The sequence below is a fragment of the Candidatus Pelagibacter sp. genome (assembly GCF_052049775.1).
In the GTDB taxonomy this organism is placed as follows: Bacteria; Pseudomonadota; Alphaproteobacteria; order Pelagibacterales; family Pelagibacteraceae; genus Pelagibacter.
This window is the reverse complement of record NZ_JBNGZH010000008.1, coordinates 57,672-115,342: the sequence shown is the minus strand read 5'-3', so window position 1 is coordinate 115,342 and position 57,671 is coordinate 57,672. Positions and strand designations below refer to the sequence as shown.

Genomic DNA, 57,671 nt, shown 5'->3' with positions numbered 1-57,671 from the left:
ATTATGATGAGAAGATAATTACTTATGAAGAAATTTTAAAAATTTTTTTTGAAATTCATGACCCAACTACACTCAATTCTCAAGGACCAGATTTTGGTACACAATATAGAAGTGAAATCTTTTATTTGAATGATAATCAAAAAAAAATTGCAGAAGATGTTCTGGACCAGGTTAATAAAAAGTTATCAGGGAAAGTAGTAACAAAAATTTCCTTACTAAAAAACTATTGTATTGCTGAGGAATATCATCAAAAATATTTAGAAAAGAGATAATGTCATTAGTAGAAACTGATTGGCTCGAAAATAACAAAGACAAAGTAAAAATAATTGATTGCTCGTGGCACATGCCACAAACGAAAAGAAATGGTTTTGAAGAGTATAAAACTCAACATATCCCGGAATCAATTTTTTTTGACCTAGATGATAATTCGGACAAAAATACAAATCTTCCACATATGTTAGTGAATAAAAATGAATGGGAAAAAATAGTCTCAAAGATGGGAATCAAAAATGAGGATATGATTATTATTTATGATAATTCTGATGTTGTTAGCTCATGTCGCTGTTGGTTTAATTTTATCTATTATGGTCATGATCCTAAACTAGTTCATGTTTTAAATGGGGGTTTAAAAAAATGGATAGAAGAAAAAAGAAAAGTAACAAATAATTTATCTAAAGTTATGAAGTCAGACTACAAAAGTTTTGAAAATCAGGAATTAGTTAAAAACAAAGATTCAATTAATCAAAATATAGAAACCCAAAATTTTAGGGTTGTTGATGCTAGAAGCAAAGAAAGATTTGAAGGAAAGGTTCCTGAGCCTAGAGAGGGATTAAAAAGTGGAAATATTAAAAATTCTGTGTGCATACCATTTGGCTCTTGTCTTAATCAGGATAGAACTTTTAGAAATAAACAAGAACTTGAAAAAATTTTTCAATCTTCCTTAAAAAACTTAAATGATAAAAATATTGTCTTTTCATGTGGATCTGGGGTAACCGCGTGTGTTTTGGCACTAGCTTATTCTTTAATAAATGATAAATATCGTCCCTGTATTTATGATGGCTCTTGGGCTGAATACGGGTTAATTTAAAAAAATGAAAAGATCGACTAAAACTATATCAATTATTTTAATATTTTTTCTAATCATTGCAGCGGTAATTATTGGTAGAACAATGATTGGAAATCATTTTAAAAAAAAATTCAGTAAAAGACCCCCTCCAGGAATAATTGTCACCGAAGTGGTAAAAAAAGAATTTGCTGAAACAATAGAGACATTTGGTACTGCAATCTCAAAAAAATCTGAAACTTTCAAAATAAAAAAAGATGATCTTTTTGAAGATTTAAAATTGAAAGACTTTGTTCAAAAAGGAGATGTATTAATCAAGTTGAAAAGTGGAAATATTATAGCTCCATTCAGTGGAGTACTTGGTTATACTGGTCTTACGGAAGATATTCTTGTATCTAATAATATATTCATCATAACATTAGATGATAATTCAACTATTTACTCAGACATTAAAATTCCAGAGAACTATTCGGCATCTATTAAAAAAGGTCTTCCAGTTGACGTAAAATTATCTAGTTTTAAGGATAAAACTTTTTCAGGTGAGGTTGATTTTGTATCAAGCAGGATTAACGCTGATACAAGAAGTATATTATCCAGAATTAAGGTACAAAATAATGATCTCGAACTAATCTCGGGATCTCTTTTAGAAGTAAGCGTTAAATTTAATCTTAGAAACTCATTAAGTGTACCTGATACAAGTGTGATGATTGAAGGTGACAAATCCTATGTTTACAAAATAAATGGCGAAAATGTTGCAAATAAAACTGAGGTTAAAACCGGTCTAAGAAGTAATAAAAATATCGAGGTAATTTCTGGATTAAGTGAAGGGGAAATAATCGTCGCGGAAGGATTAAAAAAAGTAAGACCTAGAGGAAAAATAAAACCTATTACAAAATAAATGTTTATTACCGAACTAAGCATAAAAAGACCAGCTGTTTCTTGGGTAATGTCTTTAATCTTAATTATTTTTGGTTTATTTGTCTTTTGGAAATTACCAGTTAGAGAATTACCCAATGGAATACAACCGCCTGTAGTCCAAGTCCAAGTAGATTACAAATCTGCATCAGCATCAATTGTAGATCAAGAAGTTACTCAAGTCGTTGAAGATGTTATTGGAGGTGCTGAAGGTATAAAAAATATAGACTCAAAATCTGAGAATGGAAGAAGCACAATTAATGTAGAGTTTGATACTAGTATTGATTTAGACAATGCTGCTAACGATATAAGAGAGAGAGTTGCGAGAGTTGTAGATAATTTACCATCTGAGTCTGATCCTCCTCAAATATTAAAAAGGGCAGCTGGTTTTACTACGACTATGTGGTTGTCGTTATCATCTGCAACTTGGAGTGATCTTGAACTAGGTGACTATGCAGAAAGATATTTAGTGGATCAGTTTTCTAGTATTAAAAATGTTGGAAGGATACTTGTTGGTGGTCTAAGAGAATTAAGTATCAGAGTTTGGATAGATCCAATTAAACTTGCTGCAAATGATTTAACTATTAAGGAAGTCGAACTTGCAATGCGTGGAGAAAATATAAGTCTTCCAGCTGGTACTCTTGAGGCAGATAACATTGACCTAACATTAAATTTAGATAAATCATACAACGATATAAATTCGATTAAACAGTTACCAATAAAAAAAACGAATAATAAAGTAATTTTGTTATCTGATGTTGCTGATATTGAATTTGGACCTGTTTCAGAAAAAACACTTTTTAAAGCTCAAACAAAAGATCAGGTTAATTTAAGGACAGTTGGTATTGGTATTTACGCGAGAAGTGGGGCCTCGACAGTTGAGCTCTCGAACGAAATCAAAAAAAAGATAGTAGAAGTTAAAAAATCTTTACCAAGTGAACTAGATTTAAGAGTTTCGTTTAATAGGGCAAACTACGTGGAGGCTGCTATTGAAGAGGTATATAAAACCCTTTTGATTGCTTTTGTATTAGTAGTGCTAATAATTTATTTATTTCTCGGGAATCTTAAAGCTGTAGTCGTTCCAGCAATCGCTCTTCCAGTAAGCTTAATAGCATCTTTTTTAGGTCTTTATATTTTTGGATTATCAATAAACATATTTGTTCTTTTAAGTTTTATTTTAGCGATTGGAATAATTACTGATGACTCGGTGATTATGACTGATGCAATATATCGAAGAATTGAAAATGGAGAAACTCCACTAGTTGCTGCTTATAAAGGATCCAAACAAATTTCATTTGCAATCATAGCGACAACATTAATTTTAGTAGCTGTATTTTTACCACTAATATTTATCGAGGGAATATCAGGAACATTATTTAGAGAAACAGCAATTGCATTATCATTTTCAATAGTTGTTTCATCATTTGTTGCTCTTACCTTGTCGCCAATGCTCGCAAGTAAATTTTTAAATAAGAAGGCTTCAAAGAGGACTTTTATTCAAAAATTTGAAAAAATATTTTTAGGATTTTCAAAATTTTATAAAGAGACTTTAGATGTAATTGCTCACAAAACAAAATCAGTAGGTTTTTTTATTATATTTATAATTATTTGCTCTGTATTATTGTTTAGTTTCTCTAAAAAAGAATTATTGCCAATGGAAGATCGTGGTGCTTATTTAATTATTGGCGCAACGGATGAAGGAAGCTCTTTTGAGTACACACAAGAACAGGCACAAAAAGTCGAAGCTAGATTAATTCCACTTTTACAAGCTGAAGATAGTCCATACTCAAGATTTATTATGAGAGTACCTGGCTTTGGTAGTTCTGCAAACTCATATAATAGTTTTATCATAATTGCACTTTTAGATGACTGGAAAAATAGAAAAAAAGGACAGCAAGTTGTTTTAAGAGAGGCTATTGGAAAAATTGTTACATTGCCTCAAGCTCTTGCATTTCCAATATCTCCACAATCAATCAGAGTATCTAATTATAATAAGCCAGTACAAATGGTTATTTATGGAAGTACCTATGAGGAACTTGAAGAAATTCAAAAAAGAGTAATTAGAAAATTAAGATCAAATAAAAGTCTCTCAAGAATTGAGTCTGATTACAATCGAAACAAACCTGAGGTGAAATTAGTTATTAATAAAAATAAAGCTAAAGATTTAGGTGTATCAACAAAAGCAATAGGAGAAACACTTGAAACTCTTTATGGGGGAAAAAAAATTACAACTTTCAATAAATTAGGTAAAGAATACCCAATTGTAGTTCAGAAATATTTGTCTGATAGAAGGAATAAAGAAGGAGTTTCAAAAATTTTTGTTCGTTCTGAAACAAATGGAAAACTAATTTCTTTATCAAATTTAGTTAGTTTTAAAGAGGAGGGTTCAGCGAAACAACTTGCAAGATACAATAGACAACGAGCAGTCACGATATCTGCAAATATTAATGAAGGATACACTTTAACCGAGGCGATAAAATTCTTTGAGAGTATCATGGCAGATTTGGCTCCAAAAAATCAAATTACCTGGAAAGGTAAATCCGAGGAAATTAAAGAGACTAGTAATGAATTATTTATAATTTTTGCTCTCGCATTGCTCACAGCTTACTTGGTAATGGCAGCAACGTTTAATTCATTCATTCATCCATTCATTATAGTTTTAACAGTTCCTTTGGCAATTTTTGGTGGTTTAGTATTTATTTTATTTTTAAATAGTTCAGTTAATATTTTTTCTCAGATCGCTTTGATAATACTTATCGGTATATCAACTAAAAATAGTATTTTAATTGTTGATTATGCCAATCGAATAAGGACTACAGGAAAAAGTATCGAATTAGCTGTGAAAGAGGCTTGTGCAGTAAGATTTAGGCCTATCATTATGACATCATTAAGTACAATGATCGCGATGATACCTTTGGTTATAGGAAATATTGGCCCAGGTGCAGGTGAAGGATCAAGATTAGCTGTGGGAGCAACCATATTGGGTGGTATGATAATTTCAACTTTTTTCACATTATACGTTACTCCATCTATGTATTTAGCTTTAGCAAAAAATACCAAAAGGATTGATGTAATAGATTTGGAGTTAAAAAAAGAACTATCTAAAAAATAATATATTTATTTTTATTTAAAGAATTGCTGCAACTCAATAATTGTTTTTTATAAATATTTGATTGTTTCTCAACTTTTTTAGCTAATCCAATAACTTTTTTATTTTTTTTATAATGCTTAAAATTTCCCCAGCCCTCATGATAGGCCAAATATTGTTTAAAAGCGTCTTGTTTAGAAATTTTTAAAATTGTTTCTGATTTACTAGTATACCAACCAATAAAATCAACACTATCTTTAAATCTAGCTCTTGTTGCTAACTTATTTCCTGTTTCTTTTTTATATTGTTCCCAAGTCCCTTTTACTGCCTGAGAATATCCAAATGAACTTGATGGGCGTTTATAAGGGATTACTTTAAATATTTTTTGTCTAGCTGGCTTAGCTAACCAGTCAAAATCTGACTCCATTTTTATAATAGCTAATTGAATATAAATAGGAGTACCCCATTTTTGCTCTGTTTTTTTTGCATACTTGTACCAGAGATAACGCTCATTAAATATTGAACAACTATTTGCAGTATTTGATGGAATTGATGAACATCCTGTTAAGAAAAAAATAAATAATATAACAAATTTATTTTTTAGTGATCCCATATTTATTTATAAGATTCCTAACAAAAATTACAACTATCACCCCTAATAAATTTCCAAACAGATCTGACCACTGAAAACTCCTTTCAGGAATTAATATATGAAACACCTCTAATAAAACTGAAATTACTAAAAGATAATATAAAACTAGTTTTAATTTTTCTGAATTTAAAAAAGTCAAATACCCTAAAATAGTAACCAGTCCAAAAGCGTAAAAGTGGTTAGAGGATATTTGGAGAAAATCTGATGTAATTTGTGGTTGAACTTTACAATTATCAAAAAAAACACATCCCAATAAACTCCCAGGGAATAAATATAAGATTATTAATAATAAATTAATTACATAAAAAAATATTTTAAATTTTGAAAAAAAATTTATCATTTAATTTGATAGTTTTATTTATAAATTTAATTTAAACATAATTATATGAGTTTTTTAATATTAGTGAGGCATGGACAAAGTACTTGGAATCTAGAGAAAAAATTTACTGGTTGGGTTGATGTTGATTTGACCGAAAAAGGTATATTAGAGGCAAAAAAAGCAGGATTTTTATTGAAAAACAAAAACATCAAAATTGATTTTTATTACACTTCTCTTCAAGTAAGAGCAAATAATACTCTTAAAATAATTCAACAAGAATTAGATGATAAAAAAAATTTTACTAAAGCTTGGCAATTGAATGAGAGACATTACGGAGCACTAACTGGTTTGAATAAAATTGAAATGAGTAAAAAAATTGGCGAGGATAAAATTTATGAGTTTAGAAGATCATGGGATCTAAGACCAGATCCACTAAAAAAGGAAAGTCCATATCATCCACTTAATATTGATACTTATAAACAAATTCCGAGAGAATTATTACCTGACACTGAGTCTTTAAAAGACACTTATGAAAGAGTTATAAATTTTTTTGAAGAACACGTGAAAGAAAATCTAAAAAATAATAATGTTTTAATATCTGCACACGGAAACTCTATAAGGGCTCTATGTAAGAATTTATTTAATTTAGATAATAAACAAATTTCTAATTTAGAAATACCTACTGGAAACCCTATGTTAATAGAATTTAGAGAAAATTTTGCAATAGCGAAATGTGAATATCTTGATAAGGAAAGAGCTAAAGATCTTTTAGTTTTTTGAAGACATCTAAATTTGTTAAATGATAAAATTTTTTTTTGCTTTGAAAACCATTTAATTTATTTTCATTTCGTAAATTATCCCATATTTTTGTAATAGAAAAATTTGAGACTCTATATTCTTTAAATAAACTTTTGTTCAGAATTTGACAACCAATATATATCAAATCGTTTTTTTCATTTTTTTTTATCAAATTATTTTCCAATGTGAAATCACCTAAAAAATTTTTATCAAAACTCAATTCTTTATTTGATAGCAGGAGAACATTATTTAGTTTATTAGAAAAATAAAAATTTTGCATTTGAGTGATTTCATGAAGATAATCTTTGTGCCATAAAGTATCAGGGTTAAAAATTATAAAATCGTTATCATCTGAATAATTGATCAAATTTAATATTCCTCCACCTGTATTAAGTATCTCATTTTCCTCTTTGATTATTTGAATATTTATTGGAAACTTTTTATTTTCAATAAATTTTGAGATTTGATCACCTAAATGAAATGTGTTGATAAAAATTTTTTGAACACCCAATTTCAAAGTTAAATTTATGCAGACTTCTAACATTGATTTATCATTTAATTTCAAAAGAGGTTTGGGTGTCTTTAAAGTAAGTGGATTTAACCTCGATCCGAACCCTGCGCATAATATCAAAGCTGTTTTTATTCTCATTTAATCTTTTTAAAATTTTGACTTAATAAATTTTTCAAATCAATGAATGTCTGATTTTGATCAATTCGCATATTAATCAGTTGCCATGTATAAGGAATAAATCTTAAGTAATTTTTTTTTCTATCCCTGAGTGCTAGGCGGGTAAATATTCCAATAATTTTAAGATTTCTTAAAACTGATAATATTTCAAAATCATTCTTAAATTTTTTAATATCTAAGTTTTTTTGTTTTTTTGTATAAAACTTAAAAATTTTCTCCTTAAAAGAGTAAGAAGTTTTTAGTCTCACATCATCAATTAAAGAAGCTAAATCGTAAGCTTTGTTACCAATTAATGCGTCCTGACTATCAATAAGACCTATTTGGTTTTTAACTGACATTAAATTTGAAACATGAAAATCTCTGTGAACGAAAATATTATCTTTTAATTTTAATTTCAAAGTTAATTCTTTAATAATCTTTTTAAACTTTTTACAAAATCTTTTTTTCCTCAATTTTGATAAATTATTTTTTGCATACCAATCACAAAATAAATTTGCTTCATTTATTAAAATCTTTTTATCATATTTTGGAATTATATAATTTTGATTTTTAAAATTTTTTACTTTTCTATGTTTGATAGATTGTATTTGTATTAACAATTCAATTATTCGATTAAAATAGCTTAGTTTATTTTTACCCTTTTTTTTTAATGTTTTGAAAACAGTTTCATTTCCAAAATCTTCTATTTCAATGAAATTTTTATCATATCTCTGGGTATGTAATCGTGGTGCTAAAATTTTGTTCTTATTTAAAATTTTATTTATTGCATCGTATACAAGTAAATTTTTAAATTTTTCTTTTTTGGCATAAACAACGATAGAGGATTTACCATTTACTTTTTTTCTAAAAAAACTTCTAAAAGATGCATCCCCCTTTATTTTTATCAATTTTGGCATTCAGGAATAGAAGCTATAAACCTTTAATTTGCACAGATCTAGTTTTGTGATCTTTTCCATACTCAAAAACTAATTCTATCAAATTTTTTGGTTTTTCTTTAATTATTTGTGGCCATTCTACTAAAGTAATTATGTTTTTATTATCCTCAAATAAATCTAAATTTTTAATTTCCTCAGTAGATTTTAATCTAAATAGATCATAATGATTTATCTTTAAATTATTTATTTGATACTCATTTAACAAATTAAAAGTGGGACTCGTAACTTCTGTTATCTCCAATTTATTAAGTTTTTGAAATTGATTAATAAGATATCTAATAAAAGTAGTTTTTCCTACTCCGATTTCACCATATAAAAAAATAAAGCATCCAGGCTTGATTTTTTTTATAAATTTACTGGCGAGTTCCTCTGTTTCTTTTTCTGAAGATAGATCTATTTTATCACTTTTAATAGCGGTAGGCATTAGGTTTAAAAGGACCTTCGACTCCGACACTTATATAGTCCGCCTGTTCTTTTGATAATTTGGTTAATTTTGCTCCAACTTTCTTAAGATGAAGTGTGGCAACTTTCTCATCTAAATGTTTTGGTAAAACATAAACTTTGTTGTCATAGTTTTTATGATTATTCCAAAGCTCTATCTGGGCAATCACTTGGTTAGTAAACGATGCGCTCATTACAAAACTTGGATGACCTGTGGCACAACCTAAATTAACTAATCTTCCTTCTGCTAATAAAATAATCCTTTTTTTACTTGGTAATTCTATTTCGTGAACTTGAGGTTTTACTTCAGTCCATTTATAATTTTTCAAAGCTTCAACTTGAATTTCGTTATCAAAGTGTCCTATGTTACACAAAATTGCTCTATCTTTCATTTCTCTCATATGATCAGCTGTAACAATATCTTTATTACCAGTTGCTGTAACGACGATGTCAGCTTTGCTAATTGCCTCTTCCATCAAAACCACTTCGTAACCCTCCATTGCTGCTTGTAATGCACAAATTGGATCAGCTTCTGTAACTAATACTCTAGCACCACTTTGTCTTAAAGATGCAGCACTTCCTTTACCAACATCTCCAAATCCAGCAACTATAGCAATTTTTCCAGACATCATAACATCTGTAGCTCTTCTTATGCCATCAACTAAACTCTCTCTACATCCATAGAGATTGTCAAATTTAGATTTGGTAACAGAATCATTTACATTTATTGCAGGCACTAACAAAGTTTTATCTTTTTCCATTTTATTAAGAGCTTTAATGCCTGTTGTTGTCTCCTCTGAAACACCTTTCACATTTTTAAGTAATTCTTTATACTCTTGATGCATCATTGCAGTGAGGTCTCCTCCATCATCTAAAAGCATGTTAGGCGCCCAATCTTTTTTACCCTCAATAGTTTGTTTAATACACCAAATATATTCCTCTTCGGTTTCTCCCTTCCAAGCATATACTGGTATCCCAGCTTTGGCGATTGCAGCCGCTGCATGATCTTGAGTTGAAAAAATGTTACATGATGACCATCTTACCTCCGCACCTAAAGCAACAAGTGTTTCAATTAAAACAGCTGTTTGAATAGTCATGTGCAGACATCCAATAATTTTCGCTCCTTTTAGCGGTGACTTTCCAGAATATTCTTCTCTTAAAGCCATTAAGCCAGGCATTTCACTCTCTGCTATTGAAATTTCTTTTCTTCCAAACTCAGCTTGGGTCAAATCTTTAACTTTGAAATCTTCCATGGTGCGTCTTCTAACAATAAAGAATTAATTAATCAATAGAACTCTTTAAGCATTTGGAAATATAATTTCCATACTTGCTCCTTTTTTGTCTAATCTGTTAGATGCTCTTATTGTAGCATTATGTAAATCGACTAAATTTTTAACTATATTTAAACCAAGTCCTGAATGTTGTCCAAATTTATCAGGTCTATTACTATAAAATCTTTTAAATATTTTATTGGTATCTTTTTCTTTAAATCCTTGTCCTTCATCTAAAATATTGATTGAAACTTTGTCATTGTCTAATTTTGAAACCTTAACAATTACATCTTTATTATCACCACTAAAAGATATTGCGTTATCCAAAAGATTAGCAACTATTTGTTCAATCCTATTTTCTATTCCATTTATAAAATATTTGTTTTTTCCATCGTTCGAATAAGAAATATTTATTCCTCTTTTTAATTTATAAATATTATTAAAATCATCTACGACTGATTTAATAATTGGCTCGATATCAAGTTTTTTAATTTTTTCTTTACTTAACGCAACTTCATCTTTTAGCATTTGTGAATAATCTGTAATTAATCTTTCAATTCTTTGAACATCATGACTCAAAATATCAATTAATTTAATCCTTTGCTCAACATCAGTCGAATCATGTAAAATTTCAGACGCACTCTTGAGAGAAGCTAGTGGATTTCTTATTTCATGAACTAAATCTGTTGAAAAATTTTCAGCATGTGAAATCCTTTTAGTTAATTCATTTGTCATATCATCTAGTGATTTTGAGAGTAATCCTAGTTCATCATTTCTTTTTTTTAAAATATCAAGATTGGTAACTTTCGGATCTTTATTTCTGATTGTTTCAGTGTACGTTACTAAATTTTTAATTGGTTTTAAGAAATATCTATTTAAAACAAAGGAGAAAATTAATATTACTAAACCAATAGCTAAAGCTGTTCTAATTACAAAAGTCTTTCTTTCATCTATAGCTGCTTTAACATCATTTGCATTTTCTGTAATAGCTAAATAACCAATGTTTTGACCTTTTTGCATTACATTTTTAATTGTTGTCAGCTTAAATTTATTGAACTCTTCTTGGGTAAAAGTAAAAGGTGTTCCAAAATTTTTAGAAGATGCGTAATTTAAAAGCACATCATTAAGAGAAACAACGTTATTATTTCCAACATCAATATTTTTTTTCTCAGTGATTTCTTTAGTTTTTTTTTCAGTTAACACTTCAAATTCAACAATATCTAATCTTTGTGAAAATGATCTTGGATCAAGATCTAAGGTATCTGTATCACCAATTAAGTTAAGTTGATTATCAAAAAATATCACTCTATCTAAATTTTGAAAGAGAAATCTTGTGGAAAAAAGAAATTTCCTGATGTCATCTTCTACAAATTCGACATTTAATCTTTTCAAATTATCAATTGTATTATTAATCACTTCAATGTGATTTGACGATTTTTTTTTTATCAAATTTGGTTGAACATTTTTTAAGTAAATTAAAAGAAAAATTCCAATAATTGTAAAAAAAATAAAATTAATAAATAAAAATTTTTTTAATATAGATAAGTTTTTAAGAAGGTTGCTTAACATTAGCTAACATTCCACCTATATCCACTTCCGTATCTAGTTTCTATAGCTGAAAATTCGGGGTCAACCTTTTTAAATTTTTTTCTTATTCTTTTTACATGACTATCTATTGTTCTGTCCTCTATATCGGTATCTTCTCTATAAGCTATATCCATCAACTGAGCTCTTTCTTTGATTATACCTGGTCTTTTTGCTAATTCCTTAACTAATAAAAATTCAGTCGTAGTAAGTTTATCTGGTAATTGTTTACCATTCCATTCACACTCTAATTGTGAAGGATCTAGTTTTAACTTACCATGAGATATTATACTTTTGTTTTCCTCTATAATTTCTTTTGAATCTTTCTTTCTAAGTTGCACTCTTATTCTCTCAATCAACACTTTAATTGAAAATCCTCCAGATTTTTTTATGAAATCATCTGCTCCTAACTTCAACCCAAGCAATTCATCAATTTCATCATCTTTAGAGGTCAAAAAAATAACTGGTAATGAAGTTTTTTTTCTTAGCTTTTTAAGTAGTTCTTCTCCATCCATTTTTGGCATTTTAATATCAACGATTGCTAGATCTGGCGGGGTTCTAGTTAAGCCAATTAAAGCGCTTTCACCATCAATATATGTTTGAACTTTAAATCCCTCTTTCTCTAAAGCAATACTCAGACTTGTTAAAATATTTCTATCATCGTCGACAAGGGCAATTGTTTGTTTCTGCATACTCAATTATAAAAATACTAAATTGTTCTAATTTGGGCAATTAAATTAATGAAGTGTACCCCAATTTTCTCCGGTATTTAGATCAACTGTTAAAGGTATGGAAAAAGAATGCTGTTCACTCTTAACAACACTAGACATTTCATCAATTATAATTTTACTGATTCTTTTTGCTTCTTCTTTGGGAGTTTCAAAAATTAACTCATCATGGATTTGCAATAACATTTTTGTTTTTTGATTTTTTTGATCACTTAATTTTTTATTAAGTCTTATCATGGCTAATCTCATTATTTCTGCCGCGGAACCTTGAATTGGAGCATTAATTGCTGCACGCTCTTGGAAATTTCTAATATTATAGTTTTTATCGTTGATATTAATAAAATGTGATCGTCTTCCAAAAATATTATTCACAAATCCACTTTTTCTACAAAACTTTATTGTTCGGTCCATATAAATTTTTATTTCAGGAAATTTCAAAAAATAAGCATTAAGGAATTCCTCAGCTTCATGATTTGTTACATTAATTTGTTTTGCCAATCCATATTGTGAAATTCCATAAATAATTCCAAAATTTATAGCTTTAGCTTTCCTTCTCTGATCTTGATTTACTTTTTTTATATCAACATTAAAAATTTGACTAGCTGTAAGTGAATGAATATCTTCGTTGTTTTTAAAAGCTTTTTTTAATCCTTTCACATCAGCCAAATCAGCTAAAATTCTCATCTCAATTTGGTTATAATCTGCAGAAATTAAAACATGATCTTTTTTAGCTATAAATGCTTTACGGATATCTTTACCATCCTCAGATTTAATCGGAATATTTTGTAAGTTTGGATCGCTTGAAGCTAATCTGCCAGTTGTAGTAGCTGCTAATAAAAAAGAAGTATGTACTCTTTGGGTGTTAGGATTGATATGTTCCGGCAAAGAGTCTGAGTAGGTATTTTTCAATTTAGATACCTGTCTCCAATCCAATACTAATTGGGGAAACTTATGACCTTTAAATGCTAAATCTTCTAAAACCGAAGCGCTTGTTGCAAAACTCCCTTTTTTTGTTTTTTTTAAATCTGCAATTTTAAGATCATTATATAATATTTCCCCAAGTTGTTTTGGTGATGCAATATTAAATTCTTTTTTAGATATCTTAAAAACTTCATTTTGAATTTTAACAATCTTTTTTTCGAATTTAGCGGATAATGATTTTAAAAATTTATTATCTATTTTAACTCCCTCAATTTCCATAAAAGCAAGAATTTTTAATAAAGGCTTTTCAAATATCTCGTAGATATTTATCATTTTTTCATCTTTCAAACTTTTTTGAAATTTTTTGTATAATCTAAATGTAATATCAGCATCTTCGGCTGCGTAATCTTTGGCTTTTTCAACATCTACTTCACTGAAATTAATCTCCTTTTTTCCTGTGCCAACTAAATCTTTAAAAGATATTGTTTTATGGTTTAAATGAATTTCTGACAATATATCCATATTATGTCTATTTTTTCCTGCATCAAGAACATAGGACATCAGCATAGTATCTTCCATTGAAGTCATATTAATTCCGTGTTTGAAAAAAACTATAAAATCAAATTTTATATTTTGGCCTATTTTTTTGATACTAGGATCCTCAAGTAAAGGTTTTAACTTTTTTAAAACTAAATCTTTTTCGATACATTTGTAAGATTTATGACCGATAGGAATATAACAAGCTTTTCCAATTTTTGAGCTTAATGAAACACCGACTAGATCTGCCTGATGAGGATCTAATGAATTTGTTTCGGTATCTACTGCAACTTCACCTAACTCCTCAGCTTCAGTTATCCACTTGTCGATTTGTTCCAAATTTTCAATTAGATGATATTCTTTTTTATTGATCGCTTTTTGATTTTTTTCAATTTTAACCTCGTTTTTGATACTTGTTAAATTTGGTTCTCCATATGCAGATATAGCTGAACTCAACAATCTATTAAATTCCATCTCCCTCAAAAATTTATAGAGTTTATCTTTATCAATACTTTTTAATTCAAGATCAGTTAGATTTTTATTTACTGGAGCATCACTTTTTAATGTCACTAGTTTTTTACTTATTAAAGCCTTATCTTTATTCTCAATGAGTGTTTCTCTTCTTTTGTTTTGTTTAATTTCATGAGCAGATTTTAAAAGTTTCTCAAGGTCTCCATATTTATTAATTAATTCTGCAGCTGTTTTAACACCAATTCCGGGAACTCCTGGTACATTATCGCTGCTATCACCAGCTAGAGCCTGAACATCAATTACCTTACTTGCGCCTACACCAAATTTATTTTTAATATCTTCTTCTGAAATAAACTTATTTTTCATTGGATCATAAATTCGAACATTTTTTTTATATAATTGCATTAAATCTTTATCTGAAGACACTATTGTTACTTTTGCACCTTCTTTTAAAATCATTTCAACATACGTTGCAATTAAGTCATCAGCTTCATAATTTATCAATTCCAATGAAGGTAAATTAAAAGCTAATACTGATTTTCTGATATAATCAAATTGAGGAGCTAAATCATCAGGTGCTTCAGCTCTATTAGCTTTGTAATCACTATAAATTTCGTTTCTGAAAGTTTTTCTAGCAGAGTCAAATATAACTGCAAAATGTGTTGGTTTTTGTAAATTTTGATTTGATTTTGAATCCTCTAGAAGTTTAAAAAGCATACTGCAAAAACCACTCACTGCACCCGTCGGTAATCCATCGCTTTTTCGCGTTAATGGTGGTAACGCATAATACGCTCTAAAAATGTAACCTGATCCATCAATTAAATAAAAATGATCTGTTTTTTTAATTTTTCCCATTAGAAATTAATATAGATTATAGACAGAAATAAGAGTATTATTTTTTATGGAACTTATAAAGCAAAATACACAAGCCCAAATAATTAAATCAATACTTGTAATTTTTTTAGGTTCTGTGTTACTTGCTGTCTCAGCAAAAATTAAAATTCCTTTCTATCCAGTTCCAATGACAATGCAAACGTTTGTAGTTCTTTTTATTGGAATAAGCTTTGGATATAAAATAGGTGTTGCGACAATTGGTTTATATTTAATTGAGGGGATTGCAGGTCTGCCAGTGTTTTCAAATTCCCCAGAAAGAGGAATAGGTTTAGCTTATTTTACAGGTCCTACAATGGGCTATCTAATTGGATTTCTTTCAGCTTGTTTTTTAGCTTCTTTTGTAAAATTAAAAGATAATTTTTTAATCATTTTCTCAAAACTTATACTTGCAGTATCAACAATCTATATTTTTGGTATTTTGTGGTTAGGAACACTAATCGGATGGGACAAACCTATATTCGATTTAGGTGTTAAGCCTTTTCTATTAGCTGAAATATTTAAGATAGCTTTACTAGTGCTTATTGCTAAGAAAATTTTAAAATTTAGAAAACTTATTTAGGTGATCTTTTAGATAAAATTCTTTGAAGAGTTCTTCGGTGCATTTTTAGTCTTCTTGCTGTCTCTGAAACATTTCTGTTACACAATTCAAAAACTCTGTGTATATGTTCCCATTTCACTCTATCTGCTGACATTGGATTTTCAGGTGGAGCCGCTTTTTTAGCAGGATCAGCTAAAAGAGCTTTTTCAACATCGTCTGCATCTGCAGGTTTAGCCAAATAATCGATTGCACCCTCTTTTATTGCTGCAACAGCAGTTGGAATATTTCCATATCCTGTTAACATTATTATTCTACTTTCAGGATTAGAGGTTTGTATTTGTTTTACAACTTCCAAACCATTACCATCACCCAATCTCAAATCAACAACAGCGAATCCTGGTTTTTTTGCTTTGACTGTATCAATCCCTTTTTGCACACCTTCAGCTTGAATAACTTCAAAACCCTTTTTTTCCATTGCCCTAGCCAATCTTTCTCTAAAGGGATTGTCATCATCAACAATTAATAGTGATTTATTGTTGAAATCAGCTAAATTTTGCAAGGAGCTTTCATTTTTCATAAGTCCAATATGGGAATTTTTTTCCACAATTCAATAGGTCATTATTTGCTTTACATTAGGTAAGTATTGAATTAATTGCTCGATTTATTAAAGTTTTTTTAAATAAAAAGGCTTTTTTTTGTTAAATTTTTTTTGGGGGGCATGAAAAATGCAAAAATTTAAGTCGGTTGAAGAACTAGTTAATCAACTGAGACCAGACAAACCGGTTTATTGTATTAGAAAGAAATCAATTCTTTCAGCTTCCAAATTTTTTCAAAAAAACTTCCCAGGTAAAATTCTATATGCTGTTAAAACAAATCCTCATCCTGAAGTAATTAAAGCTTTATTAAAAAGCGGCATTAATCAATTTGATGTTGCCTCAGTGGAAGAGATAAAAGCAGTCAGAAAATTTGATCAAGTATCTAAGTGTTCTTTCATGCACACAATTAAAAGTAGAGAAGATATAAGTGAAGCATACTTCAAATATGGAGTCAAAACATTTGCACTTGATACTAAAGATGAATTGATAAAAATTATTGAGAGCACCAGCAATGCAAAAGATTTAGAATTATTTGTAAGGGTAGCTGTATCAAATGAACATGCTGAAATTGACTTATCAAAAAAATTCGGTGCTATAAATTCAGAGGCGGCAGGACTTTTAAGATTAGTAAAACAACATTCAAAAAAGATTGGATTAAGTTTTCATGTAGGATCGCAATGTATGCATCCAATTTCATACTCAAAAGGAATTTCCGAAATTGCAAATATAATAAAGAAAACGAAAATTGTTCCTGATTATTTGAATATAGGAGGTGGCTTTCCAACTATCTATCCAGATTTAATTCCACCTTCTTTAGAGGGTTATTTTGATGAAATTAAGAAAGGTTTAGAAAATTTAAAGATTGAAAAATTACCAGAAATAATTTGTGAACCAGGTAGAGCCTTAGTTGCTGAAAGTGGCTCAACTATAGTTCGGGTTAACTTAAGAAAAAAACAAAAACTTTATATAAATGATGGAACTTATGGAACACTTTTTGATGCAGGAACACCAAATATTGTGTTTCCATCTAAAATGATAAAAGATAATTCAAACAGAATTATTTCAAAAAAATTAACTGCATTTGATTTTTATGGACCAACATGCGACAGCATGGATTACATGAAAGGTCCTTTCCTTTTACCTAATAATATTAAAGAAAATGATTATATAGAACTTGGTCAATTAGGTTCATATGGCCTTACCTTTAGAACACAGTTTAATGGTTTCTATTCTGATAAGATTTATGAAGTTGAAGATAATGCTATAATGAGCCTCTATAACAAAGACAGCAACAAAGATACTTTAGTTGCTTAATGTCAAAAAATAAAAATCTAGGACATAATAGTAAAAAAGACTTTCTTAAAAATCCAGTTGAACATATAGATATTACATCTTTTGACTCTAGAAAAATTATTTCATCAATGGAGAAAATGTCATTTGTATCGAGAGAAACTGCAAATGCAGCAAACATCTATAATGAAATGTTAAAAGATAAAGATTGTACAATTTTTCTAACTTTAGCTGGTTCGACCTCAGCAGCTGGTTGTATGAATATTTACAAAGATTTAGTCAAATACAATATGGTAGATGCAATCGTTGCAACCGGTGCTTCGATAATTGATATGGATTTTTTTGAGGCACTAGGATTTAAGCACTATCAAGGCTCTCAATTTCAAGATGATACTGAACTTAGAAAAAATTATATTGATAGAATATACGATACATACATTGATGAAGATGAATTACAAATTTGTGATAAGAAAATTTGTGAAATAGCTGATAACTTAGAGCCTAGAAGCTATACCTCTAGAGAATTTATTCACGAAATGGGAAAATATCTTAAAAAAAACTCAGTAAAGAAAGACTCTTTAATTGAAACTGCTTATGATCACAATGTGCCAATATTCTGTCCTGCTTTTACTGACTCTAGCGCTGGTTTTGGTTTAGTAATTCATCAAGAAAAGAACCCAAAATCTCATATTACAATAGACTCTATAAGAGAATTTCGAGAATTAACTGAAATAAAAATTAAATCAAAAAGTTCTGGATTATTTATGATAGGTGGCGGAGTGCCAAAAAATTTTATTCAGGACACAGTCATATGTGCTGAACTTTTAGGTAAAGATGTTGAAATGCATAAATATGCTTTGCAAATTACTGTAGCAGACTCAAGAGATGGTGCGTGTAGCAGTTCAACTTTAAAAGAGGCAAGTTCATGGGGTAAAGTTGATGTCACTAAAGAACAAATGGTTTTTGCTGAGGCAACAAGTGTATTACCTTTGATTGCAAGTGATGCATATCATAAAGGTGAATGGAAAAATAGAGATAGAAAAAACTTTACAAAAATTTTTGGATAAAACGTTGCAATATCTTTCAAATAAAAAAGGGTTTCTTGGAATAGATAATAAATTCAATTTTAAAGAAAAAGTTGTAATTGTTCCTTTTGGTTTGGAAAAAACTGTGAGTTATGGTGGTGGGACTAAAAATGGCCCAAAAGAGATAATTAAAGCTTCACATCAAGTTGAATTATATGATGAGGAATTAAATTGTGAACCTTACAAAAAAATAGGAATTAAAACTTTAAAACCTTTTAAGATTGATAAAAATATTAAAAAAGCTTTAAAAAAGATAGCTAGTATAAATGAAGAAATTCTTAATAATAAACTTTTTCCAATGACTTTTGGTGGTGAACATTCAATCACACCAGGATGTATTGTTCCATTTGTTAAAAAACATAAAAATATCTGTCTCTTACATTTTGATGCTCATGCAGATTTAAGAGAAAGTTATAATGGTGAAAAATTTTCACACGCATCTGCTATCAGAAGATGTTTAGATTATAAAAACGTTTCAACAGTTTCATTTGGAATTAGAAATATTTCTAAAGAGGAGATACCTTTTTTAAAAAAAAATAAATCTAGAATTAGTATTTTTTGGGCAAAAGATAAGACAAAATGGAATTTAAAAAAATTTAAAAAACTAATTAAAAATAAGACTGTTTATCTAACTTTCGATGTAGATGGATTAGATTCGAGTATCATGCCTGCAACTGGAACACCTGAACCTGGTGGTTTACTATGGGATGAAGTTTTAGATATAATTAAGATCGCAGCCAAAAACTCAAACATCGTTGGCGCTGATATAAATGAGCTCGCACCGATTAAAGGATTTAATTCCTACAATTTTCTAGTAGCAAAGTTGGCTTATAAAATATTATCTTATAAATATTTATATTAAATCTAAACCGGTTTAAGTGTTTTCAGCAGTAGTCTGAAAGGGATTAACATCATTAAAGCAACAAAAATTTTTACACTTAAATCTCCTAAAGACAATGTGATCCAAGGAATGTCTGTTCCATAAAAAGATATTGAAAAAAATATAAACGTATCAATTGTTGAACCTATCAAAGATGACGTTAAAGGTGCAACAAACCATTCTTTTTTTCTCAATTTATCAAAAATTTGAACATCTAAGAGTTGGGCAACTAAAAAGGCAGTACCCGATCCAATTGCAATTCTTATAGATATTAAATCTGTAAAGTTTGTTGAGAATAAAAGCGTAAAGCTAATACCTATAGCAAAACCAATATAAACAATTTTTCTGGCAACTATCTTGCCAAAAGATCTGTTGGCTAAATCTGTGATCAAGAAAGCAATCGGATAGCTAAAAGCTCCATAAGTTAATATTTCTTCTAAACCATAATGTTTTATAGGAAACTGAACTAAATAATTAGATGCCAAAACAACTGCTCCCATTAAAAATGAGAGTATAAAAAAAATTTTATTCATTAAGCTGTCTTAGATTGAACTTGTTTTTTTTGAAATGGAGACTTAATTAATAAACTTTTCTTCATCTTCTTTAATCTTGGAGATAAATTTTTATTTTTTACAGTCTTTAAAAACTCATCAAAACTTCCTTTTTTATCTACAGATCTTACAGCAGCATTACTTACAGTGAGTTTCATACTTCTCTTTAAAAGTTCACTGGTAAATTTTACTTTTTTCAAATTAGGTAAAAATCTTCTCTTTGTCTTATTATTAGCATGACTAACATTATGACCTTTAAGGGGAATTTTGCCGGTAAGTTCACATTTTTTTGACATAATATTTTCGACTATATAAAGTGAGTTGATGATTGCGTCAAGTTTATAAAATTTAAGAAATTGTTTTTTTTCCTATGATTTCACTATAATGTTTTATTCCATCTCTTATCAATAATTCCTTAAGCTCTTTTTTAATAAGGTTTACAATATTTGGTCCTCTGTATACCATACCTGTATAAAGTTGAACATAACTCGCTCCAGCTAAAAACTTATTGTATGCACTTATTCCAGAGTCTACTCCACCAACACCAATAATTTTAATTTTATTACCAAGAGTTTTATAAAATTTATTAATCAGTATTGTAGACTTTTCCTCTATTGGTTTACCTGATAAACCTCCTTTTTGATGCTTTTGAATGTCACTTAATTTGTCTCGAGTAGAATCAGAAGTGTTCGATAAAATAACTGCTTTTATATTATTGCTTAAAAGAACATCGGAAATTTTGGGTATTTCCTGATCTTTAATATCTGGTGAGACTTTTACTACAATTGGAATTTTTGAATTTAGTTTTGTTTTTTCACTATTGATTATATTTAATAAACTATTCAATTTTTCCTGATCATGAAAATTTCTCAACTCTTCAGTGTTGGGAGATGAAATATTAATCGTAATATAGTCTGCAAATTCATGGAAGGTTTTTAAACATTCAACATAATCCTTCAATCTATCATTTGTATCTTTATTAGGACCTATATTAATTCCAAGTAAACCAATTTGTTTATTACTTGAGATCCTATCAACAATGTTTTTTGCACCTAAGTTATTAAAACCCAATCTATTAATTAATGCTTCATCTTCAACTAATCTAAAAACTCTTGGTTTGGGGTTACCATATTGTTTAAGAGGTGTAACTGTGCCCACCTCCACAAAACCAAATCCCAATTTAAATAAAGAATTATAAACTTCAGCATTTTTGTCAAATCCTGCTGCCATCCCAATTGGATTATCTATATCTTTTTCAAATAATTTAGTCTTAAATAAATGGCTATTTTTATTTTTATCCAAAACATTTGGCACAAAATTAAATTTTAGTGACTTTATTGCCAAACCATGGGCTGTCTCTGGATCAAGTTTAAAAATTAGAGATCTTAAATTTGAAAACATTATTTAATTTTATTTATTATAAGATCTTTAGTTTCTTTAACACCAAAAAAACTTATAAAAAAACCCATTCGAGGGCCATTTTCGACTCCAAATACAACTTCATAAATTAATTTAAACCAGTCTCTCAAATTCTCTGAATACCCATTTTCTTTTCCTGTTGAATAAATTAAAGTTTGAATTTCCTCAGGAGACATTTTGTCATTACATTTATTTAAGGTTGATATTAGGGCCTCAAGCGCTTTTTTTTCTATCTGATCAGGTATTTTATATTTTTTTTTGGCTTTTATTACATCATTAAAATATTTAATAGCATAACCAACTAGATTATCAAAAATGGGGTGATCTTTTTCAGAAATATCTTCCTTATATTTTTTTACGAACTTCCATAATAATTCTTTGTTTTCGGCATTACTTGTTTCTACAAGATTTAATAACATAGAAAATGACATAATCATTTTTTCTTTTGGAACAATACCATTATGAACATGCCATACTGGATTCATCAGTAACTGAAGCTCATCTTGAGTTTTAGCCTTTTCAATAAATTCCAAATATTCATCGACAGCCTTTGGAACTATCTCATTATAAAGTTTTTTAGCTCTTTTTGGATTTTGATACATGTATAATGATAAACTTTCTGGTGAGGCGTACTCCAACCATTGCTCAATTGTTATTCCATTCCCTTTTGATTTAGAAATCTTTTCCCCTTTCTCATCCAAAAAGAGTTCATAAGCAAAACCAGATGGGTTTTTTTTTCCAATTAGTTTAACAATTTTAGTGGATAATATTGCACTTTCTATCAAATCTTTTCCGTACATTTCAAAGTCAACATCTAACGCATACCATCTCATGGCCCAATCTACTTTCCACTGAAGTTTACAATGACCATCTAATATGCTTGATTCTAAATCTTTACCTTTATTATCAAACACAATTTTAGACTTAGAATTATCAATTTCTTTAACTGGAATTTCCAAAACATGTCCTGTTTCTGGACAAATAGGAAGAAATGGACAATAAGTTTTTTGACGTTCTTTTCCTAAAGTAGGCATAATGATATCCATTATTCCATCATAATTATCTAAAATAATTTGAAGTGTCGGATTAAAAAAACCTGATTTATACAATTGAGTAGAGCTTTTGAAATTATATTTAAAATTAAAATTATTTAAAAACTTTTTTAATTTCTCATTATTATGTTCACCAAAACTATTATATTTTTCAAAGGGATCTGGTACATCTGTCAAAGGTTTATGAAGGTTTTTTTCTAACAATTCTTTATTGGGTACATTGTCTGGTACTTTTCTAAGACCATCCATATCATCAGAAAAAGTGATAATTTCTGTTGGAAGATCAGTTAATTGTTTTAACGCATTAACCATCATAGAAGTTCTGGCAACTTCTCCAAATGTTCCTATGTGAGGAAGTCCACTTGGGCCATATCCAGTCTGTAGTGTAATTTTACCTTTTTTTTCTAAAAAAGATTTTCTTTCTCTAAGCATTTTTTTTGCTTCAACGATCGGCCAAGAGCTTGTTTTTTCTAAGTTTTCTTTTTTTATCATGAATAATTCAACAAAATCTTTAATTAGCGAACTACTTAATTCTTATAGAGTTGAAATTTATTTACCATAAAATAATGTTCTTTCAAAATGTCGAATTATAAAACAGTTTTTTTTACTCTTGGAATTCTTCAGATAATTCTTGGTATTTTTATGCTTATTCCAATAATTGTTCAATTTATTTATGGTCAAATAGATTCTTCTTTTTTTGGCGCAGCAATTGTTACAATCATTTTTGGAACCTTATTTTTTCTCTCCAATCTAGATCATGAAAAAAAACTTAACTTGCAACAAGCATTCCTTCTAACTGCATTAGCATGGTTAAGTATTGCTATATTTGGTTCATTACCCTTTATATTCTCTAATTTGGAATTTTCAGTCACAAATGCCTTTTTTGAAAGTATGTCAGGTATTACAACAACTGGTTCAACAATCATATCAAATTTAGAAAATATGCCTAAAGGGATATTATTTTGGAGAGCAATACTTCAATGGTTGGGGGGTATTGGTGTCATAGTGATGGCGATTACATTAATGCCCATAATGAATGTCGGGGGAATGCAATTATTCAAAATTTCAAACAATGATTCATCTGAAAAAATTCTTCCAAAATCTAAAGAGGTTGCTCTAAGATTAATTTATATTTATTCTGGATTAACAGCGCTATGTGCAATCACTTACAATATTTTTGGAATGAATATTTTTGATAGTATTACACATTCGATGACAACTATAGCAACTGGTGGATTCTCTAATTATAATCAATCCATTGGTTTTTTTAATAGCTTAGCGATAGAAACTACGGCTATGGTATTTATTATTTTAGGAAGTGTACCATTTATCGTGTACATTAAATTTTTAAATGGCAATAGGTCTATTTTTACATCAGATTCTCAAATCAAAACCTTTATTAAGATAATATTTATATCAATTTTCATTTTATCAATTTATCTTACTTTAAACAATTCAAGTTCATTTGATTTAAGATCAATTTTCTTTAACGTTATTTCTATTCTAACTGGAACCGGTTATGTCAATGCTCAATTTGACAATTGGGGTAGCTTTCCTTTAGTATTATTTTTAGCTTTGATGTTCATAGGTGGCTGTGCTGGTTCAACAACATGTGGCATAAAAATATTTCGTTTTCAAATTCTTTATTCATTTGTAATTAATCAACTAAAAAAAATTATTTACCCTAAAGGTGTTTTTGTATTGAAATACGATAAAAATCCAATTGATGATAAATTCATAGCATCGATCATTTCTTTTATTTACATGTACTTAATAATATTTTTTTTATTGTCTGCGTTATTATCTTTAAATGGACTTGATTTTATAACGGCAATTTCAGGTGCTGCCACCTCTATTTCAAATGTTGGTCCAGGTTTAGGATCAATAATTGGACCTAATGGTAATTTCTCCTCATTACCAGATTTTTCCAAATGGATTTTAACAATCGGTATGATCTTGGGAAGACTGGAGTTATTTGCTATATTAGTGTTATTTTTACCTTCATTCTGGAGGAATTAAAAAATGATAGAAATTAAAAAACAATCCCTTTCAGAAACATTTTCAGTTTATTTCGATAAAAGAATGTTAAAAATATTATTGCTTGGTGCTATCTCTGGTTTTCCTTGGGTATTGATAGGTAGTAGTTTAAGTTTATGGTTAAAGGAAGATGGATTAAGCAGATCTACAGTTGGTTGGGCTGGTCTTATATTTGCAGTTTATGCATTTAATTATTTATGGGCTCCTTTAATCGATCGTATTCAAATACCATACCTAACAAAAAAAATTGGACATCGAAGAGGATGGATCGTCCTAATGCAGATATTAATCTTAATCTCATTATTTTTGTGGAGTGTAATTGATCCATCAGAAAATTTAGCTCTTGTAATATCAGTAGGTTTACTGATTGCAATTGCTTCAGCAACGCAAGATATTACTGTGGATGCTTTAAGGATTGAGCAAATTAGCGAAAACGAAGGTAAATCAATGGCTGCGGGCGCAGCAATGGCTGTCGTTGGGTGGTGGAGCGGATATAAATTAGGCGGAGTTTTGTCATTGTTTTCCGCAGATTTTTTAGAAAATTTAGGTTTTCAAAATTATTGGCAACTAACTTTTTTAATCTTAGGAATTTTAATAATTCTAATGAATATTGGATTAATGTTTGTCAATGAAACTGACTCGAATGAAAGACAAATTAATCAGATAGAAAATGATCGATTAATTGCTGGTAAATTCCAAAATTCGAATTTTCTTACTAAAACTATAACTTGGATCAGTGGAACAATCAGTGGACCTATAATAAGTTTTTTTAAAAAAAATGGCTTTCAAATAGCTTTAGGAATCCTGGGGTTTGTTTTTTTATTCAAAGTTGGAGAGGCTTTTTTAGGGCGTATGTCTATTATCTTTTATAAAGAAATTGGTTTTAGTAAATCAGATATTGCTATTTACTCAAAAACTTTAGGATGGATAACAACTGTCATCTTCACTCTGCTAGGTGGACTATTTGTAATAAGATCTGGTGTTTTAAAAGCAATGTTTTTAGCAGGAATTTTAATGGCGAGCACAAATCTCTTGTTCAGTCTTTTAGCGTGGAGTGGTAAATCTGAAATACTATTTGCAATTGCTGTAATCTTTGACGACATTGCAGCAGCTTTTGCCACTGTTGCATTTGTTGCATTCATATCATTGCTAGTTGATAGAACTTACACAGCAACTCAATATGCTCTATTAGCTTCAATAGGTACTGCTGGAAGAACTACATTAGCATCATCATCGGGCGCTCTAGTTGATTGGCTTAATGGAGACTGGGGGGTATTTTTTATTTTAACTGCTATAATGGTAATACCATCTTTAATTATATTATGGATAATAAGAAATAAATTAAAGATTAATGAAAAATAATTTTTTTTATAATTTTTCACTTGGAAATATAAATGCAAAACCTTCTAATAACTCTGAAACTTTATCGCAAATCCTGTATGGTGAAAAATTTAAGGTATTAAAAAATCAAAAAAACTGGGTTAAGATTAAAACTAATTTTGACAATTATATTGGTTATATTAAAAAAAATTATTTTTACAAAAATTTTAAGCCGACTTTTAAGATAAAAAAAGCAAAATCTAGAATATTTATTAAAAAAAAAAATAAGTTTTTACCAACAAACAATTATCTTTTCTTTGCATCTGGCATATCGGTTTTAAACAAAAATAAAAGGCTAATTGAGTTTAAAAAGGACAGATGGATAAAAAAAAGTGATATTGTTAAAATTGATTATCTTGAAAAAGATTATTTAAAAATAATGAAATTATTTAAAAGTAGTAAATATCTTTGGGGTGGAAAAACATTTGATGGTATTGATTGCTCTGCTTTGATCCAAATTTACTTTTATTATAATAGAATATTTTTTCCAAGAGATACAAAAGATCAGATAAAGTTTTGTAAAAGAAAAAAAGGTAAAAATTTAAGTAAAGGAGATATGATATTTTGGAAAGGACATGTGGGTATATGTCTAAGTAAGTCTAAATTTATTCATGCTTATGGACCAAAAAAGAAAGTGGTAGTAATGCCAACTAAACAAACAATTCAATTAATTGATAAAACTGCAAATCTAAAAGTTAAAAAAGTAAGTAATATTGGTAATTATTAATCTCTACCAAAGTCAGGTTTATTTACATCCTGTTTTAATTTGATTATTTTAGACCTAACTTTTTTTGTTTGAATTAATTTTTTAAGAATTGATTTATTATTTTTTAAATTAATGTCTGTCTTAAAAGATTCTAAATTTTTGATAAATATATCAATTGCTCTTGAAACATTTTTTCTATTATTAAAAAAAATGTCTCTCCACATAATTTCATTTGATGCAGCGATTCTTGAAAAATCTCTTAATCCACCTGCACTATATTTAATTAAGTCATATTTTTGTTTTTTCTCAAAATCTTGAGCTGATTTAACCAAATTGTAAGCTATTAAATGTGGTAAATGGCTTGTAATTGAAAATATTTTATCGTGTCTTTCCGCATTCATAATTACAGTTTTTGAACCCATTTTTTTCCAAAAAGAATTTAAAAATTTTAAATGTTTCATATTTATTTTCTTATTTTTAATTAATACACACCACTTATTTTCAAACAGATTTTCCTTACCATGCTCAGGCCCACTTACTTCTGATCCAGCTATAGGATGACTTTGAATCCAGGATATTTTTTTTTTTAAATTTCTTTTAATTATTTCTGAAGACTCTATTTTTGATGAACCAACATCAGTAATAATTTGTTTTGAATTAAAATTATTGTTTAATCTTAATATCATCTTTTTGTATTCACTCATTGGCGTACAAAAAATAATTAGATTTGATTTTGCAACTACCTCTTGTAGTTTATTTACTAGAGTTCCTGGCAACTTTAGTCTTTTGATCTTTGATATATTTTTTTTTGATTTTTCAAAAATGAAAATTTTTTTTGCTAATTTTTTTTTTGCAATTCTTTTTACTAACGAAGATCCTAACAAGCCACAGCCGATGATGAGCACATTTTTCATTAATTAAAAATTCCTTTTACTGCTCGCATAAATTTTAAATTATCTGTTTTTGATCCAATAGTTAACCGTAACATATTTTTTATATTGTAGCCATTTTCTGTTGATCTTAAGATAATTCCTTTCATCTTTAATTTTTCATAAAAATATTTCGCTTTAAATTTACATTTCTCAAAATTTAATAATAAAAAATTAGCCGATATATTATTTGAATTAATTCCATATTGGTTAAGAAAATTTTTCAATTTTTTTGCATAAATAATATTGTGTTTAACTGAACGAGTTATAAACTTAGTATCCTTAAGAGACTCAATGGCAGCTTTTTGTGCTATCTCATTAACATTAAAAGGTGGCTTAATAACATTCAGTGCTTTAATAATTTTTTTTGAACCATATCCCCACCCTACTCTTAGAGAGGATAAACCGTATATTTTAGAAAATGTTCTTAAAATAAATACATTTTGTTTATTTTTGAATAATTTTAATCCACTTTTATAATCATTATTTTTCATATATTCTGCATATGCATCATCCACTACTAGCAGAATATTTTTTCTCAATTTTTTTCTGAGTTCTAAAAGCTCAGAACTTGTTAGGTATGTTCCAGTTGGATTATTTGGATTTGCTAAAAAAACAATTTTTGTTTTTTTTGAAACATTCTTTATAATTTCAGGAATTGATACTTTAAAATTATTTTCTTTTGCAAAAACAACTTTTGCGCCAACTATCTTAGCATATATCCTGTACATTAAAAAACTATACTGAGGAAGAATAACTTCATCCTTAGGACTCAAAAATAATTGACATAACATTTGAATAACCTCATCAGATCCAGCACCACAAATAATTCTATCTTCATCACATTGAAACTTTTTAGATATTTGTCTTCTTAAGGCATTAGACTTACCATCTGGGTACCTAAAAAAACTTAAATTTTTATTAGACAAAACCTTTTTAGCCTTTGAGCTAACACCTAATGCTGACTCATTTGCAGATAGCTTTACAACTTGACGAAATCTCTTAAGACTGGATTTACCAGGTTCATAGGTTTCAATATTAAATCTTTTAAATCTCATAGTTGACGTCTTTTATAAATTTTATGCCCTTTATAATTAAAAAAACATTTTTTTATATAGTTTAAGTGTAATTATTTTTTAAAATTGACATACTAAATAACTTTTAGTACAAAATTTATGCGCTGATTTACCTGAATTGCGAGCGCTTTAAAAAAACCGCTAAAAAAGTTTTTTTTTCTCACAATTCAACTTTCAGCTTTTATTATGAATATAAAAGAAAATATAAAAACATTGATTGTTGAAAAACCACTCAGATTAGATTGTGGTCAGACTATTAGTAATTTTCCTTTAGCGTATGAAACTTTTGGTTCACTCAATAATGAAAAAGATAATGCAATTTTAGTATTTCATGCTTTAACAGGTGATCAATTTGTAACAGGTATAAATCCAGTGACTAAAAAGGATGGTTGGTGGTCTTACGCGGTAGGCTCTGGTAAGTCGATAGATACAGATAAATATTTTGTAATTTGTGCAAATGTAATAGGTGGATGTATGGGGTCTTTTGGGCCTAACCATGAAAATCCTAAGACAAAAAAAAATTATGGAACAGATTTCCCAGTCATAACAATTAATGACATGGTAAACGCACAAATTAATTTATTGGATTTTTTTGGAATAAAAAAACTTTTTTCAGTTGTAGGTGGTTCAATGGGTGGAATGCAAGTACTACAATTTATTAGTAATTATCCTGATAAAGCTAAAACAGCAATACCAATTGCGTGCACTTCAAGCCATTCTGCTCAAAATATTGCTTTTAATGAACTTGGCAGACAAGCCATTGCAGCAGATCATAATTGGTCAGAAGGAAATTATAATTCAAAAGATATTGTACCCGATAAAGGATTAGCTGTAGCAAGGATGGCTGCACATATTACTTATCTCTCAAAAAAAGGACTTCAAGAAAAATTTGGTAGAAAACTTCAAGAAAGAGATGATTTAAAATTTGGTTTTGATGCTGACTTTCAAATTGAAAGTTATCTTAGATACCAAGGATCCGTATTTGTAGATCGGTTTGACGCGAATAGCTATTTATATATTACTAGAGCAATGGATTATTTTGATTTATTAAAACAATTTAATGGTAATTTATCTGATGCTTTTAAAAATACTAAAGCGAAATTTTTTATAATATCCTTTACCTCAGATTGGCTTTATCCAACACAAGAAAATAAAGACATTGTAATTGCCTTAAACGCAGTTGGTGCAAATGTGGGTTTTGTTGAAATTGAGTCTGATAAGGGGCACGATTCTTTTTTGCTTAATGTTCCCGATTTCTTAAAAGCTCTAAAAAATTTTTTAGATAAATCTTATGCAGAAAAACTTTCATGAAACCAGAGTATAAAATTATTTCAGATTTAATTGAAAAAGATACAAAAGTTCTTGACGTAGGATGTGATGATGGAACTTTAATGGAATTTTTAAAAACAAATAAAAATGTTAATATCAGAGGAATTGAGATTTCAAAAGAAAAAGTGCAAACTTGTATTGCTAAAGGTCTAACTGTTATCGAAGGAAATGCAGAATTTGATTTAAAGCAATTTCCAAACGACTCTTTTGAGTATGTTGTTCTTGGACAAACTTTACAAGCTTTTATAAATCCAGAGATTGTAATTAAAGAACTTTTACGAGTTGGCAACAAAGCTATAGTGACTATTCCAAATTTTGGGCATTGGAAAGTAAGATTAAATTTATTATTTAAAGGAACAATGCCAATTACAAACTCTTTACCTCATGATTGGTATAACACTCCAAACATTCATATGTGCACCATAAAAGATTTCTTCAGATTTTCTGAGGTTATTAACTTTAAAATTTTTAAATCTTTAGCATTAATTAATGAAAATGTTTCTGATATTAATAGATCAAATCTTATTTTTAAAAATTTGTTTGGAGAACTTGGTATATTTTTAATAGAAAAATAAATGAAAATTGAAATTATCAAATGTCTGCATGATAATTATAGCTACTTAATTATTGATGAAGAAAATCAAACCGCTTGTGTTGTTGACCCTGGCGAATCTGCACCAATAATCAATTATCTTAATAAGTCAAAAATAAATTTAAAATTTATACTCAACACACACCATCATCACGATCATGTAGGTGGAAATCTTGAATTAAAAAAGAAGTATAATTCTAAGGTAGTTGGATTCATTGGAGATAAAAATCGTATACCCGAGATTGATATATCTCTAGAGGACAACCAAATTTGGAAACAAGATAATTTTGAGGCAAAAATTTATCATGTTCCAGGTCATACATCTGGACATATCGCTTTTCATTTTTTTCAGGAAAAAAGAATTTTTACTGGTGATACTCTATTCTCTTTAGGGTGTGGCAGAATTTTTGAAGGTACCTATGAACAAATGTATAATTCACTTAAAAAAATTAAATCATTACCAAAAGATACAGAAATATATTGTGGCCATGAATACACTTTACAAAACTCAAATTTTTGTGTCGCCAATGACTCTGGTAATTTAAAATTAAAAAATAAAATTCTAGAGATTAACAAAAAACTTAAGAATGCATTACCAACAATACCAAGCACTTTAGCTGATGAATTAGAATGTAATATATTCCTTAAAGCAAAAGATTTAAAAAGTTTTTCAAAATTGAGAGATTTAAAGGATAATTTTTAGTTAATAAGCTTGACTAAAGAAATGGCCTGACTATATTGCCTGATAAAAAAATCTATTTTATGTCATACGCAGTTATACAATCTGGTGGAAAACAATATAAAGTGAAGTCTGGTGAAATTTTAAAAATTGAAAAATTACCAAATCCAAAATCCAACACTAAAATTGAGTTTAATGATATATTGGCATATGGCGATAATAAAGTAATAGAAATTGGTTCACCAACAATTCAAGGTGCAAAAGTTGAAGCAAACCTAATAGAAAATAGTAAAAATAGAACTGTACTTATTTTTAAAAAAAGAAGAAGACAAAATTCAAGAAGAAAAAATGGTCATAGACAAGAATATTCTATGATTAGAATAAATAAAATTTTTTCAAAAGATGGTAAGATTTTATCTGAGGCTGAGAAGATTTCTAAACCAACAAAAAAAGATTCTGAAAAAAAGGAATTGAGTAAATAAAGGAATAAAATATGGCTACGAAAAAAGCTGGTGGATCATCAAGGAATGGTAGGGATAGTGCCGGCAGAAGACTTGGTGTAAAGAAATATGGTGGTCAAAATGTTATTCCTGGCAACATAATTGTTAGACAAAGAGGTACTAAGATATTTCCAGGAGAAAATGTGGGTATGGGTAAAGATCACTCAATTTTTTCAGTAATAAAAGGTAAAGTTGTTTTTAAAAAAACAAAATCCGATAGAACTTTTGTTTCAGTAAAACCCAATTAATATTACAACTCAAAATAGCGTTGTATTATGAAATTCTTAGATCAAGTAAAAATTTATATTAAAGCTGGTGATGGTGGTGATGGCTCTCCAAGTTTTAGAAGAGAAAAATTTATCGAGTATGGTGGACCAGACGGTGGCGATGGTGGTAAAGGTGGTTCAGTAATTTTAAAAGCTGAGAGAAATTTAAATACTTTAATCGATTTCAGATATCAACAGCATCATAAAGCAAAAAGAGGTGACAATGGTGCTGGACAAAATCGGACTGGTAAAAGTGGAGATGATCTCATTCTCAAAGTTCCATTAGGTACTCAAGTTTTTGAAGAAGATAATAAAACCTTAATTTTTGACTTTATAAAAATTGGGGAGGAGTTTGTGGCTGCCGCAGGTGGTAAAGGTGGTTTAGGCAATACTAGATTCAAAAGTTCAACAAATAGAGCTCCAAGAAAATTTACTAAGGGTACTCAAGGTGAAGAATTTACTATATGGCTTCAATTAAAAACAATTGCAGATATTGGAATAATAGGATTGCCTAATGCTGGTAAATCAAGCTTACTAGCAGCTATTACTAATGCTAATCCTAAAATTGCAAATTATGAATTTACAACATTAAATCCTAATCTTGGTGTGGCAAGCTATGATAATAAAGAAGTTACAATTGCAGATATTCCTGGATTAGTAGAGGGAGCGCATAAGGGAACTGGTTTAGGAATACAATTTTTAAAACACATAGAGAGGTGTAAATCTCTTTTACACATGATCGATATCACAAACGATGATATAAAAAAAAGTTACAACCAGGTAAAAAAAGAATTAAAGAACTACAGTTCTAAACTTGCAAAAAAAAGAGAGCTTATTGTTTTAAATAAAACCGATTTAATTGATGATAAAGAAATGAAAAAAATCGAGAAAAATTTAAAAAAAATCACAAAATCAGAAGTTATTACAATTTCTACAATAAAGAAAAAATACATTTCCAAAATTAAAGCAAAATTAGTTGGTTATGCATCTTAAAAATTCGAAAATTATAGTAATAAAAATTGGGTCATCACTGATTGTAGATAATAAAAAAAAGATAAGAAAAAAATGGCTATCTTCTTTTGCTAAAGATATCCAAAAACTAAAATCTAAAAATAAAAAGATTATCATTGTAAGTTCTGGGGCAATTGCACTTGGATGTAAAAAAATGAATTACAATAAATCAAATTTAAAGCTTGATAAAAGTCAAGCAATAGCCTCTGTTGGTCAAATCGAACTTATGAATTTATTTTCTCAAACTTTTTCAAAATTAAAGATTAATATTTCACAAATTTTGCTAACTTTGGATGATACAGAGGAGAGAAGAAGATCAATAAATGCTAAAAGGACATTTGAGAACTTATTTAAATTGGATTACATACCCATCGTTAATGAAAATGATACAATTGCAACGTCAGAAATAAAGTATGGTGATAATGATAGACTTGCCTCTCGTGTTGCACAGATAACAAATGCCGATACTTTAATATTATTATCTGATGTGGATGGTCTTTTCACAAAAAATCCAAAATTATTTAAAGACGCAAAATTAATAAAAAAAGTGAATAATCTAGACAAAGATATGAAAAAAATTTACATAAAAGGGATAACAGAATTTGGTAAGGGTGGAATGAATACCAAGATTGAAGCTGCTAAGATTTGTAATTTGGCGGGATGTAATATGATTATTGCAAACGGATTATATTTAAATCCAATACAACAAATTGAAAAAAAAAATATTTGTACTTTATTTGAGTCAAGAATACCTAAATTACATGCACGAAAAAAATGGATAATAAGTTCTGTTTCACCAAAAGGGGCTCTTGTCATAGATGATGGTGCCAAAAAAGCACTAGTTGGTGGTAAAAGTTTATTGGCAGCAGGGATTATTAATTTATCAGGGAAATTTAACAAAGGTGATCATATAAAAATTCTAGATACTAAAAATAAAGAATTTGCGAGAGGTTTGAGCTCTTTTTCTTCAGAAGAAATAAATAAAATAATGGGTTGTCACTCAAATGAGATTGAAAAAAAACTTGGATACATAACAAAATCCGAAGTTGTTCATAAAGATGATATGGTCGAGGTTTAATGCAAAAGCTACTAACTGATATCGGAAAAAAATCAAAAAAAGCTTTTAATAGTAAGTTAAGTACAAAAAAAAAAGACGAAGTTCTAAAAGATTATCGTTTTCTAATCTTAAAACACAAAAAATTGATAATTAATGAAAATAAAAAGGATATTAAGAATGCCTATAAAAAAGGTATTGAAAATAATTTAATCCAAAGATTGATATTAAATGACAAAAAAATAGTTGCGATAACCAATACTATAAAAAAAATTATTAGTTTAAAGGATCCTACAAATGTCATTTTAGAAAAATGGAAAAGGCCAAATGGTTTGGTAATATCAAAAGTATCAATACCTATTGGTGTAATTGGCGTTATATACGAAAGTAGACCCAATGTTACAGCAGATGTTGCATCGTTATGTTTTAAGTCTGGAAATGCTGTCATTTTAAAAGGTGGATCTGAAGCATATTATTCTAATCTTATTCTCACAAAATTCTTTAGAAAATCACTGAGGAAAAATAATGTTGATGAAAATTATGTTCAGTTTTTAAAACATAAAAAAAGAAGTGTTGTTGATTTTCTTCTACAAAAAATGAGTAAATTTATTGATGTAATAATTCCAAGAGGTGGGAAAAGTTTAGTTAAAAAAGTACAGGATTTGTCATCTGTTCCAACGATTGGTCATTTGGAAGGTGTTTGTCATTCTTACGTAGATAAAAATGCAAATCCTAAGATTGCAAATAAAATAATTCAAAATGCTAAAATGAGGAATACCGCAATATGTGGGGCAACCGAAACAATTCTTTTACACGAAAAGATAATCAAGAAATTCGGAAATAAAATTTTAAAAAATTTAGAGGAAAATGGATGTAAAATAATTGGTGATAATAAGATAAGAAAACTTTATGATAAAAAAATTCAGAAAGCCTCAATAAAAGATTGGTCAAAAGAATATTTGTCACCTGTTGTATCTGTGAAATCAGTAAAAAATATAGATGAAGCTATAGCGCATATTAACAAATACGGAACCATGCATACGGATTGTATTATTACTCAAAACAAAAAAGCAGCAAAAAAATTTTTAAATGATGTAAAAAGTTCAATAGCTATGCATAATACTTCAACACAATTTTCAGATGGAGGTGAATTTGGTTTTGGTGGTGAGGTGGGAATCTCAACCAACACGCTTCCTCCTAGGGGTCCGGTTGGACTTAATCAACTTATTTCCTACAAATATCAAGTCACTAGCAAAGGCCAAATAAGGAAGTAATTTGAATTTGAAAAAAAAAAGAATTGGAATTTTAGGTGGTTCATTTGATCCTGCCCACAATGGTCATTTAGCTATATCTAAAGAAGCAGTAAAAAGATTTAAACTTGAAAAGGTTATATGGGCAATTACAAAAAAAAATCCTTTTAAAATAAAAAGTTCTTTAAGCCTGCAATCTAGAATTAAAGGATGTAAAAAAATTATTAAAAAAAATAAATTTATTGAGGTCAAATTTTTTGAAGATAAAATTAAATCAAGTAAAACAATAAATCTAATTAATTACTTCAACAAAAATAAAAAAAATGAAATTTTTTTCTTAATGGGTGCAGATAATTTAGTTAATTTCCATAAATGGTATAAATGGAAACAGATTTCAGAAAAATGTAATATTTTAGTTTTTGATAGATATGGATATAAGAAAAAATCATTAAATTCAAAGACATATAAAACCCTTAAAAGTGAGAAATTTAAATTTGTTTATTTTAATAAAGTCAATATTTCGTCTTCTCAATTAAGGAAAATTTGATAGTCTAAAATTAATTAATGGATAAAATTTCAGATCTTAAAAATTCTATCATCAAAACATTGGATATTAACAAGGCTCAAGACATAATAAGCATAGATCTCAAAGACAAAAGTTCTATGGCTGATTTTATGATTATTGCGAGCGGCACTTCATCTAGGCACATACAATCTTTATCAGAGCAAGTTTTGGAAAAATTCAAAGATAATGGTATTAAAAATTCAAAAATTGAGGGCGCAGATAGTAGTGAATGGAAATTAATTGATGGTATAGACTTAATTGTCCATATTTTTCACCCAGAAAAAAGAAAATTTTATGAACTTGAAAAAATGTGGTCCGAGCTAATACCTAAAGAAAAATTAATTATCTAATGAAAAAAGTATTAACATTATTTTTATTTTGTTTTCTATTTCAGCAAGCGAATTCTGCTGAAAATGAAATTTACAAAAAAATTGATTTATTTGGAGAAGTGCTTGAAAAAATCAATAAAGAATATGTAGATGAAATTAATCAATCTGAGAGTATGGACTCTGCAATCAATGGTCTTCTACAATCTCTTGACCCTTACTCGGCATACATGTCTCCAGAAATATTTAATGAAATGCAGACTGAGACCAGCGGTGAATTTGGGGGTCTTGGTATTGAGGTGAGTATGGAGTCAGGTGTTGTAAAAGTCATTTCTCCTATAGATGACACGCCAGCATCTAGAGCAGGGATTAAAGCAGGCGACTATATTGTTAAAATTAATGATGTTCAAGTTCAGGGAAAATCTCTCAGCGAAGCTGTTGATTTAATGAGGGGGCCAGTTGGATCAGGAATTGAACTCACCATTCGAAGACGTGGAGAGAGAAAAGCTCTAATTTTTAATGTTGTAAGAGAGATTATACAAATTCAATCTGTTAAAGCTGACATTTTAGAAAAAAATATAGGTTATTTAAGACTAACCTCATTTAATGAAAATAGTGGTAAACAAATAGAAAGAGAAATTAAAAAATTAGAAAAAAATAAAAGTGTTAAGTCATACATTTTAGATTTAAGAAACAATCCTGGCGGACTACTTTCTCAAGCAATAAAAATCTCCGACTTTTTTTTGGATAATGGAGAGATCGTATCCACAAAAAGTAGAAAACCTTCTGAAAATAGAAAATGGTTTGCAAAAAAAGGTGACCTTACAAATGGAAAAGTCTTGATTGTTCTTATTAATTATGGATCGGCTTCAGCATCTGAAATAGTTGCAGGAGCCCTTAAAGATCATAAAAGAGCAATTTTATTAGGTGAAAATAGTTATGGTAAAGGTTCAGTGCAATCTATCATTCCCCTTAAAAATGATGGGGCAATTAGGCTTACAGTGGCTAAATATTATCTTCCTTCTGGAAAATCTATTTCTGATGTTGGTGTATCTCCAGATATAGAAATTGATGAGGAAAACGATGATTTCAGAATCAAAACTGAAACTGACAATCAGTTAGAATACGCCATCAAACTCCTTAAGGGCTAATATGGAAGAAAAATTCAGAAATCTACCACTTAGAAGTGGAGTGGGAATAGTTGTCCTTAACAAAGAGAATAAAGTTTTTGTAGCAAAACGAATTGATAATCCAAAAAATTTTTGGCAAATGCCACAAGGAGGTGTAGATGACGGGGAAGATTTTTTAACGGCTGCTTATAGAGAATTAGAAGAGGAAACTAGTATAAAAAATGTAGAACTTGTGAAAGAAATAGAGGGCACAATTACCTACGAGCTACCAAAAAATTTATTGGGTATTATTTGGAAAGGTAAATACAAGGGACAAAAACAAAAATGGTTTTTAATGAGATACCTGGGTAAAGATGAAGATATAAATATTAAAACAAATAAACCAGAATTTTTAGAGTGGAAATGGATTGAATTAGATAAAATAACTGAAGTGGTAGTGGATTTCAAATATGATGTATATAAAGAACTTAAAGAAAAAATAAAAATAATAATTAATTGATAGACTTTAAAGTTTCAACTTTTTGATCAGCCAAATATTTCAATTGATCACTAATTTCTGGTTTATTAGATTCTTCCTCTGCATTTTTTAATAATTCCAGCAATTTATTTTTCTCAATATCTTTTAAATTAAGGATATAGCTAGTTAAAATGGATAAAGTATTATTTTTAAATTCGATAATTCCATCCTCAACATAATACTTTTCTTCACCAGATTTTGCTTGAATGGTGATAATACCCGGTTTTAAAAATGAAATTATAGAAATATGATCTTTCAGTATTCCCATTTCTCCCTCAAATGCAGGAACAACTACCTCATTAACATCCTCTTTTGATAAGAAGGATTTCTCTGGATTAACTATTTCTATTTTAAATTCATCACTCATTAAGCTGCCGCATCTTTGGACATTTTTTCAGCTTTTTCGATGGCTTCTTCAATAGTTCCAACCATATAAAATGCTGCTTCCGGAAGATGATCATATTCACCTTTGCAAATTGCATCAAAACCTTTAATCGTTGACTCTAAATCAACTAGTTTTCCTGGTGATCCTGTGAACACCTCAGCCACAAAGAAAGGTTGAGATAAAAACCTTTGAATTTTTCTAGCTCTTGCTACGACTAGTTTATCTTCCTCTGATAATTCATCCATACCTAAAATAGCTATAATATCTTGCAACGATTTATATGTTTGTAATATTTTTTGTACTTCACGAGCTACTCGATAATGCTCATCACCAACAATTCTAGGATCAAGAATTCTTGAAGTTGAGTCTAATGGGTCAACTGCAGGATAAATACCTATTTCAGCTATTTGTCTTGAGAGTACAGTTGTTGCATCTAAATGAGCAAATGAGGTTGCTGGTGCAGGATCCGTTAAGTCATCAGCAGGCACATAAATTGCCTGTACTGAAGTAATAGAGCCTTTATTGGTTGTAGTGATTCTCTCTTGTAAATTTCCCATATCAGTTGCTAATGTTGGCTGATATCCTACAGCAGAAGGTATTCTTCCTAATAATGCTGATACCTCAGAACCCGCTTGAGTAAACCTAAATATATTATCAACGAAAAATAGAACATCCTGTCCCTCTTGATCTCTAAAATATTCTGCTACAGTTAACCCTGTAAGTGCCACTCTTGCTCTTGCTCCCGGAGGTTCATTCATTTGTCCATAAACTAAAGCTGCTTTAGAACCAGATCCTTCAGATTTTATTACCCCTGACTCCATCATTTCATGATAAAGATCATTTCCTTCTCTAGTTCTTTCACCTACACCTGCAAAAACTGAAAAACCACCATGGGCTTTAGCAACATTGTTTATCAATTCCATAATTAAAACAGTTTTTCCAACACCCGCACCACCAAACAAACCTATCTTTCCTCCTTTTGCATATGGAGCTAAAAGATCAATAACTTTGATACCAGTTACAAGTATTTCTGTTTCTGTCGATTGATCGTTAAATTCTGGAGCTGGTCTATGGATTGGCCAATTTTCTTTTGTTTTTACTTCTCCTCTTTCGTCTATAGGCTCTCCAACAACATTTATAATTCTTCCTAAAGTTTCAGGTCCTACTGGTACTTTAATTGGAGCATTTGTATTTATTACCTCATCACCTCTTTTTAGTCCCTCGGTAGCATCCATTGCAATTGTTCTGGCAGTAGACTCTCCTAAGTGTTGAGCTACTTCAAGCACTAATCTATTATTTCCATTTTTACATTCTAAAGCTGTTAATATCTCTGGTAAATCACCTTCAAACTTTACATCAACAACTGCTCCTATAACTTGTGTTATTATTCCCTTGCTCATAATTATAAACTTTCTGCTCCTGATATTATCTCTATTAGTTCTTTTGTAATTGCTGCCTGACGACTTCTATTATATTCAATAGTAAGTTTATCAACCATTTCACCTGCGTTTCGAGTTGCATTATCCATTGCGCTCATTCTTGCACCCTGCTCACTAGCTGAATTTTCTAACATCGCTTTAAATATTTGCGTCGAAATATTTTTTGGTAATAAATTACTTAAAATTTCATCCTCATCTGGTTCAAATTCGTAGTTATCTTCTGAATTATTTTGATCATCACTTTTTGTATTTAACGGGATGATTTGTTGAGCCTGAGGTATTTGGGTTATTACGTTTTTAAATTGATTGTAAAAAATAGTACAGATATCAAATTCTTCTTTTTGAAACTTTTCAATTATAATTTTTCCAACTTTTTCTGCATCAAAGTAATTTGCGTTTTTTGAATTTTTAAAAGAAATATTCTCAATAATTTTATTTCCATATACTCTTTTTAACTGGTCGTTACCTTTAGAACCAACAGTAATAATCTTCAATTCCTTACCCTCTTTATTCAATTTAGCAAAATAACTTTTAGCTTTTTTAATTATATTCGCATTAAAACCACCACATAAACCTCTATCTGACGTCAGCACAACACAAAGATGAACTTGTTCTTTCCCTGATCCAGATAGTAATTTCGGAGCTGTTTCTTTGTCAGAGATACCACTAGATAAATTTAAAATTATATTATTCATTTTTTCAGAATATGGCCTTCCTTTTTCTGCACTATCTTGAGCCCTTTTTAGTTTAGCTGCAGCTACCATTTTCATGGCTTTTGTAATTTTTTGTGTAGATTTTACACTTGTTATTCTTTTTTTTAGATCGTCTAAACTAGCCATAAATAAATCAAGATTTAAAATTTTTCTTAAGATTAGTAATTACATCAATTAAGCTTTTTTCTGTTGCCTCTTCTAATTTACCTGAGCTCTGAATAGACTCGATTAATTCTGGTTTATCAGATTTACATCTCTCAATGATCTTGTTTTCAAATTCAGCAATATCTTTTAAATCAATATCATCTAAATATCCTTTTACTCCACAAAATACAGATATAACTTGTTCAGCAACAGTCATTGGTGAGTATTGTTTCTGTTTTAATAACTCAGTTAATTTTGATCCTCTATTCAATAGCTGTTGAGTTGATGCATCTAAATCTGATCCAAATTGAGCAAAAGCTGCCATTTCTCTATATTGTGCTAATTCGAGTTTCATTGATCCTGATACTTTTTTCATAGCTTTTGTTTGCGCAGCTGATCCAACCCTAGAGACAGAGAGACCAACATTAATTGCTGGTCTTATACCTTGGTTAAATAACTCAGTTTCTAAAAAAATTTGTCCATCAGTAATTGAAATTACATTTGTTGGAATATAAGCAGAAACGTCTCCACCTTGAGTTTCAATGATCGGAAGAGCTGTTAACGAACCTCCACCGTGATCATCACTTAATTTAGCAGCCCTTTCCAGTAATCTACTATGAAGATAAAATACATCACCTGGGTATGCTTCTCTACCTGGTGGTCTTCTTAAGATCAGTGACATTTGTCGGTAAGCAACCGCTTGCTTTGATAAATCATCATAAATAATCAGAGCATGCATTCCATTATCTCTAAAATATTCTCCCATTGCACATCCAGTGTAAGGAGCTAAAAATTGAAGTGGAGCTGAGTCAGATGCTGTTGCCGCGACTATAGTTGTATACTCCATCGCTCCAGCTTCTTCCAAAGTTTTTTGAATTTGTCTTACAGTTGATCGTTTTTGACCAACGGCAACATAAATACAATAAAGTTTTTGTTTTTCATCGCCCGACTCATTAATTTTTTTTTGATTGATAATTGTATCAACTGCTACAGCAGTTTTACCTGTCTGACGATCTCCAATAATTAACTCACGTTGACCTCTTCCAATTGGTACAAGACTATCAATTGATTTTAGACCTGTTTGCATTGGTTCGCTAACAGATTGTCTTGGAATTATTCCTGGTGCCTTAACTTCAACTCTACTTTTTTTAATGCCTTTGTCCAAAGCACCTTTCCCGTCGATTGGATTTCCTAATCCATCTACCACTCTACCTAACAATTCTTTTCCAACAGGGGTATCTACAATGCTTCCGGTTCTTTTTACAACATCACCTTCTTTAATGTTCCGGTCGTCACCAAAAATTACAACTCCAACATTTTCACTTTCTAGATTTAAAGCCATTCCTTTCGACCCATCAGAAAATTCAACCATTTCTCCTGCTTGCACATTATCAAGGCCATAAATTCTTGCTATACCATCACCTACAGACAATACTTGTCCAACCTCAGAAATTTCTGCTTTTTCTCCAAAATTTTTAATTTGTTCTTTTAATATTTTTGTAACTTCTGAAGGATTTATTTCCATTTATGCCTCTATCATTCTATTTTCAATTTGTTGTAATTTACTTTTTATTGATGTATCAATCATAGTACTTCCCACTTTAACGACCAAACCACCAATTAAACTTTCGTCTTGTATATAGTTTAATTTTATTTGAGATTTGAAGTTATTTGATAATTCATCTGTAATTTTTTTAATCTCATCTTGATTAAGTAATTTTGCAGATTTAATTTCTGCTTTTAATTCACCTCTTTTTTCTGAACATATTTCAATAAATGTTTTTAAAATTTGCTCTAGATAAAAAAATCTTCTTTTTAAGACCAAAAAATTTACAAAATTTTTAAAAAGGATTTCCAACTTAAAATTATCTGAAATCTTATTAATTACACTAGTCAAAACTTCTCCGTTTAATGTAGGATCCTTTATAAAATTTTTAAAATCTTTATTATTTGAGATTAAATTTAAAAAAGCTTTTGCATTTATTTCTACATTAACCAATGAGTTAGAATCTTTCGCTAACTCATACAAAGCTAAAGAATATCTATTAGCTGAAGTATCTGAAAATCCTTTATTTTTACTCAATTTTTACCCTTTAAATGAATATGATTAATTTAAAATCACGATTTAATTAGCACATGCCTTTATAGTCTTCAAGTAACACATTAGCTAAAAATTAGTTTTTTTGAGCGTTAATTAAAGCTAATTGGATCAACATCAACTGAAAGTTTTATTCCTGAGGCAAATTTATATTTTGGAATTATTGATGCTAAACTATTTTGTAATTGAAGAGTTTTGGCACCTCTTATAAGTAATCGCACACGATATTTGCTCTTTAATTTAAAGATAGGAGCGCTTACTGGACCTAAAATTTTTCCATTAATATTATTAGAAATGAATAGTTTGAATTTTAAAGCTTCTCTTTCTAATTCATTTTCCTTATTACCTGTCAAAATCAAAGAGATAAATCTTTGAAATGGAGGTAAATTATTTTTTTTTCTAATTTCTATTTCTTTATCAAGAAAAATTTCTGGATTTTTATTTGTAATATCATCAATCAATTTTGTATTAGAATTATAAGTTTGAAAATAGATAGTAGACGGACTTCCTGTTCTTCCAGCTCTACCTGATAACTGATGATATAATTGTAAATTTTTCTCTGCACTCCTTAAGTCGTGACCCATTAGTGATAAATCGATATCAACTACAACAATGCAATTCAAGTTTGGAAAATGAAAACCTTTAGAAATTAGTTGTGTTCCAACTAAAATTTCAATTTCATTATTTATTATTTTTTCTAATTTTTCTTTTGAGCTTTTTTTATTCATTGTATCACTAGAAAAAATTTCAATTTTTTTTGATGGAAAACTTTTTTTTACTTCTTCTGAGATCCTTTCAACACCGGGTCCACAAAATATAAATTCACAAAATCCTTCTTTAGAACATTCTCTTTTCAAAAAACTTTTAAATCCACAATAATGGCACAATAAATAATTTTTATTTTTGTGATAAACTAAATTTATTGAGCAATTTGGACATGAAAAATTATTGAAACATTTTTTGCACAAAACACTTGGGGAAAATCCTCTTCTATTTAGAAAAAATAAAACTTGATCATTCTTTTTAAGGTGAAAATTTACTTTTTGAATTATCTCTTTAGAAAGCCAAGATTGTTTATCCATTTTAACATTATTCAAATTAATTATTTCATATTTAGGTAAAGAAGCATTTTGATATCTTCGAACAAGTTTTGAACAAGTGTATTTTTTTTTCTTTATATTTTCGTATGTTTCTATTGATGGAACAGAAGTGATTAAATTTATTGGAATATTTTCAAAAGATGCCCTAGAGATAGCCATATCTCGAGCATTAAATATTATCCCTTCATCTTGTTTGTAAGATTGATCATGCTCTTCATCAACTATTATTAACCCTAAATTTTTAAATGGTAAAAATAAAGATGATCTGGCCCCAATAACAACGCTTATTTCGCCATTCGTAATTCCACTCCAAATAATTTCTTTGTTTTTTTTTGTTATACCAGAGTGCCAAATTGCTGCTTTGAAACCAAAAAATTCAAAAAATCTTTTTTCAAATTGATTGGTTAACCCAATCTCTGGCAACATTATTAATCCTTGATAACCTTTTTGCAAGATATGCTTTAAAGTTTCAAAATATACAATAGTTTTACCTGAACCAGTCGTTCCTTGTAAAACATGAACATTAAACTTTTTATTCATATTATTCATCTCCTTAAGAGACTCTTTTTGTTCTACATTCAATTCAAATGAATTTTTTTTTAACTTAAAAGGAAAATCTTTATAAAATTTATTATCAAGTTTTTTTACTGGTCTTCCACTCAATAAAGTTAATTTGAGTGCCATTCCTTTTGGAACAATATTATATTCTGAAAACCAATTTAAAAAATTTATTGTTTTTTTTTTTAATTTTGGAATTTCTAACTTTCTGATAATCTTTTTAATCTTAAAATTTTTATTCTGATTTTTTTCAAAATTATCCCACACAACTCCGATAATTTTTGTTTTTCCAAAAGGAACTTCAACAAAATCTCCAATGCTTAATTTTATATCACTTTTATAGGTAAAAGGATGGTTAAATATGTTAGGTAAAAGAATCGGAAAATTCATATTTAGATAATATGAAAAATTATTAAGAGTGTATTGCTCTTTTATCTACAGATAAAGCCGCCTCTTTCACTGCTTCTGAAAAAGTAGGATGGGCATGACAAGTTCTTGCAATATCCTCGGAGCTAGCACCAAATTCCATAGCAATACCAATTTCTCCAATTAATTCACCAGCATGAGGTCCAATTAAGTGTGCGCCTAATACTTTATCAGTTTTTTCATCAGCAAGAATTTTTACAAAACCCTCTGTATCATCAATGGCTTTTGCTCTAGAGTTTGCCATAAATGAAAATTTTCCAATTTTATAACTTATTTTTAGTTCTTTTAATTGTTCCTCTGTTTTTCCAATAGAAGCAACTTCTGGACTAGTATAAATCACACCTGGGATAGTATCATAGTTAACATGACCTGATTGACCTGCTATATTTTCTGCAACTGCAATTCCTTCATCCTCAGCTTTATGAGCTAACATAGGACCACTTATTACATCTCCTATCGCATAAATATTATTTTGATTAGTTTTAAAATTTTTATCTGTTTTTACTCTCTTTTTTTCATCTAATTCCACACCAATTTTTTGAAGATTTAGTCCCTCTGTATTTGGCTTTCGACCAACAGATATTAATACTACATCACATTCAAAATCTTTTTTGGTACCATTTTCGTTTAAAGTTGAAACAATTGCATTATTGTTATTCTTTTTAATTTTCTCTACTTTATGCTGCATATGAAAATTGATACCTTGTTTTTTTAAAATTTTCATGAACTCACTAGAAATCTCTTTATCCATACCTGGTGTGATATGATCTAAAAACTCAACTACATGAACTTCTGAACCAAGTCTAGACCATACAGACCCCATCTCTAAACCAATGTATCCTCCACCAACCACAACCATTTTTTTGGGAACTTGTTCTAACTTAAGTGCTCCAGTGGATGAAACAATTACTTTTTCATCAATTTCAATTCCTGGTAATGATACTGGAACTGAACCAGTGGCAATTATAGTATTTTCAGTTTGTATAATTGTCTCTTTACTGTTGTTATCTTTGATTACAATATCATATTTAGATTTGAAACTTCCAGTGCCTTTAAAATAAGTGACTTTGTTTTTTTTAAGAAGAAACTCCACCCCTTTAGTCAAAATCGTAACAGCTTTATCCTTATTCTTCATCATTTTTGACAAGTTTAATTTTACTTCACCTATTTCTATTCCTTTATTTGATAGACTTTGCGCGTTATGAAACTCCTCAGATAAATTTAATAAACTTTTAGAAGGTATACATCCAACATTCAAACAAGTACCACCTAGTGAACCCCTGGATTCTATGCATGCAGTTTTGAGGCCTAATTGTGCCAATCTTATTGCACAAACATAACCTCCAGGTCCTCCACCAATTACTACTGCTTGAAATTTATCTGTCATTTAAATATCCAAAAATAGCCTTCTTGGTTCCTCTAAATTTTCCTTTATCATTTTTAAAAAGGAAACAGACTCTTTACCATCAACAATTCTATGATCATATGATAATGCCAAGTACATTATAGGTCTGATCTTAATTTCTCCATCAACTACGATAGGTCTATCAACTATATTGTGCATACCCAAGACACCTGATTGTGGAAGATTAAGAATAGGAGTTGAGAGCATTGAGCCATAAACACCACCATTACTGATAGTGAAAGTTCCCCCTTGAAGATCTTCAATTGTGAGTTTTCCATTTTTTGCTTTTTCAGAAATATTTTTGATATTTTTTTCAATATCAGCAAAAGATAATTCATCTGCGTTTTTTAGAACTGGAACTACCAATCCTTTTTCAGTGCCAACTGCAAAACTTATATTATAATAATTTTTATAAACAATTGTATCACCTTCAATTTCAGCGTTTATCGCTGAGAAATTTTTTAATGCTACTATACTTGCTTTAACGAAAAAGGACATAAACCCCAATTTTACACCATAGCGATTTTGAAAATCATCTTGATTTTCTTTCCTCATTGCCATTACATTTGACATATCAACTTCATTAAATGTTGTGAGTAAGGCTGCATTATCCTGTGCTTGTTTTAATCTCTTAGCAATAGTTTGTCTTAATCTGGTCATTTTAATTCTCTCTTCTTGACCATATTTTATTTTTCTTTCAGATGGAGGAGGATTGACACCCATTAAATTTATTAGATCGCCTTTTAAAACTCTGCCATCTTTTCCTGAACCTTTGACAGAGCTGATATCTATCTTATTTTCAGTTACAATTTTTCTTACTGCTGGAGATAAAGTTTCATCGATTTTTATTTCAGCTTCTACTTTTAAAGGTTCTACTTCTTCAGTAAGAACTAATGGTTTCTCCTCTTCAACATTATCTTGAAAAACTTTCATCTCCTCATCTTTATTATCTTCATCTATCAAATTTTCCTTATCGACTTTCACAGTGGGTTGTATCTTTTTAATTTCCTGATTTTCTTTAGATTTAGTCTCACTCTCGGAAACAGATCCTAAATCAGCACCAACTTCAACGACCGATCCATTTTTTGAATTTATTTTTGTAAGAACACCAGATACTGGAGAAGGAACCTCTAAATTTACTTTGTCTGTTTCTAGTTCAACAAGTGGCTCATCAGCTTCAACGGGGTCACCTTCATTTTTTAACCACTTAGAGACAGTAGCCTCTGTGATACTTTCCCCAAGAACTGGAACTAATATCTTTTCACTCATCAATATTTATTCAAAAACTTTCTTTATAATTTCTTGTTGTTGAGAAACATGTCTCTTGGCATATCCTGTTGCAGGTGATGCATCTGGACTTCTTCCAATATAAGAAATCATACTATTCTTAGCCTTTATATTATCTAATGTCCATTGGATATAATCTCTGACTGAAAACCAAGCGCCCATATTTTTGGGCTCTTCTTGACACCAATAAAATTTTGCTTTTTTAGCATATGGTTTGAGCTCATTGGCAAGTGCTTTTGCAGGAAAAGGGTAAAGTTGCTCTATTCTATATAACACTACGTTGTCTTTTTTTATTTTTTCTCTCGCTTCAAGTAAGTCAAAGTAGACTTTTCCAGAACAAAGAATCACTTTTTCAATATCTTTTGGTTTTTTTAATTTGATAAACCCCTTTACTTTCGGATCAATGGCATGATCCCATAAAACTCGATGAAAAGAATTTTTTTTACTAAAATCATCTAAATTAGAAACGCAATGTTTATGACGTAATAAAGATTTTGGTGTCATAATAATTAATGGTTTTCTAAAATCTCTATGCATTTGTCTTCTCAAAGCATGGAAATAATTTGCAGGAGTTGTGCAATTCATGACTTGCATATTGTCATTCGAACATAATTGTAAAAACCTTTCTAACCTCGCTGATGAATGCTCAGGTCCTTGACCCTCATATCCATGTGGTAACAACATTACTAAACCAGAGGCTCTCGACCATTTTCGTTCACCTGAAGCTATGAATTGATCGATAACTACTTGCGCACCATTAGCAAAATCTCCAAATTGGGCCTCCCAGATAGTAAGAGTATTGGGTTCCACCAAACTATATCCATATTCAAATCCTAGAACAGCTAACTCTGATAAAAAACTATCTACTATTTCAAAATTTTTTTGTTTGTTAGAAATATTATTTAAAGGGATATATCTCGAATTGTCGATTTGATTTCTTAAAACAGAATGCCTTTGACTAAATGTCCCTCTTCCTGAATCTTGACCTACAAGTCTTACTGGATAACCTTCTTCCAATAGTGACCCAAAAGCTAAGGACTCCGCAGTAGACCAATCTATGCCTTTACCATTAGAAACTGAAAGTTTTCGATTATCTAAAATTTTCATAATTGTTTTGTGAATATTTATTTCAGACGGTATTGTATTTATTTTATCAGAGATAATTCTTAATTTTTTGGTATCAGAGCCTGTAACTCCTCTTTTGTCTTTTCCACGCTCTGGTCTATATCTTGACCATGTTCCCTCAAACCACTCTATTTTTGGTTTATAATTTTTTGCATTTTTAAATTGGTCATTTAATAGATCTTTAAATTTTTTAATGGAATTATTTAAATAATCATTTGTAATTGATCCTTCGCTTACCAGTTTTTCACCATAAACCTTGATAGTTGAGGGATGAGATCTTATCTTTTTATACATTAAAGGCTGAGTGAATGATGGCTCGTCTCCCTCATTATGTCCAAATCTTCTATAACAAATCAAATCAATGACAACGTCTCTATTAAATTTTAATCTAAAGTCTGTTGCAATTCTTGCTGCATAAACAACCGCCTCTGGATCATCACCATTCACATGAATAATCGGTGCCTCAACCATTTTTGCTATATCAGAAGGATATGGCGAAGATCTTGCAAATCTTGGGCTTGTTGTAAAACCTATTTGGTTGTTTACTATAATATGAATTGTGCCACCTGTATTATGTCCTGGAAGACCAGACATTGCAAAACATTCAGCTACCACTCCTTGTCCAGCGAAGGCTGCATCTCCATGAATAAGAATCGGAATTACTTTTTTTCTCTCTTTATCTTTATGAAAAAATTGTTTTGCTCTAGTTTGACCTAAAACGACTGGATTGACTGCTTCTAAATGTGAAGGATTATCTGTCAAACTTACATGAACTGAATTTCCATCAAACTCTCTATTTGATGAAGCGCCTAAATGATATTTAACATCTCCAGTATCATCTTTAGACTTTGAACTTATTTCTCCTGCAAACTCATTAAATATTCTTTTGTAAGATTTTTGAAGAACATTAGCTAATACATTTAGTCGACCTCTATGAGACATCCCGATTTTAACTTCTTTAACATTTGACTGACCACCAATTTTAATTATTTGTTCAAGTGCAGGAATTAAGCTTTCACCGCCATCAAGACCAAATCTTTTAGTCCCAACATATTTTGTATGAAGAAATTTTTCAAAACCCTCAGCTTGAATCAGTTTGTTAAGAATTGCCTCTTTACCATTTTGTGTAAAATTAAAATCATCTGCCTTTTCAACACGATCTCTAAACCACTTTCTCTCAGTAGGATTTGAAATATGCATATATTCATAACCTAAAGCACCACAATACTTTTCTTTTAAGAATTTTAATATTTCATTAATATTTGAGTATTGCTTATTAGTGACATTGTCTAAAAAAATTTTCTTTTGATAATCTTCTTTTTTAAATCCATAAGACTCTGGATGAAGTTCCTCTAAATAATCTGATTTTAACAATCCTAATGGATCAAGCTTTGCAATTAGATGACCTCTTTGTCTATATGATCTGATCATCGCAACGGCTTTAATTGAATTTGTGTTTGATTTAATTATATCGTCATTATTTTGTTCTGTGATTTGATTTTCAAAATTTTCTTTTTTATTTATTGAAACTTTCTCAGAAGGACTCCACGAAGGACCATTGATTTCATTTACAATTATATCGTCTTCATCTCCAACTTCTTTAAAATATTTTCTCCAGCTATCAGGTAATTCAGGATCATTATTTACAAATTTTAAGTACATTTCTTCGATGAAAGCGCTGTTTGATTTATTGAGAAAGGCTGTTTTTTTAAATTCTAAATTTTTAGAGGAAGACATTATGTTTAATCAATATAAACTGACTAAGAAATTTTTCAATCAGACAATTTATCGAACAATGTTTTTCCAATTTTGGAGGGAGAATTTGCCATTGTTATTCCACAATCTTCCATCTTTTTAATCTTATCTTTGGCACCACCTTTGCCCCCAGAAATAATTGCACCAGCATGGCCCATTCTACGACCTGGTGGTGCTGTTATACCAGCTATAAAGCCAACAATTGGTTTTTTTATTTTGTGATTTTGAATAAATTCTGCTGCTTCCTCTTCGGCTGTTCCTCCGATTTCTCCTATCATTAAAATAGATTCTGTTTCGTCATCATTCAAAAATAAATCTAAGCAATCAATAAAATTTGTACCATTTATTGGATCTCCACCAATACCTATACAAGTAGATTGACCTAATCCATTTTCTGTGGTTTGAGCAACTGCCTCATAGGTTAAAGTCCCAGATCTAGAGACAATACCAACTGAACCTTTTTTGTGGATATTGCCTGGCATAATACCAATTTTACATTCATCAGGAGTTATTATTCCTGGACAATTAGGTCCAATTAATCTGGAATTTGATTTTAGTAATTTCTGTTTAACTCTCAACATATCTTGAATTGGGATTCCTTCAGTAATGCAAACAATTAACTCGATTGATGCCTCAATTGCCTCAATGATTGCTGCAGCAGCAAACTTCGCTGGCACATATATCATCGTGGCGTTGGCGCCCTCAGAGTTTTTAGCCTCTTTAACTGTATTGAAAACTGGTAATCCTAAATGTTTTTGTCCTCCTTTTTTAGGAGTGACTCCACCTACTAATTTTGTTCCATATTTAATTGCTTGCTCAGAGTGAAATGTTCCATGCGAACCAGTAAAACCCTGACAAATTAACCTAGTTTCTTTATTTACAAGAACTGACATTATTTTATGGCCTTAACAATTTTATTAGCTGCATCATCTAAATTTTCAGCAGATATAAGTTTTAATCCAGAATTGTCTAATATAGTTTTTCCTTCTTTAAAATTTGTGCCAGCTAATCTCACTACCAAAGGAACATTAATATTGATTTCTTTTGCTGCATCAACCACACCTTGGGCAAGAACATCACATCTCATGATGCCACCAAAAATATTGATTAAAATACCTTTAACATTTTTATCTGATAAAATTATTTTAAAGGCTGCAGAAACTTTCTCCTTTGACGCTCCTCCACCAACATCTAGAAAATTCGCTGGCTCTTCTCCGTATAACTTTATTATATCCATTGTAGCCATTGCTAAACCAGCTCCATTTACCATACAACCAATACTTCCATCTAATTTTATATAAGCTAAATCGTGTTTACTAGCTTCGATCTCTATAGGGTCTTCCTCATTTAGATCTCTAAGATTTAAAATCTCTGGATGTCTAAATAAAGCATTGCTGTCAAAATTTATTTTTGCGTCTAGACAAACAATCTTTTTTTCTTTTGTTAAAATTAATGGATTAACTTCAACCATATTTGCGTCCGTTTTAACAAACATTTTATAAATAGATTTAATCAAAGAAATAGCTTCCATTTTTGAACTATCCTCTAGATTGAAAATTTTGATTATCTTTTCACACTCTGCATCAGAAATTTCTTCTGTAAAATCAACTTTGTTAGTCAAAATTTTGTCTGGGGATTTTGCTGCTACTTCTTCAATATCCATCCCTCCCTCATTGCTAGAAATAAATGCAATTTTAGATGTGGCTCTATCAATTAAACATGATAAATAAAATTCTTTCTCTATATTAGAGGAAGTTTCAACATAAAGTCTTTTTACTTCTCTACCTTCTGGCCCAGTTTGATGCGTGATTAATTTTTTCCCAAGAAGTTCATTGGCCGATTTTTCTAATTCATCTAAATTATTTAAGATTTTTACTCCTCCCGCTTTCCCTCTTCCACCTGCATGGATTTGTGCTTTTAAGACATATTTATCAGTTTTTAGTTTTTTACATTTTTCAATTAAATCTTTAACAGTAAACGCAAAAACTCCCTCTGGGACAACTGCACCAAACTCTTTTAAGATTTGTTTAGCTTGGTGTTCGTGAATATTCATTTTTTAGCTAAATCAGGATCGATTTTAGAAGCCGCTTCCCATAGTTTTTTTACCGCTTCAACTGAATGTAAAAATTCAGACTTTTCTTTTTCATCTAAGTTTATTTCTTCTATTTTTTCAACTCCACTTTTTCCAATGACAATTGGCACACCAGCATAAATATCTTTTATTCCATACTCACCATTTAATTGAGCTGCACACGGAAGCATTTTTTTTTCATCATTGAGATAAGCTTTAGCCATTTCAATTCCGGAGGCTGCAGGTGCATAAAAGGCAGAACCCTTTTCTAAAAATTTTACTATTTCAGCTCCACCATCTCGAGTTCGTTGATTTATTTCTTCTAATCTTTCTTTTGAAATTTTTCCATCATTAACCAAATCTATTAAAGGTTTTCCAGATACTTTGGTAAATCTTGGAAGAGGAACCATTGTATCTCCATGTCCTCCCATAACCATCGCGTCTATCTCTTTTACTGGTACATCAAATTCTAAAGATAAAAATAATTTGAATCTCGAGCTATCTAAAATACCGGCCATTCCAACAACTTTGTTAGATGGTAAACCTGAAAATTTTTGGAATGCCATTACCATTACATCAAGTGGATTAGTTATACAAATTACAAAGGCATCAGGAGCATTTTCTTTTACTCCATTTGCAACTTGTTTAATTATCTTTAAATTAATACCTAATAAATCATCTCTACTCATACCAGGTTTTCTTGGAACTCCAGCAGTAATTATTACTACATCTGATCCCTCAATATCTTTGTAATTATCAGTCCCAGAAAATTTTACATTAAATCCATCTACAGATGAGGACTGGGCAATATCCAAAGCTTTTCCTTTGGCAATTCCACTTGCTACATCGAATAAAACTACTTCATCAACCAATTCTTTTGTTCCTATTAAGTGAGCTAATGTTCCTCCAATTTGACCTGCACCGATTAATGATATTTTACTATATTTTTTTGTCATTTTTCTTATTTCATTGTAGGCATCACAAATTCTGCATTTGACCTGATGCCTGAGGGCCATCTTGAAGTTATTGTTTTTAATTTTGTATAAAATTTTATACCCTCCATACCATGCATTGCACTATCTCCAAATAAAGATCTTTTCCATCCACCAAAACTGTGAAAGGCCATTGGTACAGGAATTGGCACATTAATACCTACCATTCCAACCTGAATCTTACTCGCAAAAGTTCTTCCAGCATCTCCATCTCTTGTGTAAATGCTCACCCCATTTCCATATTCATGATCATTTATTAAATTTGCTGCATCCTCAAAAGTTTTTACTCGAACCACAGATAATACTGGTCCAAATATTTCCTCTTTATAAATTCTCATTTCTTTTTTAACATGGTCGAATAAACAGCCACCAATATAAAAACCATTTTCATATCCTTGTAATTTTAGGCTTCTACCGTCTACAACAAGCTTAGCTCCCTCTTTTACTCCTAAATCTACATATCCTCTAACTTTTTCTAAATGCTCTTTTGTTACTAAAGGTCCCATTTCAGAATTTTTATCCATTCCTGGTCCTACTTTTAAAGCTTCTACTTTTTTTGAAAGTCTTGAAACAAGTTCATCACCTATATCTCCAACTGCTACAGCAACTGATTGTGCCATACATCTTTCTCCTGCAGACCCATATGCAGCTCCCATTAAACCATTTACTGCACCATCTAAATCACAATCAGGCATTACTACCAAATGATTTTTGGCACCCCCTAAAGCTTGAACTCTTTTTTCATTCTTGGCTGAATTCTCATAAATATATTTTGCAATTGGGGTAGAACCAACAAAACTTACTGCCTTTATATCTGGGTTTGTTAAAATAGCATCAACAGCCTCTTTATCTCCATTGATCACATTAAAAACGCCATCGGGTAAACCTGCTTCTTTTAAAAGTTCAGCTAATTTAATGGAACAAGAGGGGTCTTTTTCAGATGGCTTTAATATAAAAGTATTTCCACAAGCAATTGCAATTGGAAACATCCACATCGGTACCATTGCTGGAAAATTAAATGGTGTAATACCCGCAACTACACCTAATGGCTGTCGCATAGACCAGCTATCAACATTTGTGCCAACATTTTCTGAAAATTCACCTTTCAGCAAATGAGGAATACCACAAGCAAATTCAACAACTTCTAAGCCCCGAGTTAGTGAACCTTTTGCGTCCTCATAAACCTTTCCATGTTCATTCACAATTAATTGTGTGAGTTCATCTGAATTTTTTTCAATAAGTTCTTTGAATTTAAACATGACTCTAGCTCTCACTAAAGAAGGTTTTACTGACCATTCTTGAAAAGCTTTTTTTGCTACTTCTACCGCATTATCCAAATCTTTTTTAGATGCGATTCTTACTTCTTTTTCTTGATCACCAGTTGCTGGATTAAAAACTTTGCCTTTTTTATTTGATGTCCCGGGAATTATTTTTCCACCTACAAAATGTTCAATTAATTTCATGAATAGGATCTTTTAGATTAAAAATTGTTATTAGTCTATTGTTTAAATATTAGCTGTTGCTAACATTTTTTTTATTTCAGCAATTGCTTTTGCAGGATTTAAACCTTTTGGACAAGCGCTAGTACAGTTTAAAATCGTGTGACACCTATAAAGTTTAAGTTCATCTGCCACCTTTTTTAATCTTGAATTTCTCTCTTCATCTCTACTATCTATGATCCATCGATAGGCTTGTAAAAGTACTGCTGGTCCTAGATATTTATCACCATTCCACCAATAACTAGGGCAAGAAGTTGAACAACACGCACACATTATACATTCATATGCGCCATCTAGTTTAGCTCTATCTTCTTTAGATTGAAAAATTTCTTTAGTTTCTGACTTTGAATTTGATTTTAACCATGGCTCAATTGATTGATACTGTTTATATAAACCATCCAAGTCGCCTATTAGATCTTTTTTGACCTTAAGGTGTGGTAATGGATAAATATTGATATCACCATCTATTTCTTTGTGGGGGGTTGTACAGGCAAGGCCATTTTTTCCATCCATATTCATCGCACACGAACCACAAACTCCATGAGCACAAGATCTTCTATAAGCCAAAGTTGGATCTATTTCATTTTTAATTTTATTTAAAATATCTAAAACTTTTGAGGGACAATTATCCATATCAACTTCATAGGTATCAATTCTAGGATTTTCCTCTGTAGACGGGTCCCATCTATAAACATTTACTTTTCTAAGATTTTTTGAACCAGTTTTATCCTTAAAATATTTACCTTTTTTCACTTTTGAGTTGTCAGGTAAACCTATTTGAGCCATCAATATACTCTTTCCTGAGGTGGAAAATATTGCACTTCATTAGTCAATGTTGATTTGTGAACTTCTCTATAACTAATTTTTGTATCTTTTCCGTCACACCAGGCAAGAGTATGTTGCATAAATTTATTATCATCTCTTTTTGGAAAGTCTTCTCTCGCATGTGCTCCTCGACTTTCCTTTCTGTTATAGGCTGAATCAACTGTTACTACAGCTTGTCTTATTAAATTATCAAATTCTAAAGTTTCAACTAAATCAGTATTAAAAATTAAAGATTTATCTTTTACTGATAAAGAGTCTAGCCCATCATAAGTTTTTCTTATTTCATTAACACCTTCTTTAAGAGTTTTTTCAGTTCTAAAAACAGCACACTTGGACTGCATAGTTTTCTGCATTGATAACCTTAGTTCAGCTGTTCCAATGTCACCCTGTGAATTTCTAATTTTATCAAAACGATCTAAGCATTTTTGGGTTTCTGTTTCACTGATTTCCTCGTGTGGAGTTCCTGGTTTTATTAGCTCTGCTGCACGTTTAGCAGCTGCTCTACCAAAAACAACTAAATCAATTAATGAGTTTGAACCAAGTCTGTTTGCGCCATGAACTGAAACACACGCTGCTTCACCTATTGCCATTAAACCTGGAACAGTTTTTTCTGAACCATTTACAGTTAATACTTCTGCTTTATAATTTGTTGGAATTCCACCCATATTATAATGAACTGTTGGAACAACCGGAATTGGTTCTTTGGTAACATCTACATTAGCAAATAATCTTGCAGCATCAGTTATACCAGGTAATCTACTTTCGATAATATCCTTATCTAAGTGACTTAAATTAAGATGAACATGATCTTGATCTTTTCCAACCCCTCTTCCTTCATTAATCTCAATTGACATCGATCTACTCACAACATCTCTTGATGCTAAATCTTTCGCTTTAGGGGCATATCTTTCCATAAATCTTTCACCCTTAGAATTTGTAAGATATCCTCCTTCACCTCTTGCACCCTCTGTGATCAATGTGCCATGACCATAAATTCCTGTTGGATGAAATTGAACAAATTCCATATCTTGCAATGGTAAACCTGCTCTTAATACCATCGCATTACCATCACCCGTACAAGTATGGGCTGATGTTGCAGAATAATATACTTTTCCATAACCACCTGTTGCAATTATAACAGTGTGAGCTCTAAATCTATGAATAGTTCCATCATTTAAATTCCAAGCAATAAGACCTTTGCACGCTCCATCTTTCATTAATAAATCTAATGCAAAATACTCAATAAAAAATTCTGTGTTATGTTTTAAAGCTTGTCCATATAAAGTATGTAAAATTGCATGACCTGTTCTATCAGCAGCTGCGCAAGTTCTTTGTACAATTCCATTGCCGTAATTTTTGGTCATACCACCAAATGGTCTTTGATAAATTTTTCCATCTTCAGTTCTGCTAAATGGAACACCATATTTTTCTAGCTCTATTACAGCCTTTGGTGCCTCCTTACAGAGATATTCAATACTATCCTGATCACCTAACCAATCAGCTCCTTTAACTGTGTCGTACATATGCCAACGCCAATCATCCTCACCCATATTTCCTAAAGCAGCGGAAATACCACCTTGCGCTGCAGAGGTGTGACTTCTAGTTGGAAAGACTTTTGAAATACAAGCTGTTTTTAAACCAGCTTCACTTAAACCAACCGCGGCCCTTAGACCAGAACCACCTGCTCCCAAGACTACCACATCGTATTCATGATCGATTATTTTGTAAGAACTCATAAGTTAATTAATAATATAATTGTAATTAATGGAATTACCACAGCTGATAC

Annotated in this window: 55 protein-coding genes (2 of these 55 cut by a window edge); 24 read left to right on the top strand and 31 right to left on the bottom strand. The window is 30.0% G+C overall.

All coding sequences use genetic code 11. The features are described 5' to 3' along the window. The 4 genes in view from msrA to ACTT83_RS02180 are tightly spaced (at most 4 nt apart) and all read left to right on the top strand, a layout consistent with a single transcriptional unit that may run on beyond the window. Positions 1-272 carry the 3' portion of a peptide-methionine (S)-S-oxide reductase MsrA gene (msrA, locus tag ACTT83_RS02195; RefSeq protein ID WP_440918555.1) on the top strand. The gene continues 172 nt to the left of window position 1, outside the view, so the window shows 272 of its 444 coding nt (coding positions 173-444); its start codon lies beyond the left edge, outside the window; the stop codon is at positions 270-272. After that, on the top strand, positions 272-1,087 hold the full coding sequence (locus ACTT83_RS02190) for a rhodanese-like domain-containing protein (protein ID WP_440918554.1): 816 nt from the start codon (positions 272-274) through the stop codon (positions 1,085-1,087). Before msrA ends, ACTT83_RS02190 begins: the two co-directional genes overlap by 1 nt. A gap of 4 nt (positions 1,088-1,091) precedes the next feature. After that, positions 1,092-1,961, top strand: coding sequence for an efflux RND transporter periplasmic adaptor subunit (locus ACTT83_RS02185; protein ID WP_440918553.1), 870 nt, complete (start codon positions 1,092-1,094; stop codon positions 1,959-1,961). Beyond that, positions 1,962-5,090 carry an efflux RND transporter permease subunit gene (locus tag ACTT83_RS02180; protein WP_440918552.1) on the top strand — a complete coding sequence of 1,043 codons (3,129 nt, stop codon included), beginning with the start codon at positions 1,962-1,964 and terminating at the stop codon, positions 5,088-5,090. Here ACTT83_RS02180 and ACTT83_RS02175 read toward each other — a convergent pair. Next, positions 5,080-5,679: a transglycosylase SLT domain-containing protein gene (locus ACTT83_RS02175; protein ID WP_440917757.1), complete on the bottom strand. Its 600-nt coding sequence runs from the start codon at positions 5,677-5,679 to the stop codon at positions 5,080-5,082. The two genes, ACTT83_RS02180 and ACTT83_RS02175, sit on opposite strands and share 11 nt — an antisense overlap. A 424-nt stretch (positions 5,680-6,103) precedes the next feature. On the opposite strand from ACTT83_RS02175, the gene ACTT83_RS02170 reads away from it, so the two are divergent. Then, positions 6,104-6,817: a 2,3-bisphosphoglycerate-dependent phosphoglycerate mutase gene (locus ACTT83_RS02170; protein WP_440918551.1), complete on the top strand. Its 714-nt coding sequence runs from the start codon at positions 6,104-6,106 to the stop codon at positions 6,815-6,817. Here ACTT83_RS02170 and ACTT83_RS02165 read toward each other — a convergent pair. From ACTT83_RS02165 to polA, 7 genes are read right to left on the bottom strand one after another with little or no spacing between them, the layout of a single operon-like run. Then, positions 6,795-7,484 (bottom strand): sugar phosphate nucleotidyltransferase, encoded by a 690-nt coding sequence (locus ACTT83_RS02165; RefSeq protein WP_440918550.1) that lies wholly within the window; start codon positions 7,482-7,484, stop codon positions 6,795-6,797. The genes ACTT83_RS02170 and ACTT83_RS02165 overlap by 23 nt on opposite strands. Continuing rightward, positions 7,481-8,419, bottom strand: a complete 939-nt coding sequence (locus ACTT83_RS02160; protein ID WP_440918549.1) for a phosphotransferase — start codon at positions 8,417-8,419, stop codon at positions 7,481-7,483. Before ACTT83_RS02160 ends, ACTT83_RS02165 begins: the two co-directional genes overlap by 4 nt. Before the next feature lie 13 nt (positions 8,420-8,432). Next, positions 8,433-8,882, bottom strand: a complete 450-nt coding sequence (gene tsaE, locus ACTT83_RS02155) for a tRNA (adenosine(37)-N6)-threonylcarbamoyltransferase complex ATPase subunit type 1 TsaE (RefSeq protein WP_440918548.1) — start codon at positions 8,880-8,882, stop codon at positions 8,433-8,435. Next, positions 8,866-10,152, bottom strand: a complete 1,287-nt coding sequence (ahcY, locus tag ACTT83_RS02150) for an adenosylhomocysteinase (protein WP_440917751.1) — start codon at positions 10,150-10,152, stop codon at positions 8,866-8,868. The genes tsaE and ahcY overlap by 17 nt, the downstream gene beginning before the upstream one ends. A 45-nt stretch (positions 10,153-10,197) precedes the next feature. After that, complete coding sequence (locus ACTT83_RS02145; RefSeq protein WP_440918547.1) at positions 10,198-11,739, bottom strand: ATP-binding protein; 1,542 nt, start codon at positions 11,737-11,739, stop codon at positions 10,198-10,200. After that, a complete protein-coding gene (locus ACTT83_RS02140; protein WP_440916752.1) occupies positions 11,739-12,446 on the bottom strand; it encodes a response regulator transcription factor in 708 nt (235 codons plus the stop codon). Before ACTT83_RS02140 ends, ACTT83_RS02145 begins: the two co-directional genes overlap by 1 nt. Before the next feature lie 45 nt (positions 12,447-12,491). Next, a complete protein-coding gene (polA, locus tag ACTT83_RS02135; protein ID WP_440918546.1) occupies positions 12,492-15,266 on the bottom strand; it encodes a DNA polymerase I in 2,775 nt (924 codons plus the stop codon). 46 nt (positions 15,267-15,312) lie between these two features. On the opposite strand from polA, the gene ACTT83_RS02130 reads away from it, so the two are divergent. After that, positions 15,313-15,864: a biotin transporter BioY gene (locus ACTT83_RS02130; protein ID WP_440918545.1), complete on the top strand. Its 552-nt coding sequence runs from the start codon at positions 15,313-15,315 to the stop codon at positions 15,862-15,864. Here the strand turns inward: ACTT83_RS02130 and ACTT83_RS02125 are convergent. Then, on the bottom strand, positions 15,857-16,420 hold the full coding sequence (locus tag ACTT83_RS02125) for an ActR/PrrA/RegA family redox response regulator transcription factor (RefSeq protein WP_440918574.1): 564 nt from the start codon (positions 16,418-16,420) through the stop codon (positions 15,857-15,859). The genes ACTT83_RS02130 and ACTT83_RS02125 overlap by 8 nt on opposite strands. A 148-nt stretch (positions 16,421-16,568) precedes the next feature. Here ACTT83_RS02125 and ACTT83_RS02120 point away from each other — a divergent pair, with 148 nt between their 5' ends. From ACTT83_RS02120 to speB, 3 genes are read left to right on the top strand one after another with little or no spacing between them, the layout of a single operon-like run. Further along, a complete protein-coding gene (locus tag ACTT83_RS02120; RefSeq protein WP_440918544.1) occupies positions 16,569-17,753 on the top strand; it encodes a type III PLP-dependent enzyme in 1,185 nt (394 codons plus the stop codon). Continuing rightward, positions 17,753-18,796 carry a 1,9-bis(guanidino)-5-aza-nonane synthase gene (locus ACTT83_RS02115; protein ID WP_440918543.1) on the top strand — a complete coding sequence of 348 codons (1,044 nt, stop codon included), beginning with the start codon at positions 17,753-17,755 and terminating at the stop codon, positions 18,794-18,796. Before ACTT83_RS02120 ends, ACTT83_RS02115 begins: the two co-directional genes overlap by 1 nt. Before the next feature lie 4 nt (positions 18,797-18,800). Next, entirely contained in the window at positions 18,801-19,676 is an 876-nt protein-coding gene (gene speB / locus ACTT83_RS02110; RefSeq protein ID WP_440918573.1) for an agmatinase, read from the top strand. A gap of 2 nt (positions 19,677-19,678) precedes the next feature. Here the strand turns inward: speB and ACTT83_RS02105 are convergent, their stop codons facing one another. Genes ACTT83_RS02105 through ACTT83_RS02090 form a run of 4 tightly spaced genes read right to left on the bottom strand, consistent with a single transcriptional unit; the run spans position 19,679 to position 23,208 of the window. Beyond that, complete coding sequence (locus ACTT83_RS02105; RefSeq protein ID WP_440918542.1) at positions 19,679-20,227, bottom strand: queuosine precursor transporter; 549 nt, start codon at positions 20,225-20,227, stop codon at positions 19,679-19,681. Further along, complete coding sequence (gene rpmB, locus ACTT83_RS02100; RefSeq protein WP_440918541.1) at positions 20,227-20,541, bottom strand: 50S ribosomal protein L28; 315 nt, start codon at positions 20,539-20,541, stop codon at positions 20,227-20,229. The genes ACTT83_RS02105 and rpmB overlap by 1 nt, the downstream gene beginning before the upstream one ends. Positions 20,542-20,593: 52 nt before the next feature. Further along, on the bottom strand, positions 20,594-21,646 hold the full coding sequence (locus ACTT83_RS02095) for a quinone-dependent dihydroorotate dehydrogenase (RefSeq protein WP_440918540.1): 1,053 nt from the start codon (positions 21,644-21,646) through the stop codon (positions 20,594-20,596). Then, positions 21,646-23,208 carry a lysine--tRNA ligase gene (locus ACTT83_RS02090; protein WP_440918539.1) on the bottom strand — a complete coding sequence of 521 codons (1,563 nt, stop codon included), beginning with the start codon at positions 23,206-23,208 and terminating at the stop codon, positions 21,646-21,648. The genes ACTT83_RS02095 and ACTT83_RS02090 overlap by 1 nt, the downstream gene beginning before the upstream one ends. Before the next feature lie 87 nt (positions 23,209-23,295). Here ACTT83_RS02090 and ACTT83_RS02085 point away from each other — a divergent pair, with 87 nt between their 5' ends. The 3 genes from ACTT83_RS02085 to ACTT83_RS02075 are packed head-to-tail and all read left to right on the top strand — an operon-like array spanning position 23,296 to position 26,860. Then, a complete protein-coding gene (locus ACTT83_RS02085; RefSeq protein WP_440916740.1) occupies positions 23,296-24,735 on the top strand; it encodes a TrkH family potassium uptake protein in 1,440 nt (479 codons plus the stop codon). Between the two features lie 3 nt (positions 24,736-24,738). After that, entirely contained in the window at positions 24,739-26,115 is a 1,377-nt protein-coding gene (locus tag ACTT83_RS02080) for an AmpG family muropeptide MFS transporter (protein WP_440918538.1), read from the top strand. Beyond that, positions 26,105-26,860 carry a C40 family peptidase gene (locus ACTT83_RS02075; protein ID WP_440918537.1) on the top strand — a complete coding sequence of 252 codons (756 nt, stop codon included), beginning with the start codon at positions 26,105-26,107 and terminating at the stop codon, positions 26,858-26,860. The genes ACTT83_RS02080 and ACTT83_RS02075 overlap by 11 nt, the downstream gene beginning before the upstream one ends. Here the strand turns inward: ACTT83_RS02075 and ACTT83_RS02070 are convergent. Continuing rightward, positions 26,857-27,753: a prephenate dehydrogenase gene (locus ACTT83_RS02070; RefSeq protein WP_440918536.1), complete on the bottom strand. Its 897-nt coding sequence runs from the start codon at positions 27,751-27,753 to the stop codon at positions 26,857-26,859. The genes ACTT83_RS02075 and ACTT83_RS02070 overlap by 4 nt on opposite strands. Beyond that, positions 27,753-28,826: a histidinol-phosphate transaminase gene (gene hisC / locus ACTT83_RS02065; protein WP_440918535.1), complete on the bottom strand. Its 1,074-nt coding sequence runs from the start codon at positions 28,824-28,826 to the stop codon at positions 27,753-27,755. Before hisC ends, ACTT83_RS02070 begins: the two co-directional genes overlap by 1 nt. A 204-nt stretch (positions 28,827-29,030) precedes the next feature. Between hisC and metX the strand changes: the two genes are divergently transcribed. From metX to ACTT83_RS02005, 12 genes are read left to right on the top strand one after another with little or no spacing between them, the layout of a single operon-like run. Beyond that, a complete protein-coding gene (gene metX / locus ACTT83_RS02060; protein WP_440918534.1) occupies positions 29,031-30,155 on the top strand; it encodes a homoserine O-acetyltransferase MetX in 1,125 nt (374 codons plus the stop codon). Then, the gene (gene metW, locus ACTT83_RS02055) at positions 30,152-30,748 is read left to right on the top strand and encodes a methionine biosynthesis protein MetW (RefSeq protein WP_440918533.1); all 597 of its coding nucleotides are present in this window, start codon (positions 30,152-30,154) and stop codon (positions 30,746-30,748) included. The genes metX and metW overlap by 4 nt, the downstream gene beginning before the upstream one ends. After that, positions 30,749-31,468, top strand: a complete 720-nt coding sequence (gene gloB / locus ACTT83_RS02050) for a hydroxyacylglutathione hydrolase (protein ID WP_440918532.1) — start codon at positions 30,749-30,751, stop codon at positions 31,466-31,468. It begins immediately after the preceding gene. A gap of 59 nt (positions 31,469-31,527) precedes the next feature. Continuing rightward, on the top strand, positions 31,528-31,926 hold the full coding sequence (gene rplU / locus ACTT83_RS02045; protein ID WP_440918531.1) for a 50S ribosomal protein L21: 399 nt from the start codon (positions 31,528-31,530) through the stop codon (positions 31,924-31,926). A gap of 11 nt (positions 31,927-31,937) precedes the next feature. Beyond that, entirely contained in the window at positions 31,938-32,192 is a 255-nt protein-coding gene (gene rpmA, locus ACTT83_RS02040; protein ID WP_440916731.1) for a 50S ribosomal protein L27, read from the top strand. 27 nt (positions 32,193-32,219) lie between these two features. Beyond that, entirely contained in the window at positions 32,220-33,203 is a 984-nt protein-coding gene (cgtA, locus tag ACTT83_RS02035) for an Obg family GTPase CgtA (RefSeq protein WP_440918530.1), read from the top strand. Beyond that, on the top strand, positions 33,193-34,299 hold the full coding sequence (gene proB, locus ACTT83_RS02030; protein WP_440918529.1) for a glutamate 5-kinase: 1,107 nt from the start codon (positions 33,193-33,195) through the stop codon (positions 34,297-34,299). The genes cgtA and proB overlap by 11 nt, the downstream gene beginning before the upstream one ends. Further along, on the top strand, positions 34,299-35,549 hold the full coding sequence (locus tag ACTT83_RS02025; protein ID WP_440918528.1) for a glutamate-5-semialdehyde dehydrogenase: 1,251 nt from the start codon (positions 34,299-34,301) through the stop codon (positions 35,547-35,549). Before proB ends, ACTT83_RS02025 begins: the two co-directional genes overlap by 1 nt. A gap of 7 nt (positions 35,550-35,556) precedes the next feature. Continuing rightward, positions 35,557-36,072, top strand: a complete 516-nt coding sequence (gene nadD / locus ACTT83_RS02020; protein WP_440918527.1) for a nicotinate (nicotinamide) nucleotide adenylyltransferase — start codon at positions 35,557-35,559, stop codon at positions 36,070-36,072. 17 nt (positions 36,073-36,089) lie between these two features. Continuing rightward, complete coding sequence (rsfS, locus tag ACTT83_RS02015; protein WP_440917727.1) at positions 36,090-36,440, top strand: ribosome silencing factor; 351 nt, start codon at positions 36,090-36,092, stop codon at positions 36,438-36,440. Then, positions 36,440-37,567, top strand: a complete 1,128-nt coding sequence (locus ACTT83_RS02010; RefSeq protein WP_440918526.1) for a S41 family peptidase — start codon at positions 36,440-36,442, stop codon at positions 37,565-37,567. The genes rsfS and ACTT83_RS02010 overlap by 1 nt, the downstream gene beginning before the upstream one ends. Before the next feature lies 1 nt (position 37,568). Continuing rightward, positions 37,569-38,045 (top strand): RNA pyrophosphohydrolase, encoded by a 477-nt coding sequence (locus ACTT83_RS02005; protein ID WP_440918525.1) that lies wholly within the window; start codon positions 37,569-37,571, stop codon positions 38,043-38,045. Here ACTT83_RS02005 and atpC read toward each other — a convergent pair. The 16 genes from atpC to sdhD form a co-directional block, all read right to left on the bottom strand. Next, a complete protein-coding gene (gene atpC / locus ACTT83_RS02000) occupies positions 38,038-38,430 on the bottom strand; it encodes an ATP synthase F1 subunit epsilon (protein ID WP_440918524.1) in 393 nt (130 codons plus the stop codon). The two genes, ACTT83_RS02005 and atpC, sit on opposite strands and share 8 nt — an antisense overlap. Next, the gene (gene atpD, locus ACTT83_RS01995) at positions 38,430-39,848 is read right to left on the bottom strand and encodes a F0F1 ATP synthase subunit beta (RefSeq protein WP_440918523.1); all 1,419 of its coding nucleotides are present in this window, start codon (positions 39,846-39,848) and stop codon (positions 38,430-38,432) included. The genes atpC and atpD overlap by 1 nt, the downstream gene beginning before the upstream one ends. Positions 39,849-39,850: 2 nt before the next feature. Then, on the bottom strand, positions 39,851-40,726 hold the full coding sequence (locus ACTT83_RS01990) for a F0F1 ATP synthase subunit gamma (RefSeq protein WP_440918522.1): 876 nt from the start codon (positions 40,724-40,726) through the stop codon (positions 39,851-39,853). A gap of 7 nt (positions 40,727-40,733) precedes the next feature. Beyond that, positions 40,734-42,269 (bottom strand): F0F1 ATP synthase subunit alpha, encoded by a 1,536-nt coding sequence (atpA, locus tag ACTT83_RS01985; RefSeq protein ID WP_440916721.1) that lies wholly within the window; start codon positions 42,267-42,269, stop codon positions 40,734-40,736. After that, positions 42,270-42,827, bottom strand: coding sequence for an ATP synthase F1 subunit delta (gene atpH, locus ACTT83_RS01980; RefSeq protein ID WP_440918521.1), 558 nt, complete (start codon positions 42,825-42,827; stop codon positions 42,270-42,272). It abuts the gene before it with no gap. A gap of 107 nt (positions 42,828-42,934) precedes the next feature. After that, complete coding sequence (gene priA, locus ACTT83_RS01975; RefSeq protein WP_440918520.1) at positions 42,935-44,890, bottom strand: replication restart helicase PriA; 1,956 nt, start codon at positions 44,888-44,890, stop codon at positions 42,935-42,937. Positions 44,891-44,912: 22 nt separating this feature from the next. Then, the gene (lpdA, locus tag ACTT83_RS01970; protein ID WP_440918519.1) at positions 44,913-46,313 is read right to left on the bottom strand and encodes a dihydrolipoyl dehydrogenase; all 1,401 of its coding nucleotides are present in this window, start codon (positions 46,311-46,313) and stop codon (positions 44,913-44,915) included. Beyond that, positions 46,314-47,600 carry a 2-oxoglutarate dehydrogenase complex dihydrolipoyllysine-residue succinyltransferase gene (odhB, locus tag ACTT83_RS01965; RefSeq protein WP_440918518.1) on the bottom strand — a complete coding sequence of 429 codons (1,287 nt, stop codon included), beginning with the start codon at positions 47,598-47,600 and terminating at the stop codon, positions 46,314-46,316. It lies immediately after the preceding gene. Positions 47,601-47,606: 6 nt separating this feature from the next. After that, positions 47,607-50,480: a 2-oxoglutarate dehydrogenase E1 component gene (locus tag ACTT83_RS01960; RefSeq protein WP_440918517.1), complete on the bottom strand. Its 2,874-nt coding sequence runs from the start codon at positions 50,478-50,480 to the stop codon at positions 47,607-47,609. 35 nt (positions 50,481-50,515) lie between these two features. After that, a complete protein-coding gene (sucD, locus tag ACTT83_RS01955; protein ID WP_440918516.1) occupies positions 50,516-51,391 on the bottom strand; it encodes a succinate--CoA ligase subunit alpha in 876 nt (291 codons plus the stop codon). Next, positions 51,391-52,551, bottom strand: coding sequence for an ADP-forming succinate--CoA ligase subunit beta (gene sucC / locus ACTT83_RS01950; protein WP_440918515.1), 1,161 nt, complete (start codon positions 52,549-52,551; stop codon positions 51,391-51,393). The genes sucD and sucC overlap by 1 nt, the downstream gene beginning before the upstream one ends. Next, the gene (gene mdh, locus ACTT83_RS01945) at positions 52,548-53,525 is read right to left on the bottom strand and encodes a malate dehydrogenase (protein WP_440918514.1); all 978 of its coding nucleotides are present in this window, start codon (positions 53,523-53,525) and stop codon (positions 52,548-52,550) included. The genes sucC and mdh overlap by 4 nt, the downstream gene beginning before the upstream one ends. 5 nt (positions 53,526-53,530) lie before the next feature. After that, positions 53,531-55,024 (bottom strand): CoA-acylating methylmalonate-semialdehyde dehydrogenase, encoded by a 1,494-nt coding sequence (locus tag ACTT83_RS01940; protein WP_440918513.1) that lies wholly within the window; start codon positions 55,022-55,024, stop codon positions 53,531-53,533. Between the two features lie 42 nt (positions 55,025-55,066). Beyond that, positions 55,067-55,846, bottom strand: a complete 780-nt coding sequence (locus tag ACTT83_RS01935) for a succinate dehydrogenase iron-sulfur subunit (RefSeq protein ID WP_440916711.1) — start codon at positions 55,844-55,846, stop codon at positions 55,067-55,069. Then, positions 55,846-57,621 carry a succinate dehydrogenase flavoprotein subunit gene (gene sdhA, locus ACTT83_RS01930; RefSeq protein ID WP_440917710.1) on the bottom strand — a complete coding sequence of 592 codons (1,776 nt, stop codon included), beginning with the start codon at positions 57,619-57,621 and terminating at the stop codon, positions 55,846-55,848. Before sdhA ends, ACTT83_RS01935 begins: the two co-directional genes overlap by 1 nt. Then, a protein-coding gene (sdhD, locus tag ACTT83_RS01925; RefSeq protein ID WP_440918512.1) for a succinate dehydrogenase, hydrophobic membrane anchor protein crosses the window boundary here: on the bottom strand, positions 57,618-57,671 show its end. Its footprint extends 270 nt past the window's final position; 54 of the gene's 324 nt are visible here — the last part of the coding sequence; its start codon lies beyond the right edge, outside the window; it ends in the stop codon at positions 57,618-57,620. The genes sdhA and sdhD overlap by 4 nt, the downstream gene beginning before the upstream one ends.

Bases quoted from the DNA above. Each gene is read 5' to 3' on its own strand.
- ACTT83_RS02190 (WP_440918554.1), top strand. From the start codon at position 272: ATGTCATTAGTAGAAACTGATTGGCTCGAAAATAACAAAGACAAAGTA.
- ACTT83_RS02185 (WP_440918553.1), top strand. From the start codon at position 1,092: ATGAAAAGATCGACTAAAACTATATCAATTATTTTAATATTTTTTCTA.
- ACTT83_RS02180 (WP_440918552.1), top strand. From the start codon at position 1,962: ATGTTTATTACCGAACTAAGCATAAAAAGACCAGCTGTTTCTTGGGTA.
- ACTT83_RS02175 (WP_440917757.1), bottom strand. From the start codon at position 5,679: ATGGGATCACTAAAAAATAAATTTGTTATATTATTTATTTTTTTCTTA.
- ACTT83_RS02170 (WP_440918551.1), top strand. From the start codon at position 6,104: ATGAGTTTTTTAATATTAGTGAGGCATGGACAAAGTACTTGGAATCTA.
- ACTT83_RS02165 (WP_440918550.1), bottom strand. From the start codon at position 7,484: ATGAGAATAAAAACAGCTTTGATATTATGCGCAGGGTTCGGATCGAGG.
- ACTT83_RS02160 (WP_440918549.1), bottom strand. From the start codon at position 8,419: ATGCCAAAATTGATAAAAATAAAGGGGGATGCATCTTTTAGAAGTTTT.
- tsaE (WP_440918548.1), bottom strand. From the start codon at position 8,882: ATGCCTACCGCTATTAAAAGTGATAAAATAGATCTATCTTCAGAAAAA.
- ahcY (WP_440917751.1), bottom strand. From the start codon at position 10,152: ATGGAAGATTTCAAAGTTAAAGATTTGACCCAAGCTGAGTTTGGAAGA.
- ACTT83_RS02145 (WP_440918547.1), bottom strand. From the start codon at position 11,739: ATGTTAAGCAACCTTCTTAAAAACTTATCTATATTAAAAAAATTTTTA.
- ACTT83_RS02140 (WP_440916752.1), bottom strand. From the start codon at position 12,446: ATGCAGAAACAAACAATTGCCCTTGTCGACGATGATAGAAATATTTTA.
- polA (WP_440918546.1), bottom strand. From the start codon at position 15,266: ATGGGAAAAATTAAAAAAACAGATCATTTTTATTTAATTGATGGATCA.
- ACTT83_RS02130 (WP_440918545.1), top strand. From the start codon at position 15,313: ATGGAACTTATAAAGCAAAATACACAAGCCCAAATAATTAAATCAATA.
- ACTT83_RS02125 (WP_440918574.1), bottom strand. From the start codon at position 16,420: ATGAAAAATGAAAGCTCCTTGCAAAATTTAGCTGATTTCAACAATAAA.
- ACTT83_RS02120 (WP_440918544.1), top strand. From the start codon at position 16,569: ATGCAAAAATTTAAGTCGGTTGAAGAACTAGTTAATCAACTGAGACCA.
- ACTT83_RS02115 (WP_440918543.1), top strand. From the start codon at position 17,753: ATGTCAAAAAATAAAAATCTAGGACATAATAGTAAAAAAGACTTTCTT.
- ACTT83_RS02105 (WP_440918542.1), bottom strand. From the start codon at position 20,227: ATGAATAAAATTTTTTTTATACTCTCATTTTTAATGGGAGCAGTTGTT.
- rpmB (WP_440918541.1), bottom strand. From the start codon at position 20,541: ATGTCAAAAAAATGTGAACTTACCGGCAAAATTCCCCTTAAAGGTCAT.
- ACTT83_RS02095 (WP_440918540.1), bottom strand. From the start codon at position 21,646: ATGTTTTCAAATTTAAGATCTCTAATTTTTAAACTTGATCCAGAGACA.
- ACTT83_RS02090 (WP_440918539.1), bottom strand. From the start codon at position 23,208: ATGATAAAAAAAGAAAACTTAGAAAAAACAAGCTCTTGGCCGATCGTT.
- ACTT83_RS02085 (WP_440916740.1), top strand. From the start codon at position 23,296: ATGTCGAATTATAAAACAGTTTTTTTTACTCTTGGAATTCTTCAGATA.
- ACTT83_RS02080 (WP_440918538.1), top strand. From the start codon at position 24,739: ATGATAGAAATTAAAAAACAATCCCTTTCAGAAACATTTTCAGTTTAT.
- ACTT83_RS02075 (WP_440918537.1), top strand. From the start codon at position 26,105: ATGAAAAATAATTTTTTTTATAATTTTTCACTTGGAAATATAAATGCA.
- ACTT83_RS02070 (WP_440918536.1), bottom strand. From the start codon at position 27,753: ATGAAAAATGTGCTCATCATCGGCTGTGGCTTGTTAGGATCTTCGTTA.
- hisC (WP_440918535.1), bottom strand. From the start codon at position 28,826: ATGAGATTTAAAAGATTTAATATTGAAACCTATGAACCTGGTAAATCC.
- metX (WP_440918534.1), top strand. From the start codon at position 29,031: ATGAATATAAAAGAAAATATAAAAACATTGATTGTTGAAAAACCACTC.
- metW (WP_440918533.1), top strand. From the start codon at position 30,152: ATGAAACCAGAGTATAAAATTATTTCAGATTTAATTGAAAAAGATACA.
- gloB (WP_440918532.1), top strand. From the start codon at position 30,749: ATGAAAATTGAAATTATCAAATGTCTGCATGATAATTATAGCTACTTA.
- rplU (WP_440918531.1), top strand. From the start codon at position 31,528: ATGTCATACGCAGTTATACAATCTGGTGGAAAACAATATAAAGTGAAG.
- rpmA (WP_440916731.1), top strand. From the start codon at position 31,938: ATGGCTACGAAAAAAGCTGGTGGATCATCAAGGAATGGTAGGGATAGT.
- cgtA (WP_440918530.1), top strand. From the start codon at position 32,220: ATGAAATTCTTAGATCAAGTAAAAATTTATATTAAAGCTGGTGATGGT.
- proB (WP_440918529.1), top strand. From the start codon at position 33,193: ATGCATCTTAAAAATTCGAAAATTATAGTAATAAAAATTGGGTCATCA.
- ACTT83_RS02025 (WP_440918528.1), top strand. From the start codon at position 34,299: ATGCAAAAGCTACTAACTGATATCGGAAAAAAATCAAAAAAAGCTTTT.
- rsfS (WP_440917727.1), top strand. From the start codon at position 36,090: ATGGATAAAATTTCAGATCTTAAAAATTCTATCATCAAAACATTGGAT.
- ACTT83_RS02010 (WP_440918526.1), top strand. From the start codon at position 36,440: ATGAAAAAAGTATTAACATTATTTTTATTTTGTTTTCTATTTCAGCAA.
- ACTT83_RS02005 (WP_440918525.1), top strand. From the start codon at position 37,569: ATGGAAGAAAAATTCAGAAATCTACCACTTAGAAGTGGAGTGGGAATA.
- atpC (WP_440918524.1), bottom strand. From the start codon at position 38,430: ATGAGTGATGAATTTAAAATAGAAATAGTTAATCCAGAGAAATCCTTC.
- atpD (WP_440918523.1), bottom strand. From the start codon at position 39,848: ATGAGCAAGGGAATAATAACACAAGTTATAGGAGCAGTTGTTGATGTA.
- ACTT83_RS01990 (WP_440918522.1), bottom strand. From the start codon at position 40,726: ATGGCTAGTTTAGACGATCTAAAAAAAAGAATAACAAGTGTAAAATCT.
- atpA (WP_440916721.1), bottom strand. From the start codon at position 42,269: ATGGAAATAAATCCTTCAGAAGTTACAAAAATATTAAAAGAACAAATT.
- priA (WP_440918520.1), bottom strand. From the start codon at position 44,890: ATGAATTTTCCGATTCTTTTACCTAACATATTTAACCATCCTTTTACC.
- lpdA (WP_440918519.1), bottom strand. From the start codon at position 46,313: ATGACAGATAAATTTCAAGCAGTAGTAATTGGTGGAGGACCTGGAGGT.
- odhB (WP_440918518.1), bottom strand. From the start codon at position 47,600: ATGAGTGAAAAGATATTAGTTCCAGTTCTTGGGGAAAGTATCACAGAG.
- ACTT83_RS01960 (WP_440918517.1), bottom strand. From the start codon at position 50,480: ATGTCTTCCTCTAAAAATTTAGAATTTAAAAAAACAGCCTTTCTCAAT.
- sucD (WP_440918516.1), bottom strand. From the start codon at position 51,391: ATGTCAGTTCTTGTAAATAAAGAAACTAGGTTAATTTGTCAGGGTTTT.
- sucC (WP_440918515.1), bottom strand. From the start codon at position 52,551: ATGAATATTCACGAACACCAAGCTAAACAAATCTTAAAAGAGTTTGGT.
- mdh (WP_440918514.1), bottom strand. From the start codon at position 53,525: ATGACAAAAAAATATAGTAAAATATCATTAATCGGTGCAGGTCAAATT.
- ACTT83_RS01940 (WP_440918513.1), bottom strand. From the start codon at position 55,024: ATGAAATTAATTGAACATTTTGTAGGTGGAAAAATAATTCCCGGGACA.
- ACTT83_RS01935 (WP_440916711.1), bottom strand. From the start codon at position 55,846: ATGGCTCAAATAGGTTTACCTGACAACTCAAAAGTGAAAAAAGGTAAA.
- sdhA (WP_440917710.1), bottom strand. From the start codon at position 57,621: ATGAGTTCTTACAAAATAATCGATCATGAATACGATGTGGTAGTCTTG.